This window comes from Streptomyces sp. NPDC013157 (genome assembly GCF_042899865.1).
Taxonomy (GTDB): Bacteria; Actinomycetota; Actinomycetes; order Streptomycetales; family Streptomycetaceae; genus Streptomyces.
This window is the reverse complement of the sequence record NZ_JBIBAK010000004.1, coordinates 455,939-513,609: the sequence shown is the minus strand read 5'-3', so window position 1 is coordinate 513,609 and position 57,671 is coordinate 455,939. Positions and strand designations below refer to the sequence as shown.

45 protein-coding genes and 1 pseudogene (2 of these 46 running past the window's edge) are annotated in these 57,671 nt (G+C 70.5%); 19 read left to right on the top strand and 27 right to left on the bottom strand.

The window, feature by feature from the left end:
• The 3 genes from ACFY6U_RS15590 to ACFY6U_RS15580 form a co-directional block, all read left to right on the top strand.
• On the top strand, window positions 1–446 hold the end of the coding sequence (locus ACFY6U_RS15590) for an ABC transporter ATP-binding protein (RefSeq protein WP_390038360.1). The gene continues 478 nt to the left of window position 1, outside the view; 446 of the gene's 924 nt are visible here — the last part of the coding sequence; the start codon falls outside the window, past its left edge; it ends in the stop codon at window positions 444–446.
• The gene (locus tag ACFY6U_RS15585) at window positions 443–1,225 is read left to right on the top strand and encodes an ABC transporter permease (RefSeq protein ID WP_390038358.1); all 783 of its coding nucleotides are present in this window, start codon (window positions 443–445) and stop codon (window positions 1,223–1,225) included. Before ACFY6U_RS15590 ends, ACFY6U_RS15585 begins: the two co-directional genes overlap by 4 nt.
• Before the next feature lie 146 nt (window positions 1,226–1,371).
• Window positions 1,372–3,438 (top strand): glycogen debranching N-terminal domain-containing protein, encoded by a 2,067-nt coding sequence (locus ACFY6U_RS15580; protein WP_390038356.1) that lies wholly within the window; start codon window positions 1,372–1,374, stop codon window positions 3,436–3,438.
• A gap of 155 nt (window positions 3,439–3,593) precedes the next feature.
• Here the strand turns inward: ACFY6U_RS15580 and ACFY6U_RS15575 are convergent.
• A pseudogene (locus tag ACFY6U_RS15575) lies at window positions 3,594–4,574 on the bottom strand (glycosyltransferase family 4 protein); the annotation flags it as partial.
• A gap of 357 nt (window positions 4,575–4,931) precedes the next feature.
• Here ACFY6U_RS15575 and ACFY6U_RS15570 point away from each other — a divergent pair.
• Together ACFY6U_RS15570 and ACFY6U_RS15565 are read left to right on the top strand one after the other, a co-directional pair.
• Entirely contained in the window at window positions 4,932–7,592 is a 2,661-nt protein-coding gene (locus ACFY6U_RS15570) for a tetratricopeptide repeat protein (protein ID WP_390038354.1), read from the top strand.
• Between the two features lie 25 nt (window positions 7,593–7,617).
• Window positions 7,618–8,637: a heme A synthase gene (locus tag ACFY6U_RS15565; protein ID WP_390038352.1), complete on the top strand. Its 1,020-nt coding sequence runs from the start codon at window positions 7,618–7,620 to the stop codon at window positions 8,635–8,637.
• Here the strand turns inward: ACFY6U_RS15565 and ACFY6U_RS15560 are convergent.
• The 4 genes from ACFY6U_RS15560 to ACFY6U_RS15545 all read right to left on the bottom strand — a co-directional run bounded on the left by ACFY6U_RS15560 (window position 8,592) and on the right by ACFY6U_RS15545 (window position 11,986).
• Entirely contained in the window at window positions 8,592–9,335 is a 744-nt protein-coding gene (locus ACFY6U_RS15560) for a nucleotidyltransferase (protein WP_390038351.1), read from the bottom strand. The two genes, ACFY6U_RS15565 and ACFY6U_RS15560, sit on opposite strands and share 46 nt — an antisense overlap.
• Before the next feature lie 18 nt (window positions 9,336–9,353).
• Window positions 9,354–10,460 carry an amidohydrolase family protein gene (locus ACFY6U_RS15555; protein ID WP_390038349.1) on the bottom strand — a complete coding sequence of 369 codons (1,107 nt, stop codon included), beginning with the start codon at window positions 10,458–10,460 and terminating at the stop codon, window positions 9,354–9,356.
• Between the two features lie 163 nt (window positions 10,461–10,623).
• Window positions 10,624–10,944 (bottom strand): hypothetical protein, encoded by a 321-nt coding sequence (locus ACFY6U_RS15550; RefSeq protein ID WP_390038348.1) that lies wholly within the window; start codon window positions 10,942–10,944, stop codon window positions 10,624–10,626.
• A gap of 55 nt (window positions 10,945–10,999) precedes the next feature.
• Complete coding sequence (locus tag ACFY6U_RS15545; RefSeq protein WP_390038346.1) at window positions 11,000–11,986, bottom strand: heme o synthase; 987 nt, start codon at window positions 11,984–11,986, stop codon at window positions 11,000–11,002.
• A 378-nt stretch (window positions 11,987–12,364) separates the two neighbouring features.
• Here ACFY6U_RS15545 and tkt point away from each other — a divergent pair, with 378 nt between their 5' ends.
• From tkt to pgl, 5 genes are read left to right on the top strand one after another with little or no spacing between them, the layout of a single operon-like run.
• The gene (tkt, locus tag ACFY6U_RS15540; protein WP_390038345.1) at window positions 12,365–14,452 is read left to right on the top strand and encodes a transketolase; all 2,088 of its coding nucleotides are present in this window, start codon (window positions 12,365–12,367) and stop codon (window positions 14,450–14,452) included.
• 33 nt (window positions 14,453–14,485) lie between these two features.
• On the top strand, window positions 14,486–15,604 hold the full coding sequence (tal, locus tag ACFY6U_RS15535; RefSeq protein WP_390038343.1) for a transaldolase: 1,119 nt from the start codon (window positions 14,486–14,488) through the stop codon (window positions 15,602–15,604).
• A gap of 5 nt (window positions 15,605–15,609) precedes the next feature.
• The gene (zwf, locus tag ACFY6U_RS15530) at window positions 15,610–17,133 is read left to right on the top strand and encodes a glucose-6-phosphate dehydrogenase (RefSeq protein ID WP_390038341.1); all 1,524 of its coding nucleotides are present in this window, start codon (window positions 15,610–15,612) and stop codon (window positions 17,131–17,133) included.
• The gene (gene opcA, locus ACFY6U_RS15525; protein WP_390038339.1) at window positions 17,130–18,233 is read left to right on the top strand and encodes a glucose-6-phosphate dehydrogenase assembly protein OpcA; all 1,104 of its coding nucleotides are present in this window, start codon (window positions 17,130–17,132) and stop codon (window positions 18,231–18,233) included. Before zwf ends, opcA begins: the two co-directional genes overlap by 4 nt.
• A complete protein-coding gene (gene pgl / locus ACFY6U_RS15520; RefSeq protein ID WP_390038337.1) occupies window positions 18,230–19,012 on the top strand; it encodes a 6-phosphogluconolactonase in 783 nt (260 codons plus the stop codon). Before opcA ends, pgl begins: the two co-directional genes overlap by 4 nt.
• A 62-nt stretch (window positions 19,013–19,074) precedes the next feature.
• Here the strand turns inward: pgl and pgi are convergent, their stop codons facing one another.
• From pgi to uvrC, 12 genes are all read right to left on the bottom strand, one after another.
• Window positions 19,075–20,727 carry a glucose-6-phosphate isomerase gene (pgi, locus tag ACFY6U_RS15515; protein ID WP_390038335.1) on the bottom strand — a complete coding sequence of 551 codons (1,653 nt, stop codon included), beginning with the start codon at window positions 20,725–20,727 and terminating at the stop codon, window positions 19,075–19,077.
• A 71-nt stretch (window positions 20,728–20,798) separates the two neighbouring features.
• Window positions 20,799–21,992 (bottom strand): MFS transporter, encoded by a 1,194-nt coding sequence (locus tag ACFY6U_RS15510; RefSeq protein ID WP_390038671.1) that lies wholly within the window; start codon window positions 21,990–21,992, stop codon window positions 20,799–20,801.
• A gap of 185 nt (window positions 21,993–22,177) precedes the next feature.
• On the bottom strand, window positions 22,178–22,513 hold the full coding sequence (locus ACFY6U_RS15505) for an RNA polymerase-binding protein RbpA (protein ID WP_003976875.1): 336 nt from the start codon (window positions 22,511–22,513) through the stop codon (window positions 22,178–22,180).
• Window positions 22,514–22,723: 210 nt separating this feature from the next.
• Window positions 22,724–22,954 (bottom strand): preprotein translocase subunit SecG, encoded by a 231-nt coding sequence (secG, locus tag ACFY6U_RS15500; protein WP_177233337.1) that lies wholly within the window; start codon window positions 22,952–22,954, stop codon window positions 22,724–22,726.
• A 117-nt stretch (window positions 22,955–23,071) separates the two neighbouring features.
• Entirely contained in the window at window positions 23,072–23,848 is a 777-nt protein-coding gene (gene tpiA, locus ACFY6U_RS15495) for a triose-phosphate isomerase (protein ID WP_390038333.1), read from the bottom strand.
• 5 nt (window positions 23,849–23,853) lie between these two features.
• Window positions 23,854–25,065 carry a phosphoglycerate kinase gene (locus tag ACFY6U_RS15490; RefSeq protein WP_390038332.1) on the bottom strand — a complete coding sequence of 404 codons (1,212 nt, stop codon included), beginning with the start codon at window positions 25,063–25,065 and terminating at the stop codon, window positions 23,854–23,856.
• A 151-nt stretch (window positions 25,066–25,216) separates the two neighbouring features.
• Entirely contained in the window at window positions 25,217–26,227 is a 1,011-nt protein-coding gene (gene gap, locus ACFY6U_RS15485) for a type I glyceraldehyde-3-phosphate dehydrogenase (RefSeq protein WP_181806329.1), read from the bottom strand.
• A 274-nt stretch (window positions 26,228–26,501) separates the two neighbouring features.
• On the bottom strand, window positions 26,502–29,456 hold the full coding sequence (locus ACFY6U_RS15480) for a M14 family zinc carboxypeptidase (protein WP_390038330.1): 2,955 nt from the start codon (window positions 29,454–29,456) through the stop codon (window positions 26,502–26,504).
• A 168-nt stretch (window positions 29,457–29,624) separates the two neighbouring features.
• The gene (gene whiA, locus ACFY6U_RS15475) at window positions 29,625–30,614 is read right to left on the bottom strand and encodes a DNA-binding protein WhiA (RefSeq protein ID WP_089100932.1); all 990 of its coding nucleotides are present in this window, start codon (window positions 30,612–30,614) and stop codon (window positions 29,625–29,627) included.
• The gene (gene yvcK / locus ACFY6U_RS15470; RefSeq protein WP_093504485.1) at window positions 30,605–31,672 is read right to left on the bottom strand and encodes a uridine diphosphate-N-acetylglucosamine-binding protein YvcK; all 1,068 of its coding nucleotides are present in this window, start codon (window positions 31,670–31,672) and stop codon (window positions 30,605–30,607) included. Before yvcK ends, whiA begins: the two co-directional genes overlap by 10 nt.
• On the bottom strand, window positions 31,669–32,715 hold the full coding sequence (rapZ, locus tag ACFY6U_RS15465; protein ID WP_390038327.1) for an RNase adapter RapZ: 1,047 nt from the start codon (window positions 32,713–32,715) through the stop codon (window positions 31,669–31,671). The genes yvcK and rapZ overlap by 4 nt, the downstream gene beginning before the upstream one ends.
• Entirely contained in the window at window positions 32,712–34,856 is a 2,145-nt protein-coding gene (uvrC, locus tag ACFY6U_RS15460) for an excinuclease ABC subunit UvrC (RefSeq protein ID WP_390038325.1), read from the bottom strand. Before uvrC ends, rapZ begins: the two co-directional genes overlap by 4 nt.
• 814 nt (window positions 34,857–35,670) lie before the next feature.
• On the opposite strand from uvrC, the gene ACFY6U_RS15455 reads away from it, so the two are divergent.
• Entirely contained in the window at window positions 35,671–36,621 is a 951-nt protein-coding gene (locus tag ACFY6U_RS15455) for a hypothetical protein (RefSeq protein WP_390038323.1), read from the top strand.
• A gap of 26 nt (window positions 36,622–36,647) precedes the next feature.
• Here the strand turns inward: ACFY6U_RS15455 and ACFY6U_RS15450 are convergent, their stop codons facing one another.
• On the bottom strand, window positions 36,648–37,076 hold the full coding sequence (locus tag ACFY6U_RS15450; RefSeq protein ID WP_390038321.1) for a Rieske (2Fe-2S) protein: 429 nt from the start codon (window positions 37,074–37,076) through the stop codon (window positions 36,648–36,650).
• 298 nt (window positions 37,077–37,374) lie between these two features.
• On the opposite strand from ACFY6U_RS15450, the gene ACFY6U_RS15445 reads away from it, so the two are divergent.
• On the top strand, window positions 37,375–38,424 hold the full coding sequence (locus ACFY6U_RS15445; RefSeq protein ID WP_390038319.1) for a LacI family DNA-binding transcriptional regulator: 1,050 nt from the start codon (window positions 37,375–37,377) through the stop codon (window positions 38,422–38,424).
• Window positions 38,425–38,464: 40 nt separating this feature from the next.
• A complete protein-coding gene (locus tag ACFY6U_RS15440) occupies window positions 38,465–39,382 on the top strand; it encodes a carbohydrate kinase (RefSeq protein WP_390038317.1) in 918 nt (305 codons plus the stop codon).
• A gap of 158 nt (window positions 39,383–39,540) precedes the next feature.
• Here the strand turns inward: ACFY6U_RS15440 and uvrA are convergent, their stop codons facing one another.
• Window positions 39,541–42,573 (bottom strand): excinuclease ABC subunit UvrA, encoded by a 3,033-nt coding sequence (gene uvrA, locus ACFY6U_RS15435; RefSeq protein ID WP_390038315.1) that lies wholly within the window; start codon window positions 42,571–42,573, stop codon window positions 39,541–39,543.
• Between the two features lie 224 nt (window positions 42,574–42,797).
• On the opposite strand from uvrA, the gene ACFY6U_RS15430 reads away from it, so the two are divergent.
• The 5 genes from ACFY6U_RS15430 to ACFY6U_RS15410 all read left to right on the top strand — a co-directional run bounded on the left by ACFY6U_RS15430 (window position 42,798) and on the right by ACFY6U_RS15410 (window position 47,213).
• Window positions 42,798–43,487, top strand: a complete 690-nt coding sequence (locus tag ACFY6U_RS15430; RefSeq protein WP_390038313.1) for a maleylpyruvate isomerase family mycothiol-dependent enzyme — start codon at window positions 42,798–42,800, stop codon at window positions 43,485–43,487.
• A 55-nt stretch (window positions 43,488–43,542) separates the two neighbouring features.
• Window positions 43,543–44,199, top strand: coding sequence for an MBL fold metallo-hydrolase (locus tag ACFY6U_RS15425; protein WP_390038311.1), 657 nt, complete (start codon window positions 43,543–43,545; stop codon window positions 44,197–44,199).
• Between the two features lie 454 nt (window positions 44,200–44,653).
• Window positions 44,654–45,538 carry an ABC transporter substrate-binding protein gene (locus tag ACFY6U_RS15420; RefSeq protein WP_390038309.1) on the top strand — a complete coding sequence of 295 codons (885 nt, stop codon included), beginning with the start codon at window positions 44,654–44,656 and terminating at the stop codon, window positions 45,536–45,538.
• Entirely contained in the window at window positions 45,535–46,464 is a 930-nt protein-coding gene (locus ACFY6U_RS15415) for an amino acid ABC transporter permease (protein WP_390038307.1), read from the top strand. The genes ACFY6U_RS15420 and ACFY6U_RS15415 overlap by 4 nt, the downstream gene beginning before the upstream one ends.
• Window positions 46,461–47,213 (top strand): amino acid ABC transporter ATP-binding protein, encoded by a 753-nt coding sequence (locus ACFY6U_RS15410; RefSeq protein ID WP_390038305.1) that lies wholly within the window; start codon window positions 46,461–46,463, stop codon window positions 47,211–47,213. Before ACFY6U_RS15415 ends, ACFY6U_RS15410 begins: the two co-directional genes overlap by 4 nt.
• 4 nt (window positions 47,214–47,217) lie before the next feature.
• Here the strand turns inward: ACFY6U_RS15410 and aroQ are convergent, their stop codons facing one another.
• On the bottom strand, window positions 47,218–47,691 hold the full coding sequence (aroQ, locus tag ACFY6U_RS15405; RefSeq protein WP_362581397.1) for a type II 3-dehydroquinate dehydratase: 474 nt from the start codon (window positions 47,689–47,691) through the stop codon (window positions 47,218–47,220).
• Window positions 47,692–47,848: 157 nt separating this feature from the next.
• Here aroQ and ACFY6U_RS15400 point away from each other — a divergent pair, with 157 nt between their 5' ends.
• The gene (locus ACFY6U_RS15400; RefSeq protein ID WP_390038303.1) at window positions 47,849–49,159 is read left to right on the top strand and encodes an MFS transporter; all 1,311 of its coding nucleotides are present in this window, start codon (window positions 47,849–47,851) and stop codon (window positions 49,157–49,159) included.
• 15 nt (window positions 49,160–49,174) lie between these two features.
• Here the strand turns inward: ACFY6U_RS15400 and ACFY6U_RS15395 are convergent, their stop codons facing one another.
• The 7 genes from ACFY6U_RS15395 to ACFY6U_RS15365 form a co-directional block, all read right to left on the bottom strand.
• Window positions 49,175–50,275, bottom strand: a complete 1,101-nt coding sequence (locus tag ACFY6U_RS15395) for a calcium:proton antiporter (RefSeq protein ID WP_390038301.1) — start codon at window positions 50,273–50,275, stop codon at window positions 49,175–49,177.
• Window positions 50,276–50,391: 116 nt separating this feature from the next.
• Window positions 50,392–50,694: a hypothetical protein gene (locus ACFY6U_RS15390; RefSeq protein WP_351485692.1), complete on the bottom strand. Its 303-nt coding sequence runs from the start codon at window positions 50,692–50,694 to the stop codon at window positions 50,392–50,394.
• A 130-nt stretch (window positions 50,695–50,824) separates the two neighbouring features.
• A complete protein-coding gene (locus tag ACFY6U_RS15385; protein WP_390038299.1) occupies window positions 50,825–51,826 on the bottom strand; it encodes a TerC family protein in 1,002 nt (333 codons plus the stop codon).
• Between the two features lie 222 nt (window positions 51,827–52,048).
• A complete protein-coding gene (locus ACFY6U_RS15380) occupies window positions 52,049–53,974 on the bottom strand; it encodes a TerD family protein (protein ID WP_390038297.1) in 1,926 nt (641 codons plus the stop codon).
• A gap of 211 nt (window positions 53,975–54,185) precedes the next feature.
• Window positions 54,186–54,764, bottom strand: coding sequence for a TerD family protein (locus ACFY6U_RS15375; RefSeq protein ID WP_351485686.1), 579 nt, complete (start codon window positions 54,762–54,764; stop codon window positions 54,186–54,188).
• 157 nt (window positions 54,765–54,921) lie between these two features.
• Window positions 54,922–57,069 carry an excinuclease ABC subunit UvrB gene (uvrB, locus tag ACFY6U_RS15370; RefSeq protein WP_390038295.1) on the bottom strand — a complete coding sequence of 716 codons (2,148 nt, stop codon included), beginning with the start codon at window positions 57,067–57,069 and terminating at the stop codon, window positions 54,922–54,924.
• A 40-nt stretch (window positions 57,070–57,109) separates the two neighbouring features.
• Window positions 57,110–57,671, bottom strand: the 3' portion of a protein-coding gene (locus ACFY6U_RS15365) for an MHYT domain-containing protein (protein WP_351485682.1). The gene runs 305 nt beyond the window's last position; the window shows 562 of its 867 coding nt (coding positions 306–867); its start codon lies off the right edge, out of view — the gene reads right to left on this strand; the stop codon is at window positions 57,110–57,112.

Here is a 57,671-nt window from a genome sequence, read left to right as displayed (position 1 = left end):
CGGGCCTCGACCCACAGGCCCGCCACGCCACCTGGGACCTGATCCGGGACCTGCGCGCCGACGGCGTCTCGGTCATCCTCACCACGCACTACATGGAGGAGGCCGAGCAGCTCGCCGACGACGTCGCCGTCGTCGACGCCGGCCGGGTGATCGCCCAGGGTTCCCCCGAACAGCTGTGCAAGGGCGGCGCCGAGAACACCCTCCGGTTCAGCGGCCGCCCCGGCCTCGACGTCGGCTCGCTCCTCAAGGCGCTGCCGGCCGACTCCACGGCCGCCGAGCTGACCCCGGGCTCCTACCGGGTCGTCGGCAAGGTCAACCCCCAGCTGCTGGCCACGGTGACCTCGTGGTGCGCCCAGCACGGCGTGATGCCCGACCGCATCTCGGTGGAGCGGCACACGCTGGAGGACGTCTTCCTGGAGCTCACGGGCAAGGAGCTGCGCTCATGACCACCACGACCGATACCGGCACCGGCACCTTCACCCCCCGGCCGGGAGCCGCCCCGCTCCCCCGCATGATCGCGGCGCAGGCGGCGCTGGAGACGAGAATGCTGCTCCGCAACGGCGAGCAACTCCTGCTGACGGTGGTGATCCCCACACTCCTCCTCGTGCTCTTCAGCTCGGTGGACGTCGTCGACACGGGATCCGGCAAGTCGGTCGACTTCCTGACCCCCGGCATCCTCGCCCTCGCCGTCATGTCCACGGCCTTCACCGGCCAGGCCATCGCGACCGGCTTCGAGCGCCGCTACGGCGTCCTGAAGCGCCTCGCCTCCTCCCCGCTGCCCCGCTGGGCCCTGATGACGGCGAAGACGGCGTCGGTCCTGGTCACCGAGGTCCTCCAGGTGATCCTCCTGACGGTGATCGCCTTCGCCCTCGGCTGGTCCCCGCACGGCAACCCCCTCGCCGTCCTGCTCCTCCTGGTCCTCGGCACGGCCGCCTTCTCCGGCCTCGGCCTGCTGATGGCGGGCACTCTGAAGGCGGAGGCGACCCTGGCGGCCGCCAACCTGGTGTTCCTGCTGCTGCTCGTGGGCGGCGGGGTCATCGTCCCGCTGGACAAGTTCGGCGGGGCCCAGTCCGTCCTCGGCCTCCTGCCGATCTCCGCACTGTCGGACGGCCTGCGGGACGTGCTGCAGCACGGGGCGGGGATGCCTTGGAGGGACCTGGGGATCCTGGCGGTGTGGGCTGTGGTGGGGCTGGGGGCTGCGGGTAGGTTCTTCCGCTGGGAGTGACGGGGAATGACGCGGTCCGGTCTTGCGGGGTGCGACGGGTGACGCCCTCGTGTCTCCCGCGCGAATGAGAGGCACACGCAGCGGGAAGACCCCCACCCGTGTTCGAATCTGCGGACTCACCAGCACCAAGATCACTGCAGCCGCTGTTGCACGACGTCGTCATCTGTGTCGACGCCCCGGCCTTCGCCGCCTCACCGCGCGACGGACAACTGCGCGGCGCACACGTCCAGGGCTTCTACGACCATGACCGCCGTCTGTTGCACACGCTGTGCCTGCTCCTCAACGACCGGGAGCCCGAGCCCATCGGTGTCCAGTCCCTCAGCCCGCATCAGGTGCGGTTCACCGCGGTCCTTCGCGACCCGAGAGACCGTACGGACGATCCGACGATGATCGTCGAGCGGGTGCGCACCGCGGGCATGGGCGAGACCATCTCGCTGCGCAACGTCGGCACCCGCGAGCGCCGGCTGCGGGTGGAACTGGCCGCGGCCACCGACCTGGCCGACATCGCCGACGTGAAGCGGGGCCTCCGCCGGGCGCCCGTGCCGTGTACCGGGTCGCGCGGCGGGGTGGGACTGGAATGGCGCTCCGCCTCCGGGCACGCGGAACTCCGTACCACCGCGTCCGTGACCGGCCCCGCGGTCGCCGACGGCCCCGAGGGCGGCACCCTCACCTGGTCGCCGGTGGTCCTGAGACCGGGCGAGTCGTGGCAGGTCACGGTCACTGTCGTGGGCCGTGCGGTTCCCGAGCCGCCGGGACATCCGATACGCCCGGGTGACCCCACCCCGTGGAGCGAGCCGTTTGTCGAGACCGACGACCGGCGGCTACGGGATCTGGTGTCCTGGGGCCTGCGAGACCTCGACGCGCTGCGGCTCGCGGACCCGCTGGGCGGTACCGACGGCGGTGCCGAGGACCAGTTCATCGCGGCGGGCTGCCCCTGGTACCTCACCCTGTTCGGCCGGGACTCGCTCTGGTCGGCACGGATGCTGCTGCCGCTCGGCACCGACCTGGCCCGTGGCACCCTGTGGGCACTGGCCCGCCGTCAGGGCAAGGAGCACGACGTCTTCCGGGAGGAGGCACCCGGACGCATCCTCCACGAACTGCGCCCCGCCACGGCCCTGCACGGCAACGGCATGCTGCTCCCCTCCCACTACTACGGCTCGGTCGACGCCACCCCGCTGTTCGTGACACTGCTGGTGGAGGCCTGGCACTGGGGGCTGCCGGACGCCGAGGTCGACGCGCTGCTGCCGTATGCGGAACGTGCCATGCGCTGGGTCCTGGAACGCACCGGCGAGGACACCGACGGCCTGCTCCGATACAACCCACCCCGGCCCGATGGGCTGCGTCATCAGTCGTGGAAGGACAGCGAGGACGCGGTACGGGACGCCGAGGGCCGCCACATAGAGCCGCCGTTGGCGCTGTGCGAGGTGCAGGGGTACGCGTACGAAGCGGCGAACGGCCTGGCCGAACTGCTCCAGCACCGGAACCGGCCCGACGAGGCCCAACAGCTCCTGAACTGGGCCACCGCCCTAAAGAAGCGTTTCGCCGACCTGTTCTGGCTGCCGTCCGCCGACGGGCCGGCCGCCCGCTATGTCGCCATCGCGGTGGGCCACGGCCCCACCCCCGTCAGCGGTCCCGCTTCGAACATGGGACAGCTGCTGTCGACGGGCATCCTGGACGAGGACGGCTGCCGTGACGTCGCCGCCTGGCTGGCCCACCCTCAGTTCAACTCCGGGTGGGGCTTGCGCAGCCGGTCGGCCGCCGTGCCCGGCTTCAATCCTCTCAGTTATCACGGCGGTTCGGTGTGGACGCACGACACGGCGATCGCGGTGGGTGGGCTGTGCGCGACGGGACACCACCGGGAGGCACAGGCCCTGCTGCACGGACTGCTCGACGCCGCGACCCACTTCGGGTACCGGATGCCGGAGCTGTACGCGGGCGACGCCCGCAGCAACGGCTCCCCCGCCCCCCTGGCCTATCCCGCCGCCTGCCGGCCGCAGGGCTGGTCGGCGGCGTCCGGGGTGGCTGTGCTGGCCGCGCTGCTGGGGCTGCGGCCCGACACCGCCCGCAGGACTCTCGCAGCGAGACCCGCGATGCGGGTGCCGATCAAGGTACGCGGACTGGTGCTGGACGGCCGGCCGCTCGCGGTCGAGGTCACCGAGGACGGCGGCTGCGCGGTTCCCGAACTGCCCGAGGGGTGGCGATACGTGGGCTGAGCAGGCGCACCGAGGAGACGGGCGTACTCGGCAACCATGGGCTCGACGTAGACGCGCACCAGGTCGAAGCGGTCCCTGACGTGTTCACGGGCGAAGTGGCCGGCCTTCCTGGCCGCGTCCGGCTCTGCGAGCAGCCCCCACACCAGGTCGGCGAACTGGGCGGCCAGCGCGTCCTCGTCCTCACACGGCGGGACCAGAGTGCTTCCGCCCTCGCCCAGGCCGCCGACGCCGGTGGCGACCACGGGCCGGGCCGCGCACATCGCCTCCAGCGGGGCGAGCCCCATGGGCTCGTCGAACCGGGACGGGTAGACGACGACCGCCGCCTCCTCGTAGAGCTTGCGCATGTCGTCGACGCCCGCCTGCCGGAACTCGACGTCCTGTCCCTCCCCCTCGCGGAGCCCGTGGTCCCGGACGAGCCGCTCCAGAGTGGCGCGGAAGCCGCTCTTCTCATGATGGAAGTCGACCGTGGAGGCCGGATCGGTCAGAACCAGACGAGGCCTGAACGGTGGGGTGCCGGCCGTACGCTCCGCACCGCGGTCGATGATCTTCCGCAGCATCGTGATCGCCACTGCGGCGCCCTTGTTCGGAATGAGCCGGGCCGGCAGGAGGACGACGGGACGCGGTCCGATCTCTCCGAGTTCGGGGACGTCGAGATAAGGCTGGGTGTCCACGCCCAGGTAAGTACGGTCCACGGGCTTCTTCAGCACCTCGGCACACTCACTGACCAGGAAGTCGGACACCGCGTGGTGGACATCCCAGACAGCACACTCCCGGGCCAGTTCCTCGCCCTGCGGATCGCGCCAGATGCTGTGGTAGGTGTGCGGCAGGACCAGTCCGAGCTCTTTCTGGAGGCTCTTCAGAGCCCGGGCCGGGACGCTGGAGAAATGGTGCAGGTTGTGCCCGTGGACAAGGCGGATGGGATCGCGGTCCCGGGTGAGGTGCGCACGGAACCAGTCGGCCAGCTCCCGCACCTCTTGCTCGTCGTCATGGCGCGACACGGACAGGTCGAGCAACCGGTGCGCATGCATCTCGACACCTTCGCGGGGGCGTTCGGGACTCGGGGTCCCCGTGAACACCGTGACCCGGTGCCCACGGGCCACCAAAGCCCGTGAGTACTCCCAGAGATGGGTCTCCACCCCACCCACGCACGGCGGAAAGGACCAGTGGACCAGACCGATGTGCAGAGGGTGATCCGGAGGAGACCCCTCCTCGGTGTCGAGCCCTACCTGCTGCCACTGCACCGTGCCTCCGTCTGGTTGTCGCGAATGCCCGAAACGAACGCCGGGCTAACGACCTAGTACCGGGACAGGACACTCCGCATAGACGCCGACTGGTTCCGCGCAGTTGCTCTGGCGCCGGTCGAACCGGCGAGGAGAATGGGACGCTACAGCATGGGCATAGCCGGGGGGAGCGTCATGCGGATAGTGCCCGATAAGCGACTGTCCAAGACCGTCCTCAGCTCCGTCACAGGGGCCGTGGCGATCTTTTTGTCCGTGATTGCGCAGGACACGGACGGTACTCGGCTTGTGGAGCTGGCTTCGAGCGCCGGGATACTCGGAGGCGTCTCCGCGATCTCGGGGTACTTCATCGTCCACCCCCGCTCCCCGCATTCCACCGACGAAGCCGAGGCCCAGGGCTCGTTATACGTACCTCCGCCCAACCTTCCCGATCCCTCGAGGTACTTCACCGGACGCAAACAGGAACTCCGCGACATCGCAAAGGCGTTACGGCCCGGCCGCCGCAACGGTGGCATCAGGATCGCCGTCGTCCACGGGCTGGCCGGTGTCGGCAAGTCCCAGTTGGCCGCCGCCTACGCCGAGGAGCGGCTCAGGCACCACCGTTCCCTGGTGTGGTGGCTGTCGGCATCCAGTTACGAGCGGCTCAGAAGCGACCTGCTGGAGCTGGCGGCCTGCCTCGGCATTCCGGAGCACGACTCCAAGAACGTCATGCTCAACCGGCTCTGGGGAAAGCTGCGTGATTCACCCGGCTGGTTGCTCGTGTACGACGACGTGCGACGGGGCAGCATCGGACCGCTGAACGAGGAGAGCGAGGACTCACGTCAGTCTCTGCTGCCGCGGGCCGGGCACGGCGAGGTCCTGATCACCACTCAACAGCGGGAGGGCTGGGACGGGCACCGCGCCGTCTCCACCCTGATCGAGCTGTCCGATCTCGGAGCCGCGGACGGTCTCGCCTTCCTCAGGGTCCGCGTCGACGACGAGAGCAGCGACGGACAGCTCGAAAAGCTGGGTGCGCAACTGGACTGGTGGCCTCTCGCACTGGAACAGGCAGGTGCGTACATCGCCGGGACGGAGATCTCCGTCCCGGAATATCTGCACCGGCTGCCCGACCTGCCCAAAGGCCGCAATGTCGTCGCCGTCACCTTCCGGCTCGCCTTCGAACGGGTGACGGCCGCCGACCCGGTTGCCGAGGACCTCATGCGCCTCTGTTCCTTCCTGGCCTCCGAGGACGTGCGCAAGGACATGCTGCTGGGCAACCGAGCGGTGGTCCCCTCTCCGCTGCGGGACGTCATGGAGGACCCCGCCGCGTTCAACCACGTGGTACGTCGGCTGTCCGACTACTCGCTGCTGCGCCGCACCGGGGACAGCAGGCTCAACACCGTCACCTACGCCATGCACCCCCAGGTTCAGTTCCACGTCCGCCAGGACATGGACGAGGAGTCGCGACTGCTGTGGTCACAGGCCGCCGTCCAGCTCCTCGAAGCGGCGTTCCCGAAACGACCGTGGCAGCTGGACCAGCGCATCATGTGCGAGGGGCTGATGCCCCACGTCGTGGCGGTGACCGCCGAGCTGGCCTGGGCCGCCGACGCCGGGGACCACGAGCTCGGCGCTGCCCGCGACCCCCAGGCACTGGCCCGTCTCCTGCACCGGGTCGGCCAGTACCAGGAACACCGCTGCGACTGGAACCGCGCCCTGGACTATTTCAAACAGGAGGCGGTCCTCCGCGGTCTGCACACCGACGACTATCTGGGGCGTACGACGGCTCGGCTGTCCGTGGCCAACCAGCGCTATCGGCGCGCACAGCTCGCCAAGGCGGAGCAGGAGTGCCGTGCGGCGTTGGACGAGTGCGAGAGCCACGAGGGCGTCCCAGGGTTTCTGCCGCTCCGGGCCAACTGTCAGCGGCTGCTGGGCGGGATCCTGCGGGAACGCGCCAAGTTCACCGAGGCTCTCGAAGCGATGGAACTCGCCATCTCGATGTACGAGAGCCCGGAAGCCCGCTGGGAGGACCTCGACCGGGCCGTCGCCGAGCAGGAACTCGGCCTGATCCATCGCAACGCGGGGCAGCTGAGGCAGGCGCTGGAACGTTACCAGGGCGCCGAGGACCGGATGCCCAGCCAGGGCAGCGAGGAGCCCCGCGACCATCTGGTCTTCCGGGCGATGCTGCAGCGCGACCGGGCCATCGTCGCCCAGGACCGGGGCGACCTGGGGACCGCCGAGCGCGAGCTGCGTGCCGCCCTCGTGGTCTTCGACGGCAACCGCGGTACCGACGACTTCGAGACCTCGCAGGTCTGCAAGTTCCTGGCGGACGTCCTGCGGCGCCGCGCCGAGGAGGCGCGGGCCCGCGCGCGGGAGACCCACCATCCGATGCGACGCGTCCGGATGATGCGCGAGGCACGCCAGCGGCTCGACGAGGCCGACGCGCTCCTCGGACCGGTGGTGGCCCTGCATTTCAAACGCCGCGAGAGCGAGGAACACAAGTACGCGGCCTGCCTCAACAAGCTGGGGTCTCTACGGCTGGCCCAGGGGCGCCACCAGGAGGCTCTGGCCGCCCTGCTGGAGGCGGAGTCCATCTACCGCGGATCCTACGACGCCGGACATCCCTACCGGGCCAAGACCCTCTCCCGCCTCGGCGCCGTCCTGATCGCCACCGGCGGCACGGTCGTCCTCTCCACGGGCGAGGAAGTGAACGCCGAGCAGACGCTGCTGCTCGCCGAAGAAATCTTCCGTACCCGTCTCGGCGACAGCCATCCCTCGCTCGTCGCGGTGTACGAACGCCTTGCACAGTGCACCACGGACGCGACCGCGAAGGCGGAGCTCCGTGGCCGAGCCCGCCGGATCAAGGAGGCGCTCTTCAGCGAGACGCTGCCCGAGCCCGAGCCGCACCCGTCGATCGCTCCTGACGCGGCACCCTCGTGAACGCATGCACAAGCGGCCCCCTACCATGGTGCCCGTGCCAAAGCTGACCCCCGCCGACCTCGTAGCGGCGCTGCGCAACCCGCTCGCCTTCATCGCCGATCACTGGACGCCGGAGCCCCGGACCGTCCGGCGGGCGGCTCTCGCCGCGCTCGTCATGTCGGTGGTCATCGTGGTCACCGGCGGCGCGGTGCGGCTCACCGGATCCGGGCTCGGCTGCCCGACCTGGCCCGAGTGCACCGCCGGCTCGCTGACCCCGACCGACGCGCTGAGCTACCACAGCGCCATCGAGTTCACGAACCGCATGCTGACCTACGTGCTGTGCGCGGCGGTCGGCTGGGCGATCATCGCGGCCCGGTCCCAGAAGCCGTTCCGGCGCGGCCTGACCCGGCTGGGCTGGGCGCAGTTCTGGCTCGTGATGAGCAACGCGATCCTGGGCGGCATCGTGGTGCTCGTCGGCCTCAACCCGTACACCGTCGCCGCGCACTTCCTGCTGGCGACGGCCCTCATCACGGTCGCCGCCCTGATGTGGCAGCGCACCCGCGAGGGTGACGGCGAGCCCCGTCCACTGGTCGGCAGGGCCGTGCAGCAGCTGGTGTGGGCCCTGGTGGCCGTGTCGCTGCTGCTCATCGCCGCGGGCACGGTGGTGACCGGCGCGGGACCGCACCCGGGCGACTCCGGCGACGTCGAGCGCATCGACGTCAGCTGGTCGGGCGTCGCCGAGCTGCACGCGGTGTTCGCCTGGATCGTGGTGTCGCTGACCTTCGCCCTGTGGTTCTTCCTCAAGGGCGTCGGCGCGCCCCAGGGTCCGCGGGACCGCGTCCGCGACCTGTTCCTGATCCTGCTCGGTCAGGGCGTGATCGGGTACGTCCAGTACTTCACGCACCTGCCCACGGTCCTGGTCGGCCTGCACATGTTCGGCTCCTGCCTGGTGTGGATCGGCGTGCTGCGGGTCCTGTTCTCGCTGCGGGAACGCGCCGAGACCACGGCCGACGTGCCGACTCAGCCGTACGACGCCGTGAGCGCGTCGATCGCCGGGCCCAGGTAGTCCCGGGTCAGCCGGGCCCGGCGCGCCGTCCAGTCCTTGGTGGGCGCGGCGGGACGAGCGTCGTAGCGGCGGCTTCGGATGTCCTCGACGACCTCGGCGGGCGCCCCCAGGCCGGGCAGCAGGTCCAGTGCCTCGCGTTTGGAGATCAGGCGGCCCTCGCGGGCGGTGACCGTGGCCCGGGCGAAGGTGATCAGGCCCAGATCGACCCAGACGGCCTGTGTCCACCGCGAGGCCTTGTCGACGGCGGGTCGCCAGTACTCCCGCTGGTCGCGGACGACGAAGTCGCCGAGTTCCCGCTTCGTCACGGGTGGCAGCAGTGCGGCTGGGGCCCGACCGTGCAGCACCCGTCCGAAAGCGTGCAGCTCACGCCGGGTCACCGGGGTGACCGCCCGTCTGAACAGCCGCTGGTGCGCCCAGGTCCAGTGGCGGCGGGCGGGGTCGGCCGCGGTAGACGGGGTCAGGTAGGTGCAGTGCAGGACGGCGGCGAGCGGCAGCGCGCGCATCCGGGCGTGCGCCACCCGGATCCGCCATACGACGGCCGGGGTCACCGGGCCGGGCAGGACCGCGATCAGGTCCAGGTCGCTGCGGCCCTCCTGGTAGTCGTCGCCAGCGGCGAGCGAGCCGTGTGCCCAGGCGGCCACGGGATCCAGTGCCGACAGCTCGCGGACGAAGCGGGCCAGTAACGTCTCGGTGTCCATGCGCTCAGTCTGGACAGTTCACTCCAGCCCGTACACCCGTTTCGCGTTCCCCGCCGCGATCAGTCCGGCCACGCGCTGGGCGTCGCCCAGGGACCACGCGTCCTCCGCGACCCAGGTGCCCAGGACCCGGGCGAGGGACTCGCGGAACAGGCGGGCGCCGACCACGTGCAGCTCGGGCAGGCCGTGGGCGCCGCTGGAGAAGAGGATCTTGCCGAAGGGGGCCAGTTCCAGGATCTCGGCGAGGATCGTCGCGGCGCGGGCGCCCGTGCGCACCAGGGCCGCGCCCGAGTCGGCGTACACGTGCGGGAAGACGCCGGCGAGGTGGGCGGCGTGGCGGTGGTAGGGGTAGCCGTGCAGGAGGACCAGGTCGGTGCCGAGGCCGGCGGTGGCCCGGACGAAGTCGGTGAGCAGGACCGGATCGGTGCGGTCGATCCGGGCCCCGGGCTCGCCGAGGCCCGCGTGCAGCTGCAGCGGAAGACCGGAGGCCACGGCGATCCAGAGCAGGTGCCGCAGGAGGACCGGGTCGGCCAGCTCGCCGCCGACCCGGCGGCCCGCCAGCCAGCGGCCGGCCGCGCCTCTCACCTCACCGGGACCGGGGGGTTCGGGGGCCAGGGCCAGGCCGTGCCGGACCCCGGCGACGGAGGTGAAGGCGACCGCGTTCGCGGCCGCGCCGTGCACCGACTCGGCGAGGTTGGCGAGGAACGACTCGACGGTGCCGGAGGTGTCGGCGACCTGCTCGGCGAGGAGTTCCAGACGGACGATCTCGCGGGCCGCGGCGGCGCCGGTCGAGGCCATCTCGGCGGGGCCGGTGAGGTCGCCGGGCAGTCCGGTGTCGACGAGGTAGGTGGTGATGCCGCTGCCGCGCAGGAGACGGCGGCCGGCCTCCAGGACGCCGAGTTCGCGGCGCCGGGCCAGGTAGCGGGCCGGTGCGCAGTGGGGTTCCAGGCCGAGGAGCGGGGGGCACCAGCGCCGTACCGCGAAACCGGTCTGGGTGTCGAAGAGGGTGGTGCCGGCGGCCGGGGGGCCTTCGGTGCGGGCGAGCTGGGCCTCGAAGGTGCCGAGGCCCAGCTCGGTGCGGAGCACTCCGTGGCAGTACTGGTCCACCAGGTTCGGCGTCTCGATCATCCGGGCTCCCGTGTGGACGGCTGCATGTCCGTCTTAACGGGTGAACGGGGATGGAGGTCGCGGGGTGCGGTCGTTCTTCGGCCGCGGGCCGGTGGGGGTTGTTCGCGCCCACGCGTCGGAGCCGCACATCAGATACAGCCCCGCGCCCCTTGCGGGCGCCTGTTCAACCGCCGATCTGAATGCCGGCCATCCGCTTCCACTCGTAAGGCCCCGTCTGGACCTTCGCCGCGAACTCGCCGTCGAAGGACTCGTGGACGGTGATGCCGGACTTGGCGACGGCCTGCTCGGCGATCTCGTACGTCGGGGCCACCAGGTCGCCCCAGCCGCCGTCCTCGCCGACGAGGACGATGCGGGCGCCGCGTTCGCCGATGTAGGCCACCTGGCCCTCGGCTCCGCCGTGGGCCCTGGCGAAGGTGCCGATCCGCTTCGCGAGGCGCGCGACCTTGCGCTCGGCCTTCTGGTCAACCTGCTGCGTGTCTGCCATGGACAGGATGCTACCGACGGGTAGATCGATTGGCGACGGAGGGACCAAGTGACCCTTACCTCAGGAAGGGGTCCACCGCGACGGCCACGAAGAGCAGCGAGACATAGGTGATGGACCAGTGGAACAGCCGCATCTCCTTGAGCTTTCCGCCCGTCACCTCGGCCTTCGCGCGGTGCTGGAGGGCGTGCGCCTCCCAGAGCCACCAGCCGCCGGCCGCCAGGGCGACCAGGGTGTAGAACCAGCCGGTGTAGCCGAGGGGGGTGAGGAGCAGCGAGACGGCGACCATCACCCAGCTGTAGATGACGATCTGCTTGGCGACCACCTTGTTGGAGGCGATGACCGGCAGCATCGGCACGCCCACGCGCGCGTAGTCGTCCTTCACCTTCATGGAGAGCGGCCAGTAGTGCGGCGGCGTCCAGAAGAAGATCACCAGGAAGAGGATGACCGGCGCCCAGGAGAGCGAGTCGGTGACGGCCGACCAGCCGATCAGCACCGGCATGCAGCCGGCGATGCCGCCCCACACGATGTTCTGCGAGGTACGGCGCTTCAGGATCATCGTGTAGACGACGACGTAGAAGAGCAGCGCTCCGAGTGACAGCCAGGCGCTCAGCCAGTTGACGGTGAGACCGAACAACACGGTGGAGACGACCGCCAGGGAGATGCCGAAGGCCAGGCACTCGCGCGGGCTGACCATGCCGGTCACCAGCGGACGCTGCGAGGTCCGGTCCATCAGCGCGTCGATGTCCCGGTCGATGTACATGTTCAGCGCGTTGGCGCCGCCCGCCGAGAGGTAGCCGCCGACGCAGGTGAGCAGCACCAGCGTCAGGTCGGGCACACCCTGCTGCGCCAGGAACATCACCGGAACGGTGGTGATGAGCAGCAGTTCGATGATCCGCGGCTTGGTCAGCGCCACGAAAGCTTTGACACGGGCCCCGAACGGCCGGTGGCTCGGGCTCTCGCTCGCACCGAGCACCCCCTCCCCCAGTGCCTTAAGGGCCTGGGAGGTGCCCCCAGGACGGGATTCGACGGCCGTCACGCACACCCCTGACAGAGACTCCCAGCGAGCCCCGCCGTGTGAACTCACGGTAAAGGCTCGCGCGTACCACGCCACTTTAGACGTTGCCCATACCCCGACCTTCGCGGGGGTGGGGTCGTGTTGGCGGGCGTCTCGGGAGAGGGGTGGGGTGGCTCGATTGAGCAGTCAGATGAGCGGTTCCGTATTCATGTGCCGAATGCCTTCTCGGCCAGTCGGGAGGCGGATCCCCGAGAGTCCCGGCAGTCTGGAAACACTCGAAAAAACGCACGTCCTTACGGGGGTAGGCTCGACAACGGCCGGTGGGCACCCAGTGCACCGGCAGCCGGTGCGGGCGTGTGCCCGGGGACCGGTAACCGAACATGTGGAGAGGAGCCCTGACCCAGGGTGAGCACCAAGCCGACCACCACAGACCTCGACTGGACCGAGTTGGACCAGCGGGCCGTAGACACCGCCCGCGTCCTGGCCGCCGATGCCGTACAGAAGGTCGGCAACGGCCATCCGGGTACGGCGATGAGCCTGGCGCCGGCCGCGTACACCCTCTTCCAGAAGGTGATGCGGCACGACCCGTCCGACCCCGACTGGGTGGGCCGCGACCGCTTCGTGCTGTCCGCCGGTCACTCGTCGCTGACCCTCTACACACAGCTCTACCTGGCCGGCTTCGGCCTGGAGCTGGAGGACCTCGAAGCCTTCCGCACCTGGGGCTCGAAGACCCCGGGCCACCCGGAGTACGGCCACACCAAGGGCGTGGAGACCACCACGGGCCCGCTGGGCCAGGGTGTCGCCAACGCCGTCGGCATGGCCATGGCCGCCCGCTACGAGCGCGGTCTGTTCGACCCGGACGCGCCGCAGGGCGAGTCGCCGTTCGACCACTTCGTCTACTGCATCGCCGGTGACGGCTGCCTGCAGGAGGGCATCTCCGCCGAGGCGTCCTCGATGGCCGGCCACCAGAAGCTCGGCAACCTGGTCCTGCTGTGGGACGACAACCACATCTCGATCGAGGGCGACACCGAGACGGCCGTCTCCGAGGACACCGTCAAGCGGTACGAGGCGTACGGCTGGCATGTCCAGCGCATCGCCCCGAAGCCGGACGGCGACCTGGACCCGCACGCCATCTACAACGCGATCGAGGCCGCGAAGAAGGTGACGGACAAGCCGTCCTTCATCGCGATGCGCTCGATCATCGCCTGGCCCGCCCCGAACGCGCAGAACACCGAGGCCGCCCACGGCTCGGCGCTCGGCGCGGACGAGGTCGCGGCCACCAAGCGCGTCCTCGGCTTCGACCCGGAGAAGAGCTTCGACGTCGCCGAGGAGGTCATCGCCCACACCCGGCAGGCCGGGGAGCGCGGTGCCGCCGCCAAGGCCGAGTGGGAGAAGTCGTTCCAGCTGTGGCGGGACAACAACGCCGAGCGGGCCGCCGACTTCGACCGCATCTCCGCGGGCGAGCTGCCCAAGGGCTGGGAGGAGAAGATCCCGGTCTTCGAGCCCGGCAAGGGCGTCGCGACCCGCGCGGCCTCCGGCAAGGTGCTCCAGGCGCTCGGTGCGGTGATCCCGGAGCTGTGGGGCGGTTCCGCCGACCTCGCCGGGTCGAACAACACGACCATCGACAAGGACAGCTCGTTCCTGCCGGCGGACAACCCGCTGCCGGGCGCGGACCCCTACGGCCGCACCATCCACTTCGGTATCCGTGAGCACTCCATGGCCGCGGAGATGAACGGCATCACCCTGCACGGCAACACCCGTGTCTACGGCGGTACGTTCCTCGTCTTCTCCGACTACATGCGCAACTCGGTGCGGCTGTCGGCGCTGATGCACCTGCCGGTGACGTACGTGTGGACCCACGACTCCATCGGTCTCGGCGAAGACGGCCCGACCCACCAGCCGGTCGAGCACCTCGCCTCGCTGCGCGCCATCCCGGGCCTGAACGTGGTCCGCCCGGCCGACGCCAACGAGACCGCGATCGCCTGGCGCGAGATCCTCAGGCGCTACACGAAGGTCTTCGGCAAGGGCGCCCCGCACGGCCTGGCTCTGACCCGTCAGGGCGTGCCGGTGTACGAGTCCAACGAGGACACGGTCAAGGGCGGTTACGTCCTGTTCGAGGCGTCCGACGGGACCCCCGAGGTCATCCTCATCGCCACCGGTTCCGAGGTGCACGTCGCCGTCGAGGCGCGCGAGCAGCTGGAGGCCGACGGCGTGCCCACGCGCGTCGTGTCCATGCCGTGCGTGGAGTGGTTCGAGGAGCAGGACCAGGGGTACCGGGACAGCGTCCTGCCGCCGTCCGTCAAGGCGCGGGTGTCGGTCGAGGCGGGTATCGGTCTCACCTGGCACAAGTACGTCGGGGACGCCGGCCGCATCGTTTCCCTGGAGCACTTCGGTGCTTCCGCCGACGGCAAGGTGCTCTTCCGCGAGTTCGGCTTCACTGCCGAGAACGTGGCCGCCAAGGCCCGGGAATCCATCGCCGCCGCCCAGCGCTGACGCTCATATACGACACGTAGGAGATGTAATTCCATGACAGACGCACTCAAGCGCCTCTCCGAGGAGGGCGTCGCGATCTGGCTGGACGACCTGTCGCGCAAGCGGATCACGTCCGGCAACCTTGCCGAGCTGATCGACCAGCAGCACGTCGTGGGCGTCACCACCAACCCGACGATCTTCCAGAAGGCGATCTCTTCGGGCGACGGCTACCAGCAGCAGGTCTCGGACCTCGCCGCCCGCAAGGTGACCGTCGAAGAGGCCATCCGCATGATCACCACGGCGGACGTCCGCGACGCCGCCGACATCCTGCGCCCGGTCTTCGACGCGACCGACGGCCAGGACGGCCGGGTGTCGATCGAGGTCGACCCGCGCCTCGCGCACAACACCAAGGCGACCGTCGCCGAGGCCAAGCAGCTGGCCTGGCTGGTGGACCGCCCCAACACGCTCATCAAGATCCCGGCCACCGAGGCGGGTCTGCCGGCGATCGCCGAGGTCATCGGCCTCGGCATCAGCGTCAACGTCACGCTGATCTTCTCGCTCGAGCGCTACCGCAAGGTCATGGACGCCTACCTGACCGGCCTGGAGAAGGCCAGGGAGCGCGGCCTCGACCTGTCGCTCATCCGTTCGGTGGCGTCGTTCTTCGTGTCCCGGGTGGACACCGAGATCGACAAGCGCCTGAACGCCCTGGGCACCGACGAGGCCAAGGCGCTGCGCGGCAAGGCCGCCGTCGCCAACGCCCGGCTCGCCTACCAGGCCTACGAGGAGGTCTTCTCCTCCGACCGCTGGCAGGCGCTGGAGAACGCGGGCGCCCGCAAGCAGCGTCCGCTGTGGGCCTCCACCGGCGTGAAGGACCCGGCGTACAAGGACACCCTGTACGTCGTCGACCTGGTGGCGCCGAACACGGTGAACACCATGCCGGAGGCCACCCTCCTCGCGGTCGAGGACCACGGCGAGATCACCGGCGACACGATCACCGGCACGTACGAGGAGGCCCGCGCCGACCTCGACGCCGTCGAGGCGCTCGGGATCTCGTACGACGACGTGGTCCAGGTTCTGGAGGACGAGGGCGTCGAGAAGTTCGAGGCGTCCTGGAACGACCTGCTCAAGTCGACCCAGGCGGAGCTGGAGCGCCTGGCCCCCTCGGAGGGCTGAGAACCTTGTCAAGCAGCAATCCGCTGCGTGACCCCGCAGACCGACGGCTCCCGCGTATCGCGGGGCCGTCGGGTCTGGTCATCTTCGGCGTCACGGGCGACCTCTCCCGTAAGAAGCTCATGCCCGCCGTCTACGACCTCGCCAACCGGGGTCTGCTGCCGCCGGGCTTCTCCCTGGTCGGCTTCGCCCGCCGTGAGTGGGCCAACGAGGACTTCGCCGCCGAGGTCCACGACGCCGTGAAGGAACACGCCCGCACCCCGTTCCGCGAGGAGGTCTGGCAGCAGCTCATCCAGGGGATGCGCTTCGTCCAGGGCACCTTCGACGACGACGACGCGTTCGAGCGCCTGCGCTCCACCATCGAGGAGCTGGACAAGGCGCAGGGCACGGGCGGCAACTTCGCCTTCTACCTCTCGGTGCCGCCGCGCTCCTTCCCGGTGGTCATCCAGCAGCTGAAGAAGCACGGCCTGGCCGACCAGTCCGGCGGCTCCTGGCGGCGCGCGGTCATCGAGAAGCCCTTCGGCCACGACCTGAAGTCGGCCGAGGAGCTCAACAAGGTCGTGCACGAGGTGTTCGAGCCGGAGCAGGTCTTCCGGATCGACCACTACCTCGGCAAGGAGACCGTCCAGAACGTCTTGGCGCTGCGCTTCGCCAACACCATGTTCGAGCCGGTCTGGAACCGGTCCTTCGTGGACCACGTGCAGATCACCATGGCCGAGGACATCGGTATCGGCGGCCGCGCCGGCTACTACGACGGCATCGGCTCGGCCCGTGACGTCATCCAGAACCACCTCCTTCAGCTCATGGCCCTGACCGCCATGGAGGAGCCGGCCTCCTTCGACGCGGACGCACTGGCCGCCGAGAAGGAGAAGGTGCTCGGCGCGGTACGACTGCCGAAGGACCTCGGCAGGTCGACCGTGCGCGGCCAGTACGCGGCCGGCTGGCAGGGCGGCGAGAAGGTCATCGGCTACCTCGAAGAGGACGGCATCGACACCAAGTCGAAGACCGACACGTACGCGGCCGTGAAGCTGGGCATCGACAACCGCCGCTGGGCGGGCGTCCCCTTCTACCTGCGCACCGGCAAGCGCCTCGGCCGCCGCGTCACCGAGATCGCGGTGGTCTTCCAGCGGGCCCCGCACTCCCCCTTCGACCAGACGGCCACCGAGGAACTCGGGCAGAACGCGATCGTCATCCGCGTCCAGCCCGACGAGGGCGTCACCGTCCGCTTCGGCTCCAAGGTGCCGGGCACCTCGATGGAGATCCGGGACGTGTCGATGGACTTCGCCTACGGCGAGTCCTTCACCGAGTCCTCGCCGGAGGCGTACGAGCGCCTGATCCTGGACGTGCTGCTCGGCGACTCCAACCTCTTCCCGCGCACGGAGGAGGTCGAGCTGTCCTGGAAGATCCTCGACCCGATCGAGGAGTACTGGGACACGCACGGCAGGCCCGCCCAGTACAAGTCCGGCACCTGGGGCCCCGCCGAGGCCGACGAGATGCTGGCACGAGACGGACGGAGCTGGCGCCGCCCATGAAGATAGACCTCACGGACACCACGGCCGGCAAGGTCAACAAGGCGCTGGTGCAGGGCCGCCGGGCCATCGGCACGCCCGCCGTGGGCATGGTGCTCACCCTCGTCATCGTCACCGACGAGGAGAACGCGTACGACGCCCTGAAGGCCGCCGGCGACGCCTCGCACGAGCACCCCTCGCGCACGCTGGTCGTCATCAAGCGCGTCTCCCGCTCCCCCCGCGACCGTACGGCGTCCCGCCTGGACGCCGAGGTCCGGGTGGGCGCGGACGCGGGCTCCGGCGAGACGGTGGTGCTGCGGCTGTACGGCGAGGTCGCCGACCACGCCGACTCGGTCGTGCTGCCGCTGCTGCTGCCGGACGCCCCGGTCGTCGTCTGGTGGCCGGTGAACGCCCCGCTCGACCCGGCGAAGGACCCCCTCGGTGCCCTCGCCCAGCGCCGGGTCACCGACACCTACTCCTCCGAGCAGCCGGTACGGGAGCTGTCCGCCCGCGCGGACGCCTACACCCCCGGCGACACGGACCTTTCCTGGACCCGGATCACGCCCTGGCGCTCGATGCTGGCGGCGGCCCTGGACCAGGTGGTCTGCGACGTCAAGGCGGTCGAGGTGGAGGGCGAGGAGTTCAACCCGAGCTGCGAGCTGCTGGCGATGTGGCTCGCGGACCGGCTGGACGTCCCCGTCAAGCGCTCCCTGTCGGCCGGCCCCGGCCTGACCGCGGTCCGGCTCGCCACCAGCGAGGGCGCGATCGCGCTGGACCGCGCGGACGGCTCCCTCGCGACCCTGTCCATCGACGGTCAGCCGGACCGTGCGGTGGCGCTGAAGCGGCGCGACACGGCCGAGCTGATCGCGGAGGAGCTGCGCCGGCTCGACCCGGACGACACCTACGCGTCCGCGCTGCGGTTCGGCGTGGAGCGCCTGAACGCGTCGGCCTCCCCGGCCACCGAACCGGTGCCGGTTCCGGAAGCTCCGGCTCCGGAGGTCTCCCCCAAAGGAGAACCGGTCACCCGTGCGGCAGCAGCCCCCGAAGCCGCTGCCGAGGCTCCCACGACAGAAGCGGCACCGCAGGAAAGGCCGCCGCTGAAGAAGAGGGCGAAGGCGACATGAGCACTCCCCAGCTGGTCGTGCACCGCGACAAGGAGCTGATGGCGCAGGCCGCCGCGGCCCGCCTGATCACGAAGATCGTGGACGCCCAGGCCTCCCGGGGCGAGGCGTCCGTGGTCCTCACGGGCGGCCGCAACGGCAACGGCCTGCTGGCGGCCCTGGCGGCGGCCCCGGCCCGGGACGCCATCGACTGGGGCCGGCTCGACCTCTGGTGGGGCGACGAGCGCTTCCTGCCCGAGGGCGACCCGGAGCGCAACGTCACCCAGGCCCGCGACGCCTTGCTCGACCAGGTCCCGGTGGACCCGAAGCGCGTGCACGCCATGCCCGCGTCGGACGGCCCCTGGGGCACGGACGTGGACGCGGCGGCCGAGGCCTACGCGGCGGAGCTGGCCCGCGCGGCCGGCCCCGAGAACCACGGCTCGGTGCCCACCTTCGACGTCCTGATGCTGGGAGTCGGCCCGGACACCCACGTGGCCTCGCTCTTCCCGGAGCTGCCCGCGGTCCGCGAGACGGAACGCACGGTGGTCGGCGTCCACGGCGCCCCCAAGCCGCCGCCGACCCGGGTCTCCCTCACCCTCCCCGCCATCCGCTCGGCCCGCGAGGTCTGGCTCCTGGCGGCGGGCGAGGACAAGGCCGAGGCCGTCGCCATCGCCCTCTCCGGCGCGGGCGAGATCCAGGCCCCGGCAGCAGGCGCCCAGGGCCGCCAACGCACGCTCTGGCTGCTGGACTCGACGGCGGCCTCCCAGCTGCCGCGGTCGCTGTATCCGCCGGCTTCGGCGTGACGAAGCACTGACCGAGAACCCGTACGGCCACGGCGGCCGTACGGGTTCTTTCATGGCCGGGCCTAACGCCCGTGCAGCTCCCGGTACTTGGCCACCAGCGCCGTCGTCGACGCGTCCAGGCCGGATACCTCGGTGCCCTCGGTGAGGGCGGGCTCGATGCGCTTGGCGAGCACCTTGCCCAGCTCCACGCCCCACTGGTCGAAGGAGTCGATGTTCCAGACGGCGCCCTGGGTGAACACCTTGTGTTCGTACAACGCCACCAGCTGGCCGAGCACGGACGGGGTGAGTTCCCGCGCGAGGATGGTCGTCGTCGGGTGGTTGCCCTTGAAGGTGCGGTGCGCCACCTGCTCCTCGGCCACGCCCTCCGCGCGGACCTCCTCCGCCGTCTTGCCGAAGGCCAGCGCCTGGGTCTGGGCGAAGAAGTTCGCCATCAGCAGGTCGTGCTGCGCCTTGAGCTCACCGCTCAGCTCGGCGACCGGCTCGGCGAAGCCGATGAAGTCCGCCGGGATCAGCTTGGTGCCCTGGTGGATCAACTGGTAGTACGCGTGCTGGCCGTTGGTGCCGGGCGTGCCCCAGACGACCGGGCCGGTCTGCCAGTCGACCTCCTTGCCGTCGCGCGCCACGTACTTGCCGTTGGACTCCATGTCCAGCTGCTGGAGGTAGGCGGTGAACTTGGAGAGGTAGTGGCTGTAGGGCAGCACCGCGTGCGACTGGGCGTCGTGGAAGTTGCCGTACCAGATGCCCAGCAGGCCCAGGAGCAGGGGCACGTTGGCCTCGGCGGGAGCGGTGCGGAAGTGCTCGTCGACCAGGTGGAAGCCGTCCAGCATCTCGCGGAAGCGGTCCGGGCCGATGGCGATCATCAGCGAGAGGCCGATCGCCGAGTCGTAGGAGTAGCGGCCGCCGACCCAGTCCCAGAACTCGAACATGTTGTCCGGGTCGATACCGAACTCCGTCACCTTGCCGGCGTTCGTCGACAGGGCCACGAAGTGCTTGGCGACCGCTTCCTGACCGGCCTTCAGCTCGGTGAGGAGCCAGTTGCGGGCGGAGGTCGCGTTGGTGATCGTCTCGATGGTGGTGAACGTCTTGGAGGCGATGACGAAGAGGGTCTCGGCCGCGTCCAGGTCGCGGGTGGCCTCGTGCAGGTCGGCGCCGTCGACGTTGGAGACGAAGCGGACCGTGAGGTCGCGGTCGGTGAAGCTGCGCAGCACCTCGTAGGCCATCGCGGGGCCGAGGTCGGAACCGCCGATGCCGACGTTGATCACGTTCTTGATGCGTTTGCCGGTGTGGCCGGTCCAGGCGCCGGAGCGGACACGGCCGGCGAAGTCGGCCATCTTGTCCAGGACGGCGTGCACCTGCGGCACCACGTTCTCGCCGTCGACCTCGATCACCGCGTCGCGCGGGGCACGCAGGGCGGTGTGCAGCACGGCGCGGTCCTCGGTGACGTTGATCTTCTCGCCGCGGAACATGGCGTCCCGCAGGCCGAAGACGTCGGTGGCGGCGGCCAGCTCCCGCAGCAGCCGCAGCGTCTCGTCGTTGACCAGGTGCTTCGAGTAGTCGATGTGGAGGTCGCCGACCTGGAGTGTGTAGCCCGTGCCGCGTCCCGGGTCGGCGTCGAACAGGTCCCGCAGATGGGTCTCGGCGAGCTCCTCCCGGTGCTTGGCGAGCGCGGTCCACTCGGGCGTCTGGTTGAGCCTGGTACGGCCGTCTGCGTTCATTCCGACTTCAGCCTTCTTCCTTGCACCTGTCCTGTTGCGCGCCTGTGCCGCTGCCGTTCCAACCTAGTTGATCAGCTCGGGGCACGGCCTGCCGTCGCGCCGTCCCGCGGCGCAACAACAGGTACGTCCGGCTTGCGCACCGGTATCAACGAGGTGACGGCCAGGCCGAAGAGGACGGCGCCCAGCAGCGCGGGCCCGTTCAGGCCGTAGGCTCCCGCGACGGCTCCGCCGAGGAGGGCGCCGAGCGGCGCGCCGGACGTGGAGGAGGTGCGGAAGGCGGCGGCGATCCGGCCGGTCATCGACTCGGGCGCGCGTTGCTGCATCAGCGTGACCTGGTTGACGTTCCACACCATGTTCATCGCGCCGAGCAGCAGCATGCCGGCGACGAGGGCAGCGAGGTGCCGGACGGTGCCGATGAGCAGTAGGGACGACGTCTGCACCGTGCCGGCGACCAGCAGGGCCCGGACCCGGCCGGTGCGGCGGGCGATGCGCTGGGCGAGGAAGCCGCCGGTGATGCTGCCGGCCGAGTACGCGGTCATGGCGGCGGCGTATCCGGCGGTGCCGGCGTGCAGCCAGCGCGTGACGTGCAGCACGAGGGTGGCGATCAGGGCGCCCATGCCGATGTTGCAGAGCAGGGTGGCCACGCAGACGGCCCGCAGGGGGCGGTCCTGCCACAGGGCGCGCAGGCCCTCGCCGATCTCCGTGCGCAGGGTGCTGCCGGCCGGGCGTGGGGCCCGCTCCGGCGGCCGGGTCCGCAGCGAGGCGACCAGGGCGGCGGCCGCGAGGAAGGTGCTCGCGTCGGCCGCGAAAGGCACGGCCGCGCCGGCCGCCAGGAGCAGCGGCACGAGCGGGGCGCCGAGCAGGCCGCCGGCGATCTGCTGGCCAGTCATCAGCCGGGCGTTGGCACCGCCGAGGGCGTGCCGGTCCACCAGGGAGGGCAGCAGGGCCGTGCAGGCGTTGTCGAAGAGTGTCTGCAGGGTGGTGAGCGCGAAGGCGAGCAGGAGCAGCAGGGGGATCGAGGCGTGACCGACCGCCACGGCGAGTGCGAAGGCGGCGACGAGCAGCCCTCGTACCGTGTCCACGGCCCACATCGCGCGCCGCTGGTCCACCCGGTCCGCGACGGCACCGCCGAGCAGTCCGAACAGCAGCCACGGCGCATAGCCGCAGGCTGTCACCGAGGCGATGGCGAGCGGGTCGTCGGTCAGGCGCGCGGCCAGCAGGGGCAGCGCGGACGACCGTAACGCGTCCCCGAACCGGGAGACCACGGCGGCCGTCCACAGCCGCCCGAATCCCCCGCGCCACACCGGTGCCCCCTCGCCCACCGTCACCGCCGCCCCCTCACGATCCGTCGATACACGAACCGTAGAGGGCACCACTGACAACGGGCCGGGCCCCGGCCGCGGAGACAGCTCCGGCCAGGCGCCTCGTGGGCACCCGGCCGGTTCAACTCCTAGATCTCGCCCCGCAGTTTGGCGAGCGCCTCGGCGAGGATCGCCTCGCCGTCCGCGTCGCTGCGTCGCTCCCGTACGTACGCGAGGTGCGTCTTGTACGGCTCGGTGCGCGGCGGGTCCGGCGGGTTGTCCCGGTCCTGACCGGCCGGGAAGCCACAGCGCGGGCAGTCCCAGGTCTCGGGCACCTGCGCGTCGCTGGCGAAGCTCGGCTGCGTCTCATGCCCGTTGGAGCACCAGAAGGAGATGCGCAGACGCGGCGCGGACTCGCCGCGCTCGGCCTCGCCCATCGGCCCCGCCCCGACCCGGCTACCTCGGATCGCGTTGCCACTTGCCACGGTCGTAACTCCCTGCGTGATGGTGCCGCGAAGCGAGTCGGCGTGTCGCTTCGTTGCGAGCGCCTCAGTCTACGTAAGGCCCAACGCGCGTCCAGTGGTGGGAGTTACCGCCCCAGCACCTAGACGCAAGCCCCATGATAGGCCGCGCTCAGGTGCGCGTACCGAACATGGGGCCTTACGTACAGATTGTGCGTGTGTGCGAGTCGCGGATCAGCTGTTCGTCTTCATCAGGATGCCGAGGACGATGATGCACGCGAGCCACAGCAGACCGATCACCAGGGTGATCCGGTCCAGGTTCCGCTCGGCGACCGAGGAGCCGCCGACGGAGGACTGCATACCGCCACCGAACATGTCGGAGAGGCCGCCGCCCTTGCCCTTGTGCATCAGCACCAGCAGCATCAGCAGCAGGCTGAAGACGATCAGGGCGATCGAGAACCCCAAAACCACGGCTGGACCAACTCTCTCGGATTCGGATGAACGACGGGGACAAGGCAGCTGACCGCCTTGTCCCCGCAAGGGTACGACGGATCGCCCCCGTGGCCTACTCGCTCCGCCCGATCACTGATCGCGGAAGCGCACGATCTTGACGAATTCGTCCGCGTCCAGCGAGGCGCCGCCCACCAGGGCGCCGTCGATGTCGGCCTGCGCCATGATCTCGGCCACGTTGCCGGCCTTGACGGAGCCGCCGTACTGGATGCGGACCTGGTCGGCCAGCTCCTGGCTGTACAGCTCGGCGAGCTTGGCGCGGATCGCGGCGCAGACCTCCTGGGCGTCCGCGGCGCCGCAGACCTTGCCGGTGCCGATGGCCCACACGGGCTCGTAGGCGATCACGACGGTCTCGGCCTGCTCGGCCGGGAGGTCCTTGAGACCGCCCTCGACCTGGGCGAGGGTGTGGGAGACGTGGTTGCCCGCCTCGCGGACGTCCAGCTCCTCCCCGACGCACAGGATCGGGGTGAGGCCGTGCTTGTAGGCGGCCTTGACCTTGGCGTTCACGATCTCGTCGGTCTCGGCGTGGTACTGGCGGCGCTCGGAGTGGCCGATGACCACGTACGTGCACTTCAGCTTGGCCAGCATGGGGCCGGAGATCTCGCCGGTGTAGGCGCCGGAGTCGTGTGCCGAGAGGTCCTGGGCGCCGTACTTGATCTTGAGCTTGTCGCCGTCGACCAGGGTCTGCACGGAGCGCAGGTCGGTGAAGGGCGGCAGGACGGCGACCTCGACGGCCTCGTAGTCCTTGTCGGCCAGGGCGAAGGCGAGCTTCTGGACGTGCGCGATGGCCTCGAGGTGGTTGAGGTTCATCTTCCAGTTGCCCGCCATGATCGGCGTGCGCGTGCTCATGTGGGTCAGTCCTCCAGTGCGGCGAGGCCGGGGAGCGTCTTGCCCTCGAGGTATTCGAGGGAGGCGCCGCCACCGGTCGAGATGTGTCCGAACGCGTTCTCGTCGAAGCCGAGGATGCGCACGGCGGCTGCGGAGTCCCCGCCGCCGACGACGGTGAAGCCCTTGGACTCGACGAGGGCCTGGGCGACCGCCCGGGTGCCCGCGGCGTAGTCGGGGTGCTCGAAGACGCCCATGGGGCCGTTCCAGAAGACGGTGGCGGCGTCGGCGAGCTTCGAGGCGTACAGCTTGCTGGTCTCCGGGCCGATGTCCAGGCCCATCTGGCCGGCCGGCATGGCGTCCGCGGGGACCGTGGCGGGGTTGGTGGAGGCCTTGGCCGACAGGTCCGGGAACTCAGGGGCGACCAGGGTGTCGACGGGCAGCACGATCTCGACGCCGGTCTTCTCGGCGCGCTCGAGGTACTCGGTGACGGTCGCGAGCTGGTCCTCCTGGAGGAGGGAGCTGCCGACCTCGTACCCCTTGGCCTTGAGGAAGGTGTAGACCATGCCGCCGCCGACGAGGATGCGGTCGGCCTTGCCGAGCAGCTGGTCGATCACGGCGAGCTTGTCGGAGACCTTGGCGCCGCCGAGCACGACGGCGTAGGGCCGCTGGACGTCCTCGGTGAGCTTCTTCAGGACGCCGACCTCGGTGGCGATCAGGTAGCCGGCGTAGTGCGGCAGCCGGGCCGGGAGGTCGTAGACGGAGGCGTGCCCCCGGTGCACGGCGCCGAAGCCGTCGCCGACGTAGACGTCCGCGAGGGCGGCGAGCTGGTCGGCGAACTCGCCGCGCTCGATGTCGTCCTTCGAGGTTTCGCCGGCGTTGAAGCGCAGGTTCTCGATGACGGCGACCTGGCCGGGCTGGAGGCCGTTCACCGCGTCGTGGGCGGCGGGGCCGACGGTGTCCTGGGCGAACGCGACCGGGGCGCCGAGCAGTTCGGCGAGCCGCTCGGCGGCCTGGAGCAGGGAGAACTTCGGGTCCGGGGCGCCCTTGGGGCGGCCCAGGTGGGAGGCGACGACCACCTTGGCGCCCGCGTCGGCGAGGGCCTTCACGGTGGGCAGGACGGCGCGGATGCGGCCGTCGTCGGTGATGAGACCGTCGGCCATCGGCACGTTGAGGTCGGCACGGACGAAGACCCGCTTGCCGTCGACCCCTTCGGCGAGGAGTTCGTCGATCGTCTTCATGGTTGGGGACTCCTACAGGAGGGCTCTTGATCGTACGAGGACTGATCGAACCGTATGTCGTCGGGTCGATCCTTACGTGCGTCAGGGCCCGGGCGGCGCGACCGTGCGCTGCCCGAGCCCTGCTACCGCATCGTGGTGCCTGTTCGGCCGATCAGAGCTGTTCGCCGACGAAGACCGTGAGGTCGACGAGGCGGTTGGAGTAGCCCCACTCGTTGTCGTACCAGCCGAGGACCTTCACCGTGTTGCCCTCCTGGACCATGGTCAGGGAGGAGTCGAAGGTGCAGGAGGCCGGGTCGCTGACGATGTCCGAGGAGACGATCTCGTCCTCGGTGTACGCCAGGTAGCCCTTCAGGTCGCCGTCCTCGGAGGCCTTCTTGAACGCGGCGTTGACCTCGTCCTTGGTGACCTCGCGCTGCAGCGTCACGACCAGGTCGGTGGCGGAGCCGGTCGGGACCGGGACGCGCATGGCGATGCCGTCCAGCTTGCCCTTGAGCTGCGGGAGGACCAGCGCGGTGGCCTTGGCGGCACCCGTGGTGGTCGGGATGATGTTCTCGGCGGCGGCACGCGCGCGGCGCAGGTCCTTGTGCGGGAAGTCCAGGATGCGCTGGTCGTTGGTGTACGCGTGCACCGTCGTCATCAGGCCCTTGACGATGCCGAAGTTCTCGTCGAGCACCTTCGCCATCGGCGCCACACAGTTGGTGGTGCAGGAGGCGTTGGAGATGACGTGGTGGTTCGCCGGGTCGTACTTGTCCTGGTTGACGCCCATCACGATGGTGATGTCCTCGTCCTTGGCCGGAGCCGAGATGAGGACCTTCTTGGCGCCGCCGGCGATGTGCTTCTCGGCGTCGGCCTTCTTCGTGAAGATGCCGGTCGACTCGATGACGATGTCGACGCCCAGCTCGCCCCACGGGATGTCGGCGGGGTTGCGCTCGGACAGCACCTTGATGGTGTGGCCGTCGACGGTGATCGTGTCGGCGGTGTGCGACACCTCGGCCTTGAGGCGGCCGAGGATCGTGTCGTACTTCAGCAGGTGCGCGGTGGTCGCGGTGTCACCCAGGTCGTTGACAGCCACGATCTCGATGTCAGCGCCCTGCTCCAGCAGCGCGCGGAAGTAGTTGCGACCGATACGACCGAAGCCGTTGATGCCTACGCGGATCGTCACGAACCGATCTCCTCGTTGGTACGCCGGCCATGCGGTGCCGGCGAGCTGTATTTGGGATGTCCCCGACCACCCATGACCCTACCTCCCTGAGGCTTCCGTGGTGACATCCAGATGCCCCATACACGGCGAGGCGGTCCGTACCCGCCAGTAGGGGTACGGACCACCTCGGATCGGGGGTCGTATTGCCCTGGTTTGCCAGGGAATGCCGTCCCGTTTTTACCGCCCTTTCACTCGTTCGTGAGCGGGTCGGCTCACTTGTCGCGTGCCCTCGGGGTCAGTTGTCGAGTGCTGTCAACGCCTTCTTCACCAGAGCGGCACGATCGGCCGCGGAAGCGACCTGCTCCAGGCCGAAGCCGAGCAGCACGGTGCGGTCGGTGGTGACGGCTCCGTACGTCTTGAACAGGGCCCCGGTGCGCTCCCAGTCCTTGAGGACGGCCGGGCTGCCCGCGGGCGGTCCGGTGACGCTCCAGGCGCCGAGGGAGGACTCGAAGCCCTCGGTCTCGGTGGCCGTGCCGCCGAGACCGAGCGAGGCGTCGTCGACGAGGACGCCGTGGCCGCCGGTGCTCGGGTCGGTGATGTAGCCGATGGAGATCTCGACGGTCTTCCCGGCGTAGGCGCTCAGGTCGAAGCTCACCGGCTGCCAGCCCGCCGAGCTGCCGGTGAAGCTGTTCCAGGCGCCGCTGGTGCCGCTCGCGGTGCACTGGTTGTCCGCGATGGTCAGGTAGTGCTTGAGCCACGGGTGCTCGGCGATCAGGAAGCCCGCCCCGCACTCGCTCGGTACGGTGCTGCTGGTGGCGCCGTTCTTGTCCGGCAGGGTCGTCCAGTCGTCGCTGCCGACGACGTGCGCCTCGACGACCGCGTGGTCGTAGCCGGGTTCGGTGTCCCACAGCAGCCTGGCGCTGAGGGTCGGCTGCTGGGACGCGGTGGCACCGGTGAGGTCGACGGTGCGGGTGAGGCGCTTGTAGGCGTCGTCGGTGTGGACGGCCGCGGCCATGTACGACCCGGAGTACGGCCCGTACGGGTTGACGGTCCCGGCGAACTGGCCCGCGCCCGCGCTGGCGAACTGCGGGTACGTGGCAGGCGAGAGCTCGTCGGAGGTGACGGCGTAGGTCCCGGCCTTGTCGAGCGGGTTGGCGGAGGTCCCGCTCAGGGCCCCGCTGAAGCCGTCCAGGGTGCCGGAGCCGGTGAAGCCGGTGGCTCCGGGCGTCGACGTACGGGAGTAGGCGCCCAGGTAGTACTGGCTGAAGTCGTTCGACGGGGTGCCGTCGGCGAGGTTCACGCTGCCGCCGGCCAGCTCGCCGGCCTCGATCAGCTTGCCGCCCTCGTTGAGGTAGGCGCGCAGCTGGAGCTGGGTGTCGTTGCCGGGGCCGCTGGTGCCCGAGTAGTGGACGACGTTCCTGAAGTGCTTCAGCACCCCGAGCGCGTCGGGCGCGCCCTGGGTGGCGACGTCCCAGACGACCGCCTTGTGCCCGGCGGCCTTCAGCGCGTCGACGTAGGTCTGCGCCTGGGCGGCCTTGACGCCCTCCTCGGCGACCACCAGGGTGTCCGCCTTGGCCCGCTCGGCGACGATGTAGGTGAAGTGCGCGCTGGAGACCTTCTTGCCGCTCTTCGTCTCCCCGGTGAACCACACCTCGACCTTGTCGCCCGGGTCGCCGTCCTTCACCTTGGCCCGGTACTCGTCGAAGTAGAGGTTGTCCCTGCCGCCGTAGGTCTCGCCGCCCTTCCATGCCTTGAGCGCCCTGTCCTGCGTGCGGCCGCCGTTGACGCGGTACTTGAGCTCCTTGTCGCGGACCGCCTTGCGGACGACGACGGAGACCTCCTGGTCGGCGCCGCGCGAGTAGGACGTGGAGAACGTCGCCGGGGTGAAGTCGGCGGCGCTCAGCCCGACCGAGGAGGCCGGCTGGTCGGGGTGGGCGGCGGTCTCGGCGACGGAGAGCGCGAAGGGGATGTTCTTCTCGAACTCGTCCTGGATCAGCTTCTCGTCGTCCGGGAAGTTGAAGACCGACTGGCAGTCGGCGGCGTTCCAGGCGTCGTTCGGGTCGATGTTCGACGCCGTCTGACAGGTCGACATCTCGGGCGTGAACATCGCCATGCCGTTGACGTTGGACGCGTGGCCGTCCGCCTCGCCGTTGGTGGTGTACAGCTCCGAGGAGACCTGCGAGTGGTAGCCGGGGATCGCGGGGTTGTCCGGGGTGCCGGCGAGCGCCTTGTAGACGACGTCGTCGGGGGTCGGGGTGGCCACCTGCCAGCCGACGCCGTAGAGGAGGAGTTCGGCGGCGGAGTGGTAGTTGATGCCGTACGTGAACCCGATCCGCTTCTCGAAGTCGTCCAGCGCCCTGGTCTCGGGCTCGGACTCGGGGCTCGCGCCGCGGTAGGTCTCGCTGGTGGGGTTGGGGGACGATCCCTCGTCGTCGTAGCCCCACTTGTAGCCGAAGTTGCGGTTGAGGTCGACGCCGTCACCCGTGCCGATGACCCCGTCGCCGTTGACGTCCCGCAGGTTCTTGCGCCACAGGCGGGTGTCGGAGTTCTGGAACGTGTAGTCGTAGCCGTCCGGGTTGGCGGACAGCACGAACCACAGTTCGGTCGAGTCGACGATCTTCTTGATGCGCTTGTCGGTGCTGTAGTTGTCCAGGTAGTAGTGCATCAGCCGGCGGGTCATCTCCGGCGTGATCCACTCGCGTGCGTGCTGGTTGGACACGTACAGCACGGAGGGCCTGGAGCCGTCCTTCGACTTCTTCGCGCCCTTGGTCAGTTTGAGCGCGAGGATGTCCTGCCCGTCGACCGTCCTGCCGATGGACTCGACCTTGGTCAGACCGGGGTTGGCCTGCGCGGTCGCGAGGATCTCCTGTTCGAGCCCGCCGGTGCCGCCGTACGGGCGGAACACGCCCTGGGACGCGTCCTCGACCCGAGCCTCGGCCTTGGCCGACACCGTGTGCTCGGTGAGGTCGACGCCCTGCTTCGCCAGCTTCTTCGCCTGCTGGTCGGTGAGGTACAGCTCGACTTCCGTCTTGCCGGATCCGGTGACCTGGTCGCCGAGTTCGTTGCCGTCCTGCCCGGCCTGGAGCAGGAGGGGAATCTGTTTCTTGGTGACGTCGGCGTGGAAGACCTTGACCTGGTCGGGGTCGGGTTTCGGGGAACTCCGGGTCTGCGCCTGCGCCATGGGTGCGAGTGCGGCCGAGCCGATCAGGAGCGCGCCGACAGCGAGGATCGATCTCGCTCTGTGTCTCATGAACCCCCCTAGCAGTGGTTCGCCACGGCGGCGAACTCCTGCCAGGCTCATGACACTTCATGATCCAGTCAAGGGCGCCTCATGGCCAGTTCACGGTGGCTTAAAAGGGACGCAAACACCGGTGCCGACGACCGTCGCGGCCGTCGGCACCGGCGGGGTGACGGTGCCTCAGCCTGCGAGGTTGTCGGCCAGCTCCTCGGAGAGGTTGGCCTCGGTGCCCGGGATGCCCAGATCGGACGCACGCTTGTCGGCCATCGCGAGCAGACGGCGGATCCGGCCGGCGACGGCGTCCTTGGTGAGCGGCGGATCGGCGAGCGCGCCCAGCTCCTCCAGGGAGGCCTGCTTGTGCTCCATGCGCAGCCGGCCGGCCGCCGCGAGGTGCTCGGGAACCTCGTCGGCGAGGATCTCCAGGGCACGCTGGACCCTGGCTCCGGCGGCGACCGCCGCGCGGGCGGAGCGGCGCAGGTTGGCGTCGTCGAAGTTGGCGAGGCGGTTCGCGGTGGCGCGGACCTCGCGGCGCATCCGGCGCTCCTCCCAGGCCAGCACCGACTCGTGCGCGCCGAGCCGGGTCAGCAGCGCGCCGATCGCGTCACCGTCGCGGACGACCACCCGGTCCACGCCGCGCACCTCACGGGCCTTCGCCGCGATGGACAGCCGGCGGGCCGCACCGACCAGCGCGAGCGCGGCCTCCGGGCCCGGGCAGGTCACCTCCAGGGAGGAGGAGCGGCCGGGCTCGGTCAGCGAGCCGTGCGCCAGGAAGGCGCCGCGCCAGGCCGCCTCGGCGTCACAGGTGGCCCCGGAGACGACCTGCGGGGGCAGGCCCCGGATCGGCCGGCCCCGGCCGTCCACCAGCCCGGTCTGGCGGGCCAGCTGGTCGCCGCCCGCCACCACCCGCACGACGTACCGCGAGCCGCGCCGCAGTCCGCCGGGTGCCATCACGATCAGCTCGGAGCTGTGGCCGAAGATCTCCAGGATGTCCCGCTTGAGACGCCGGGCCGCCATCGCGGTGTCCAGCTCCGCCTCGATCACGATGCGTCCGCTCACCAGGTGAAGGCCGCCCGCGAACCGCAGAATGGCGGAGACCTCCGCCTTCCGGCAGCAGGTCCGGGTGACGGGTAGCCGGGAGATCTCGTCCTTCACCGCTGCCGTCATCGCCATGGGCCGATCCTTCCATGCATCCGAAAAATACGGTCGTACGCGGCGGCCAACAGCTCCGGGTCGTGCCGGGGTGAACCGTCGGTCCGGGCCACGGGGCTCAGCTCGACCGCGGCTCCCAGCCGTTTGGCGGCCTCGGTGAGCGAGTCGCGGTCGGGCACGGCGGCCTCGTCGGCCAGCACCACGTCCAGGGCGAGTTTAGGGGCGTGTCGCCCCAAAACCTCCAAATGACGCTGCGGTGAGAAGCCTTCGGTTTCTCCCGGCTGCGGTGCCAGGTTCAAGGAGAGGACCTTGCGGGCCTTGGTCTCGGTGAGCGCGTCCAGCAGATCGGGGACGAGCAGGTGCGGGATCACCGACGAGAACCAGGAGCCGGGGCCGAGCACCACCCAGTCCGCGTCCAGGACGGCCGCCACCGCCTCCGGCACGGCCGGCGGGTCGTGCGGCACCAGGTGCACGGACTGCACCTCGCCGGGCGTGAGCGCCACGGTGGCCTGCCCGCGGACGAGGTCCACCTCCTCGGGCCGCTCCGGGTCGTGCCCCTTGACCAGGGCCTGGAGCTCCAGCGGCACCGCGGACATCGGCAGCACACGTCCGTGCGCGCCGAGCAGCCTGCCGACCAGGTCCAGGGCTTGGACGTGGTCGCCGAGCTGCTCCCACAGGGCGACGATCAGCAGATTGCCGACCGCGTGCTCGTGCAGGTCGCCCTTGGACTGGAAGCGGTGCTGGATGACCCGGGCCCAGGTCTGCCCCCAGTCGTCGTCACCGCACAGGGCGGCGAGGGCCTTGCGGAGATCACCCGGCGGGAGCACACCCAGCTCGTCGCGCAGGCGACCGCTGGAGCCGCCGTCGTCGGCCACGGTGACGACGGCGGTGAGGTCGCCGGTGATCCGCCGCAGGGCGGCGAGGGAGGCGGACAGGCCCATGCCGCCGCCCAGGGCGACCACCTTGGGCTGGGCACCGCGGCGGCGCGGCCGGGCGCCGCGGGCCTCGACGGGACGGCCCGCGCGGGACTCGGGCACCATCCGGCGCAGCCTGCTCAGCCTTGGACTGCGCTCGGTCACTCGCGCCCCATGTCCCGGTGCACGACTACGGTCTCCACTCCCTCGGCGGCCAGGCGGGCGGCGAGCTTCTCGGACACGGCGACCGAGCGGTGCTTGCCGCCCGTGCAGCCGATCGCGATCGTCACGTAGCGCTTGCCCTCACGCCGGTACCCGGTCGCGATCAGCCGCAGCAGCTCGGCGTACCGGTCGAGGAACTCCTTGGCGCCCGGCTGGTTGAAGACGTACGCCGACACCTCCTCGTTGAGGCCGGTGTACGGGCGCAGCTCCGGCACCCAGTGCGGGTTGGGCAGGAACCGCATGTCGGCGACCAGATCGGCGTCGACCGGCAGGCCGTACTTGAAGCCGAACGACATCACGGTGGCCCGCAGCTCGGGCTCCTCCTCGCCGGCGAACTGGGCGTCCATCTTGGCGCGCAGCTCGTGCACGTTGAGGCTGGAGGTGTCGATCACCAGGTCGGCGTCGCCACGCAGCTCGCGCAGCAGCTCCCGCTCGGCGGCGATGCCGTCCACGATCCGGCCGTCGCCCTGGAGGGGATGCGGGCGGCGCACCGACTCGAAGCGGCGGACCAGGGCGTCGTCGGAGGACTCCAGGAAGACGATCCGGCGGGTGACGCCCCGGCTGTCGAGATCGGCGAGGGACTCGCGCAGGTTGTCGAAGAAGCGCCGGCCGCGCACGTCGACGACGACCGCGATCCGCGCCACGTTGCCCTGGGAGCGAGCGCCCAGTTCCACCATGGTGGGGATGAGGGCCGGCGGGAGGTTGTCCACGACGAACCAGCCGAGGTCCTCCAGGCACTTCGCCGCCGTGGAACGGCCGGCTCCCGACATGCCGGAGATGATCACCAGCTCGGGGATGGCCGCCTCGGGCACCCCGGCAGCGGTGGCGTCCGTACTCACTTCTGCTCCGTTTTCCTGGACCGCTTCGGCTTGCGCCTCCTGCGGCTGATCCTGGCGTGCCTCGTTGTGCGTTTCCTCGGGCTCGCCCTGCGTTTCGCTGAACGCCGGATCTCGCTGTGCTGTGGGCTGTGCGTCGCGCTCGGTCATCTCTCCTGGCCCCGTCGATCGTCCGGGGCGCCCGCGGGTACGGGCTCCCCCGAGGCGTCCGCCGTCGTCTCGGGCGCCTCGTCTTCCCTGTCATCCATGATCTCTCCGGTCGCCGTGTTCACGGCGGGTGCGGCCGGGGCCGCCTGGGCGAGGGCCACGGCGATGGTCTCGGCCGTCTTGCGGCCTATCCCGGGCACTTCCTGGATCTGTTCGATTGTGGCGGACCGCAGCTTCTTCACCGAGCCGAAATGCTTGATCAACGCCTGTTTGCGGGTCTCGCCGAGCCCCGCTACGTCGTCCAGGGGGCTGGAACGGAAGCGCTTGGCCCGTTTGGTGCGCTGGTAGGTGATGGCGAAGCGGTGTGCCTCGTCACGGATGCGCTGGAGCAGGTAGAGGCCCTCGCTGGTGCGGGGCAGGACCACCGGGTCGTCGTCCCCGGGCAGCCAGACCTCTTCGAGGCGCTTGGCGAGGCCGCAGACGGCGATGTCGTCGATACCGAGCTCGTCGAGCGCCCGCTGGGCGGCGGCGACCTGCGGCTGACCGCCGTCGACGACCACGAGCTGGGGCGGGTAGGCGAACTTCTTGGGACGGCCGTCCTCGTCCTTGAAACCGTTCACGGAGGCGGCTCCGAGATCGGTCGCGGGGCTGCCGGATTCCGCGGTGGCGCCGGATTCCGTGCCGGTGTCCTCGGCTTCCGTGCGGGCGTCCTCGGCGCCGTCCTCCGCCCACTCGCCGGTCCGCTCCTTCTCGGCGAGGTAGCGGCGGAAGCGGCGGGTGATCACCTCGTGCATGGAACGCACGTCGTCCTGGCCGGCGAAGCCCTTGATCTGGAAGCGGCGGTACTCGCTCTTGCGCTGCAGGCCGTCCTCGAAGACGACCATGGAGGCCACCACGTCGTCGCCCTGGAGGTGCGAGATGTCGTAGCACTCGATGCGCAGCGGGGCGCTGTCCAGGTCCAGGGCGTCGGCGATCTCCTCCAGCGCGCGCGAACGGGTGGTGAGGTCGGAGGCGCGCTTGGTCTTGTGCAGGGCGAGCGCCTGCTGGGCGTTGCGCTGCACGGTCTCCATCAGGGCCTTCTTGTCGCCGCGCTGCGGGATGCGCAGCGAGACGTTCGAGCCGCGGCGGCCGGTGAGCCACTCCTGGACCGGCTCGACCGGCTCGGGCAGGGCCGGGACCAGCACCTCCTTGGGGACGGCGTCGCCGGTCTCCTCGCCGTAGAGCTGCTGGAGGGCGTGCTCGACGAGAGCCCCGGTGGTGACGTCCTCCACCTTGTCCGTCACCCAGCCGCGCTGGCCGCGCACGCGGCCGCCGCGCACGTGGAAGATCTGGACGGCCGCCTCCAGCTCGTCCTCCGCGACGGCGATGAGGTCGGCGTCGGTCGCGTCGGCGAGCACGACCGCGTTCTTCTCCATGGCCTTCTTCAGGGCCTCGATGTCGTCGCGCAGCCGGGCGGCCCGCTCGTACTCCATCTCCTCGGCGGCCTCCATCATCCTGTTCTCCAGGCGGCGGAGGTAGGTGCCGGTGCGGCCGGCCATGAAGTCGCAGAACTCCTCGGCCAGTTCGCGATGCTCCTCCGGCTCGATCCGGCCGACGCAGGGGGCCGAGCACTTGCCGATGTAGCCGAGCAGGCAGGGGCGGCCGGTGCGGGCGGCGTTCCTGAACACCCCGGCCGAGCAGGTGCGCACCGGGAACACGCGCAGCAGCAGGTCGACGGTGTCCCGGATCGCCCACGCGTGGCCGTACGGCCCGAAGTAGCGCACGCCCTTCTTCCTGTGACCGCGCATCACCTGGACCCGCGGGAACTCCTCGTTCATCGTCACCGCGAGGTACGGGTAGCTCTTGTCGTCGCGGTACTTCACGTTGAAGCGGGGGTCGTACTCCTTGATCCAGGAGTACTCCAGCTGGAGCGCCTCGACCTCCGTGGACACCACGGTCCACTCCACGGACGCCGCGGTGGTGACCATCGTCCGGGTGCGGGGGTGCAGGCCCGCCAGGTCCTGGAAGTAGTTCGCCAGGCGCTGGCGCAGGCTCTTCGCCTTTCCGACGTAGATCACCCGGCGGTGCTCGTCACGGAACCTGTACACCCCGGGAGTGTCCGGGATCTGTCCCGGCTGGGGGCGGTAGCTGGAGGGGTCGGCCATGTCTCACACCCTACTGGCGAGCACCGACACCGCGACGAGCCTGTGGACAACCGTCGGCGGGGCGGGCGGGGTGGGCGGCGCGGCGGGGGCTTCGGGGACTCCGGGAGCAGAGCCGACGGGACGGAGAGGCCGAGCCGACGGGACAGAGACGGGCAGCAGGGCTGCCAGGGCTTTCGGGACGCCCCGTCGAGTGGGCGCCGGGGACGCGTGGCCGGTGGCAGCTGTGCACCGGCGGCGGGCCGGGGATCGCGGAGGTACGGCGCCGCACTGTGGGGAGAGAGACCGTTGCACTGTCGGAACTCGGTGCGAGGACTCCGCGCCTCCGGGCGAGCACGGCGGGCAGCCGGCCCCGTGGCCTCCCGCCCGCTGCCCCTGCCCGCCTGGAGAGCGGGTCGCGAAATCGGACACCTCGGCGACATCGCGAGCCGTTCCCGCATGCCGCAGGCGCGGGCCCGGTGCGCGGCCGGTCCGGCGCGGCTTCGCCGGTCGTCACGGATCTTGCTCTGCTTCCTCCCCAAATCACCCCCTCGCCCGCCGACGATCTCCGGCCTCCTGGCCGAGAGCGGCACGGCCGCGACCGCACGGTTCCGTCGGTGGACGGGGTCGTGCCCCGGCCACGTGGGCGCTCTCGACCGGCCGAAGGTGTTGTCGGGGCTTGGTCAACACGCTTCAATGCCTGGGAACTCGGGGCCGTGAGCGACGGCCTGCGGACGCGGCCTGCCCAGGTGCGGCCGCCCCGGCGCCGACGGGGTGGCCCCGAACCGCGCCAACGGCCTGACCAGCCGTTGAACCCCCCGACAGAAAGGCCCCCTGCATGCGGCACGGCACACAGCACGCGGACGTCGCGACCGCGGAACTGGACTCGGCCCTGCGCGGCGGCCCCTTCCATGTGGCCCTGCGCGCCGCGATCGCCGCCCGCGGGCTGCCGCTCCAGCGCGTGCAGCACCACCTGTCCCGCTACGGCGTCAAAGTGGGCGTCACCAGCCTCAGTTACTGGCAGCAGGGTGCCCGCCGGCCCCAGCGCCCGGAGTCGCTGCGGGCCGTCCGCGCGCTGGAGGAGATCCTCCAGCTCCCGGACGAGTCCCTGATCCGGTTGCTCGCCGAGACCCCCGACCAGGAGTCTGCCGAGCGCCGCCCCGCCGCCCGCTCCTACCGCTCCCTGGTCGAGGCCTGCGACGTCATCGACCGGATGCAGGCCGAGCTCGGCTGGTCCCTCGACGGCGGCCTGCACACCCTGGGACACCACGAGCGGGTGCGGATCGGTGCCCACCGTGAACTGGCCGCCCGCGAGTCGCAGCACATCGTGCGCGCCCACCGGGACGGCGTCGACCGCTTCGTGGCCGTCCACCACGGCGACCCCGGCTGTGCCCCGCAGCACATGACCGTGCGCGCGCTGGAGAACTGCCGCGCGGGACGTGTCCGCGCGGACCCCGAGACCGGCCTCCTCGTCGCCGAACTCCTCTTCGGCACGCGTCTGCGCTCCGGCGACACCTTCCTCTTCCGCTACGCCGTCGAGGACGGCACGGCCGGTGTCTCACGCGAGTACGTCCGCGGTTTCGGCTTTCCGGGCGGCCAGTACACCCTTCAGGTGCGTTTCGCCGCCGACGCACTGCCGACCCGCTGCCACCGGTTCGCCCAGCACTCGGCGGCGGCCCCCCGCGGCGGCCGACAGACCCTGCCGCTGAGCGGGCTGCACCGCTCCGTCCACCTGGTCGAGCCCCGGGTACGGCCGGGGCTGCTGGGGATCGGCTGGGACTGGGAATGAGCCGGAGCTGAGACCCGGCCCCCGGGTCAGGCGCCGGGGCCCGCCACGATCCGGCCGTTCGACGCCCTGACCGGCAGTTCGTTCAACGGCTCGGTGGCCGGCGACCGCACCACCTTCCCGGTCACGGCGTCGAACTCGCTGCCGTGGCAGGGGCAGACCAGGGTCGTGCCCTGGAGTTTGTTGATGGGGCAACCCGCGTGCGTGCAGACCGTGCTGTACGCCTTCAGCACGCCCGTGGCGGACCGGCTGACGACCACGTTGTGCTCCCGGTAGAACCGGGCGCCGCCCGCGGCGACCTCGCTCTCGGCTCCGAGGTCGACCGGCGCGGTCGGCGTGGCCTCCGCCGTGGCCGCACCGCCGGGTGCCTTGCAGGCGGCCGCCCCCAGTCCGGCGACCGATGTGACGGCGGCTCCGCGAAGGACGCTACGACGGCTCGTGATGGGGCGGGCGGGCACGAGGGGCTCCTGGTGGATCGGGGCGGTACGGGACTCCGGGAGACAGCCGCCCGGAACCGCGCGGGACGACACTACCTGGGCGGATCGTCCCGCTTCGGGGTGGGGGCGTTGAGGGCGAGGCTCACTCGATGGCGCGTAAACGCTTACGCAAGCGTTTACGCGGCCCTGCCGGATGGGGTAGCTTCCGGCCGAAGGCCCCGCGGGCGGCTCGATCGGGACCGACGTATCGATCGGACCCGGAGCCCGAGCCGGAACCACAGAGCCCTTGCCCTGGGCGGGAAGCGACGAGGGGAGCCCCATGCCCACCATGGCCGACGTCGCCCGGAGCGCCGGTGTCTCCGTGGCGACCGTCTCCCATGTGCTGAACGACACCCGCCCGGTGCTGCCCCACACCCGCCAGGCCGTGCTCGACGCCATCGAGGAACTGGGCTACACGCCCAACACCCTCGCCCGCTCCCTGGTCACGTCCCGCACCCGTTCCATCGGGCTCGCGGTGTCGGCGATCAGCAACCCCTACTTCACGGAGATCCTCCAGGGCGTCGAGGCCGCTGCCCTGGAACACGGCTACAGCCTGCTCATCGCCGACCCGCACGACGACCCCGAGCACGAGCGCAAGGTGGTCCAACTCCTCCACGAACGCCGCGTCGACGGCCTGATCGTCGCCCCCTCCGCCGACCCGCGCGCACTCCTCGCCTACCTCGGCCGTCATGCCGTGCCGACCGTCCTCCTCGACCGGGTCGTCGACGGCCGCGCGGCCACCACCTCGCCCTTCGACCAGGTCTGCGCCGAGAACACGGAGCCGACGGCCCGGCTCGTCACCCACCTCGCCGGTCTCGGGCACCGGCGGATCGGCCTGGTCGCGGGCCTGCCCAGGCTGAGCACCACCGGCGAGCGGGTCGTCGGCTACCGGCAGGGACTGGTCACGGCCGGGCTGCCGCCCGCCGAGGACCTGATCGTCCCGGGGAACTCGGCGTCGGCGGGCGCCGCGCAGGCCACCGCCGCCCTGCTGTCGCTGGCTGCCCCGCCCACGGCGCTCGTCACCGCCAACAACGCGATGACCATCGGCGCCCTGCGCGCCCTGCGCGCGCAGGGCCTCTCGGTACCGGACGACATCGCCCTGTGCTGCTTCGACGACTTCGCCTGGGCCGACCTCTTCTCGCCCCGGCTCACCGCCATCGCCCAGCCCAGCCGGGAACTCGGCGCCGAGGCGGTCCGGGTGCTCCTGGAACGGCTGGCCTCACCGGGCCGGCCCGCCCGGACCGTACGGCTCCCCTGCGCCTTCGTGCACCGGACGTCGTGCGGGTGCCGGGAGGAGGACGCCGCGGGACCCCCTGGCACTCACTCCTAGCAACCCAAGCGTCTTCACCACCCGGGAAAGGACCCCTCTCGTGATCGTCGTCGCCGGTGAAGCACTGATCGACCTGGTACCGCAGGGCACGGGCGCCCTCGCGGCCCTGCAGCCGGCGCTCGGCGGCGGGCCGTACAACACGGCCGTGGCCCTCGGCCGCCTGGGCTCCCCCACCGCGTTCTGCTCCCGGGCTTCCCGTGACGCCTTCGGCGAGGCCCTGCTGGACGGGCTACGGCGGGCGGGTGTGGACGTCTCCCTCGTGGAGCGCGGCCCGGAACCGACCACCCTCGCGGCCGCCACGATCGACCCGCGGGGCTCCGCCTCGTACTCCTTCTACGTCGAGGGCACGGCCGACCGCCTGTTCACCGCCCCCGCCGTCCTCCCCGCCGCAACCCGGGCCGTCTCCTTCGGCACGCTCTCGCTCGTCCTGGAACCGGGGGCGAGCGCCTATGAGGAGCTGATGCGCGACGCGGCCGGGCAGGGCCTGTTCACCGCACTCGACCCGAACATCAGGGCGGGTCTGATCGCGGATCCGGACGCCTACCGGGCCCGTTTCAAGAGCTGGTTGCCCTCGGTGACGCTCCTCAAGCTCTCGGAGGAGGACGCCTTGTGGCTGGGCGGCACCCCGCACGAATGGCTGGCGGCGGGGCCCTCGGCCGTGGTGATCACCCACGGCGGTGACGGTCTCAGTGCCTTCACCCGGGACGGCACCGTGTACGCCGTCCCCGGTGAGGAGGTCGCCGTCGTGGACACGATCGGCGCCGGTGACACGGTGAACGCGGCTCTGCTGCACGGGTTGGCCGCTCAGGACGCCCTCTCCGCCGAGGCGCTCCTGGGACTGGGCGCCGACGGCTGGACGAGGCTGCTGCGATTCGCGGCGCGCGCGTCAGCGATCACGTGCTCCCGGGCGGGTGCGGAGCCGCCGTACGCCTCCGAGCTCGAAGGCGTCTCTCTCTGACTCGCTGTTGAGGGGTCAAGGTCCGTCGTGGCCGCGGAAATCGGGCGGCTGATCATGGAACGAGCGGCGCCCCACGGGAAGTTCCCGTGGGGCGCCGCGTTTCATCCGATCTACCCGGATCCGCCTGGATCTGCCGGAGCAGGTGCGCGGGCGGATCCTCAGGCCTTGCGGGCCCGCGTCGTCGTCTTCTTCGCGGGCGTCGCCTTCTTCGTGGCACCGGCCGCCTTCTTCGTGGCCGTGTTGTCGGCGGTCGTCGCGGTCGCCGTCTTCCTCGCCGTCGACTTCGCCGCGACCGTCTTCTTCGCCGCCGTCCTGCGCGGTGCCTTCACCGAACTGGCGTCGCTGATGCGGTCGGCGCCGAGAATCTCGCGCAGGAACTTGCCGGTGTGGCTGGCCGGGACGCCGGCGACCTCCTCGGGTGTGCCCTCCGCGACGACGAGTCCGCCGCCGGCGCCGCCTTCCGGCCCCATGTCGACGACCCAGTCGGCGGTCTTGATCACGTCGAGGTTGTGCTCGATGACGATGACCGTGTTGCCCTTGTCGACGAGACCGCCGAGGACCTTCAGCAGCTTGCTGATGTCCTCGAAGTGCAGACCGGTGGTCGGCTCGTCCAGGACGTAGACCGTGCGCCCGGTGGAGCGCTTCTGCAGTTCGCTGGCGAGCTTCACACGCTGTGCCTCACCGCCGGACAGCGTGGTCGCGGACTGGCCGAGACGGACGTAGCCGAGACCGACGTCCTTCAGCGTGTTCAGGTGGCGGGCGATCGACGGGACGGCCTCGAAGAACCCCGTGGCCTCCTCGATCGGCATGTTCAGGACCTCGGAGATGGACTTGCCCTTGTAGTGGACCTCCAGGGTCTCCCGGTTGTACCGGGCGCCGTGGCAGACCTCGCACGGGACGTAGACGTCCGGGAGGAAGTTCATCTCGATCTTGATGGTGCCGTCGCCCGCGCAGTTCTCGCAGCGGCCGCCCTTGACGTTGAAGGAGAAGCGGCCCGGCAGGTAGCCGCGGACCTTCGCCTCGGTGGTCTCGGCGAACAGCTTGCGGATGTGGTCGAAGACGCCGGTGTACGTCGCCGGGTTCGATCGCGGGGTGCGGCCGATGGGCGACTGGTCGACGTGCACGACCTTGTCGACGAGGTCGTCGCCGTCCACGCGCGTGTGCCGGCCGGGGACGTTCCGCGCGCCGTTCAGCTCGCGGGCCAGGTGCGTGTACAGGATGTCGTTGACCAGTGTCGACTTGCCGGAGCCGGACACGCCCGTGACGGCCGTGAACACGCCCAGCGGGAAGGACACGTCGATGTCCTGGAGGTTGTTCTCGCGGGCGCCGTGCACGGTGAGCCGGCGGGACGGGTCCTGCGGGCGGCGGATGTCGGGCAGCGGGATCGACTTCCTGCCGGACAGGTACTGGCCGGTCTGCGACTCCGCGTTGACGAGCAGCTCCTTCAGGGAGCCGCTGTGCACGACCTTGCCGCCGTGCTCGCCGGCGCCGGGGCCGATGTCGACGACCCAGTCGGCGACCTTGATGGTGTCCTCGTCGTGCTCGACGACGATGAGCGTGTTGCCCATGTCACGGAGCCGGACCAGCGTCTCGATCAGCCGGTGGTTGTCGCGCTGGTGCAGGCCGATCGACGGCTCGTCGAGGACGTAGAGGACGCCGACGAGGCCGGAGCCGATCTGGGTGGCCAGGCGGATGCGCTGGGCCTCGCCGCCGGACAGGGTGCCGGCCGCGCGGTTCAGCGAGAGGTAGTCCAGGCCTACGTCGACCAGGAACCGGAGCCGCTCGTTGACCTCCTTCAGCACGCGCTCGGCGATCTTCTTGTCGCGTGCGTTGAGCTTGAGCTCGCCCAGGAAGTCCGCGCAGTCGCTGATGGACATGCCCGAGACCTCGGCGATCGACTTCTCCATGATCGTGACCGCGAGGACGAGCGGCTTCAGGCGCGTGCCCTGACACGTCGGGCAGGGCACCTCGCGCATGTAGCCCTCGAAGCGCTCACGGCTGGCGTCGCTCTCGGCCTCGCTGTGCCGGCGCTTGACGAACGGCACCGCGCCCTCGAAGGGCGTGGTGTACACGCGCTCGCGGCCGTACCTGTTGCGGTAGCGGACCTCGATCTGCGTCTTGTGGCCGTAGAGCAGGGCCTTCTTGGCGCGCTGCGGCAGGCCGGCGAAGGGGATGTCCGTACGGAATCCCAGCGCGTCCGCGAGGGCGCCGATCAGGCGGCCGAAGTAGTCCTTGGTGTGGCCGTGCGACCAGGGGTGAATGGCACCCTCGTCGAGCGACTTGTCCTCGTCCGGGACGATCAGCTCCGGGTCGACCTCCATGCGCGTGCCGATGCCGGTGCACTCGGGGCAGGCGCCGAAGGGCGAGTTGAAGGAGAAGGAGCGGGGCTCCAGCTCCTCGAAGGACAGGTCGTCGTACGGGCAGTACAGGTGCTCCGAGTACATGCGCTCGCGCTCCGGGTCGTCCTCGGGGAGGTCGACGAAGTCGAGCACGACCATGCCGCCGGACAGGCCGAGCGCGGTCTCCACGGAGTCGGTGAGGCGGCGCTTGGCGGTGTCCTTCACCGTGAGGCGGTCGACGACCACCTCGATGGTGTGCTTCTCCTGCTTCTTCAGCGTCGGAGGCTCGGAGAGCTGAACGGTCTCGCCGTCCACGCGCGCGCGGGAGTAGCCCTTGGTCTGGAGGTCGGCGAAGAGGTCGACGAACTCGCCCTTGCGCTCGCGCACCAGCGGCGAGAGCACCTGAAAGCGGCTCCCCTCCGGCAGCTCCAGGACCTTGTCCACGATGGCCTGCGGCGACTGGCGGGAGATCGGGCGGCCGCACTCGGGGCAGTGCGGCTTGCCGATGCGCGCGAAGAGCAGCCGCAGGTAGTCGTAGACCTCGGTGATGGTGCCGACCGTCGAGCGCGGGTTGCGCGAGGTCGACTTCTGGTCGATGGACACCGCCGGGGACAGACCCTCGATGAAGTCCACGTCCGGCTTGTCCATCTGGCCGAGGAACTGGCGGGCGTACGAGGAGAGCGACTCCACGTAGCGACGCTGGCCCTCGGCGAAGATCGTGTCGAAGGCCAGGGAGGACTTGCCCGACCCGGACAGACCCGTGAAGACGATGAGCGAGTCACGAGGCAGGTCGAGCGAGACGTTCTTCAGGTTGTGCTCGCGCGCGCCACGGACGATGAGACGGTCGGCCACAGCCGGTCCGCACCTTTCTTGAGAGAAGTGACAGGGGCAGGGCCCCGTGCTTCTTCAGACTAGGGGGAGCCACTGACAACGCCGGTCGGATTCCTGGATGCGTAAACAATCCCGGACCATCCAGCATGCCCGACGCCGCCACCGACGATATAGCACGCGCATTCGATTTACGGAGCCAGTGCGAAACCTTCACCCGAACGTGCGGCGGGGCTACTGTCAGCCCCATGATTGATCACGCTCATGACCTGGCGTCTGTACAGGAAGCGACCGAACGGCTACTCACCGCAGTCGCCGCACTGGACAACGCGGCCGGCGCGCGACCGTCACGGCTGCCCGGCTGGACGGTCGGCCACGTCCTGGCACACCTCGCCCGGAACGCGGACGCGCTCGCCAACGTGCTGGGCGGACGTCCCATGTACGTCTCCGCGGAGGCGCGGGACGCCGACATCGAGCGGGACGCGCCGCGCGCGCTCCACGTCCAGCTCGACGACCTGCGCGCGAGCCACGCCGGATTCCGGGCCCGGGCGGCCGAGCCCGCGGACTGGTCGCGCACGGTGGAGCTGCGCAACGGGGTCACCGACACCGCGGCGCGGGTGCCGTTCCGCCGCTGGGCCGAGGTCGAGCTGCACCATGTCGATCTCGGGATCGGGTACGAGCTGGAGGACCTCCCGGAGGAGTTCACCGAGCGGGAGATCGACTTCCTGGCGGACCGCTTCGACGGGCACCGGGAGGTCCCCTCGACCGGTCTGCGCAGCCACAGCGGCCAGGTCTGGACGACGGGCGGCGGCGCGCCGGGAGGTCCCATCGCCGTCGAGGGATCCGCCGCCGACCTGCTGGGCTGGCTCGCCGGCCGCCGCGACGGCTCGGCCCTGGTCGTGAAGGGCGGCGCGCTGCCCGCACTTCCGCCGCTGTAACGCGCGTGCAGCGCGCGGCGCATCGGGGCCCGCTCCCCGCTATAGGCTGATCGCCATGACGTACAGCGGAGAGGTCACGGTCGGCGGACCGGCGGACGTGCACGAGCTCAAGGACCTGATGATCACCAAGATCGCGGTCGGGCCGATGGACAACAACGCCTATCTGCTGCGCTGCCGCGCCACCGACGAGCAACTGCTGATCGACGCGGCCAACGACGCGGAGACGCTTCTCGGCATGATCGGTGACGACGGCATCGCGTCCGTCGTCACCACGCACCAGCACGGCGACCACTGGCAGGCGCTGGCCGAGGTCGTCGCCGCCACCGGCGCGCGGACGTACGCGGGCCGCGAGGACGCCGCCGGCATCCCGGTCACCACCGACGTCCCCGTCGGCGACGGCGACGTGATCCGGGTCGGCCGCGTCGAGCTGACCGCCCGCCATCTGGTCGGTCACACCCCGGGCTCCATCGCGCTGGTCTACGACGACCCGCACGGCCATCCGCACGTCTTCACCGGGGACTGCCTCTTTCCCGGCGGTGTCGGCAACACGCGCAAGGACCCGAAGGCGTTCGCCAGCCTGATCCACGACGTCGAGACGAAGATCTTCGACGTCCTGCCGGACGAGACGTGGGTGTACCCGGGGCACGGCAACGACACCACGCTGGGCGCGGAGCGGCCGCACCTGCCGGAGTGGCACGCGCGCGGGTGGTGAGCGCGGGGCCCGGGTGGTGAGCACCGGGCCCAGGTGGTGAGCACCGGGCCCAGGTGGTGAGCGCAAGGCTCGGGTAGTGAGCGCAAGGCTCGGGTAGTGAGCGCAAGGCCCGGGTAGTGAGCGCAAGGCCCGGGTAGTGAGCGCAAGGCCCGGGTAGTGAGCGCGGGCGCGTGCACCTTCGCGCGCGCCCCGTGTGAACGGTTCGCACGCGTCGGCCTCCGGCGCACGCTCCCCGCGCGCGCCCTCGCGCGGTCAACTAGGGTCAGCCCCGCACAGGATGACGGCTCCTGCGCGGTACGGGCCGCCGGTCATCATTCCCCGCCCTCGGCCGGCGGCCCCGGCGTGTCCGCTCTCCCCCGCGCGGCGTTCACAGGACCGCAACACCCGTTCCCAGTATGCGGACAAACACCCGCTTGACGTGGACAAACGCGGCGTTCGCTGTCACTCTCCCGCCATGCACCCTGCCCCGAGCGCGCTGCGCCGCGCTGCCGCCGCTGCCACCATAGCCCTGCTCGCCACCGCCGTAGGCTGCGCTCCGCAGCCGGACGACAAGGCGTCCGACGGGTCCTCCTCGTCCGCCGGAACCACCTGCGCCAAGGGCAAGTTGGCCACCCAGACCTCCGGCAAGCTGACGATCGCGACGGACGAACCGGCGTACGAGCCGTGGTTCAAGGACGACAAGCCGGCCAACGGCGAGGGCTTCGAGTCGGCGGTCGCGTACGCCGTGGCCAAGCAGCTCGGGTACGACAAGAGCGCGGTCGTCTGGCAGAGCGTGCCGTTCAACAAGGCGTTCGCGCCCGGTGTGAAGACCTTCGACTTCGACATCAACCAGGTGTCCATCAGCACCGAGCGCAAGAAGGCCGTGGACTTCTCGTCCGGCTACTACGACGTGCGCCAGGCGGTCATCGCGCTCAAGGGCAGCAAGGCCGCGAAGGCGACCAGCATCGCGGACCTGAAGGGGCTCAAGCTGGGCGCCCAGGTGGGCACGACGAGCCTCAACTACATCAGCGACGTGGTGAAACCGTCCCAGGAGGCGGCCGCGTACTCCAAGAACGACCAGGCCATCTCGGCGCTCAAGAACGGCCAGGTGGACGCGATCGTCACCGACCTGCCGACCGCCTTCTACGTCACCGCCGCCCAGGTGACGAACGCCAAGATCGTCGGCCAGTTCGAGAACCAGGGCGGCACGCCCGAGCAGTTCGGGCTCGTGCTGGACAAGGGCAGTGCCCTGACGTCCTGCGTGACGTCGGCCGTGGACGCCCTGCGCAAGGACGGCACCCTGGCGAAGCTGGACAAGCAGTGGCTGTCCGACGCCGTCGACGCTCCGGTGCTCAAGTGACGGTCACCAAGGACGAGTCCGGCCAGGAGGGTGCGGACGACAAGAGCGACATGCCCGCCGGTGCCGCCGAGGGCGCCGACGGATACACCCCCTCCGGAAGGCGGCTGGAGCGGGAACGCTACAAGCGTGCCCGCGCCCGGCGCGCGACCGCGATCGCCGCGCTGTCGACCCTGGTCACGGCCGTCGTCCTGTACGTGGTCGTGGTCAGCGCGCCGGGCTGGGAGCGCACCAAGGAGACCTTCTTCGACGGGCAGTACGCGCGCGAGGCGTTGCCCAAGGTCCTCGAAGGCCTGTGGCTCAACGTCCGGCTGCTGCTGATCTGCGGCGTGCTGGTGCTCGCCCTGGGCATGCTGATCGCCATCGCCCGTACGCTGCCGGGGCCCGTGTTCTTCCCCCTGCGGGCGCTGGCGGCGGCGTACACGGACTTCTTCCGCGGTCTGCCGCTGATCATCAACCTGATGATCGTGGTCTTCGGGGTACCAGCGCTGCGCCTCCAGGGGGTGACCGTCGACCCGGTATGGCTGGGCGGTGCGGCGCTGACGCTGACGTACTCCGCCTACGTCGCCGAGGTGTTCCGCGCGGGCATCGAGTCCGTGCACCCCTCGCAGCGCGCCGCGGCCCGCTCGCTGGGGCTGACCAACCGGCAGGCGCTGCGGTACGTGGTGCTCCCCCAGGCCGTGCGCCGTCAGGTGCCGCCGCTGCTGAACGACCTGGTGTCACTGCAGAAGGACACCGGGCTCGTGTCGATCGGCGGGGCGATCGACGCCGTACGGGCGTCCGACATCATCGCCCAGCGCAGCCTCAACTACACGCCGTACATCGTCGCCGGGCTGGTCTTCGTGGCGCTGACCATTCCGATGACCCGCTTCACGGACTGGGTGACGGCCCGGATGGACCGGCAGCGGGCCCAGGGAGGATCCATATGAGCGACGCGCCTGTGCTGCGCATGGAGTCCGTCCGCAAGACGTTCGGGGATTCGGTCGTGCTGCGGGACGTGGACCTGGAGGTCGCCCCGCACACAGTGACGGCGCTGATCGGCGCCTCCGGGTCCGGCAAGTCGACGTTGCTGCGCTGCGCCAACCTCCTGGAGGAGATCGACGACGGCGCGATCTGGCTGGACGGCGAGGAGATCACCGACCCGCGCGCCGACCAGGACGCGGTGCGCCGCCGTATCGGCGTGGTCTTCCAGGCGTACAACCTCTTCCCGCACATGACCGTGCTGGAGAACATCACCCTGGCACCGCGGCGGGTGCACGGCGCCTCCCGCGCGGAGGCCGAGGAGCGGGCCGGGGAGTTGCTGGAGCGCCTCGGGCTGGGCGACAAGGCCGACGCCTATCCGGACCGGCTGAGCGGCGGTCAGCAGCAGCGGGTGGCGATCGTGCGCGCCCTTGCGGTGCGGCCCCGGCTGCTGCTTCTCGACGAGATCACCGCCGCCCTCGATCCGGAGCTGGTGGGCGAGGTGCTCACCGTGGTCCGTGACCTCAAGGGCGAGGGGATGACCATGGTGCTGGCGACGCACGAGATGGGCTTCGCCCGGGACGTCGCCGACCAGGTCTGCTTCCTGGACGGCGGTGTCGTACTCGAACGCGGCACCGCCGAGCAGGTGTTCGGTGACCCGCAGCAGGAGCGCACCCGGCGTTTCCTGCGGCGGATCGTGGAGGCCGGTCGGCTCTGAGGCGCTACGCGTCCGCGGTCGCGGCGCCGACCAGTGCCGCGACCCGCTCCACGCCGAACACATAGCCCTGCACGCCGCATCCGGCGATCACTCCGTCGGCGCGCAGGGAGACGTAGGAGTGGTGCCGGAACGACTCGCGCTTGTGGATGTTGGAGATGTGGACCTCCAACACCGGCATGCCGTCACAGGTGTTGAGGGCATCCAGGATCGCGACCGAGGTGTGCGAGTAGGCGCCCGGGTTGATGACGATGCCGCAGTGGCCGAGGCGGGCCTCGTGGATCCAGTCGACCAGTTCACCCTCGTGGTTGGACTGCCGGAAGTCCACGGTGCCGCCGTGCGCGGCCGCGGCCTTGGCGCACAGGGCCTCGATGTCGGCCAATGTGTCGGAGCCGTAGATCTCGGGCTGACGCTGTCCCAGCAGGTTGAGGTTGGGCCCGTTGAGGATCATGATCGGGGCGTTGGCCAGGGTGCGGGGCACGATTCCTCCGGTCCGTGGGAAATCCATGGAAAGACGAACGGCCCGGGAGGGACCGCTGCTCGGTCCGGTCTATCACGGTGCGCGGCGGCTCCTGTGAGGGGCGTCTCACCACCGCGCGCCCCCGTAACCAGTGATCACCCTGGGTAGTTGACGGAGCATGCATGATGCACGCACTGTAAGGAACCCCTCGATGCTGCGGCTGGCGGCCGCCTCGCTCACCGGGACCGCGATCGAGTTCTACGACTTCTTCGTCTACGGGACGGCCGCGGCGCTCGTCCTGGGACCACTGTTCTTCCCGACGTTCACGCCGCTCGCGGGGACGCTGGCGGCGTTCGGGACGTTCGGTGCGGGGTTCGTGGCCCGGCCGCTGGGCTCGGTGCTGTTCGGGCACCTCGGGGACCGGCGCGGCCGGCGTCCGGTGCTGGTCGCGTCCCTGCTGTTGACGGGCGCGTCGACGGTCTCGGTCGGGTTCGTGCCGGCGTACGACAAAATCGGGGTGGCCGCTCCCGTACTGCTGCTGGCGCTGCGCTTTCTGCAGGGGCTGGGGCTCGGCGGGGAGTGGGGCGGCGCGGTGCTGCTGACCGCGGAGCACGCGCCCGCCGGACGGCGCGCCCTGTGGTCGAGCTTTCCGCAGATCGGTCCGGCCGTCGGCTTCCTCCTTGCCAACGGCGTGATGCTGGCCCTGTCGGCGTCCCTGACGGACGCCCAGTTCGCGCAGTGGGGGTGGCGGGTGCCGTTCTGGGCGGCCGGGGCGATGGCTCTGAGCGGGCTGTGGCTGCGTTCGTCGCTCCCCGAGAGTCCGCAGTTCCTGGAGATCGAGGAGCCCGCGCGCAGGCCGTTCGCCGAGGTCGTACGGCACCACTGGCGGCTGGTGCTGCTGACGGCGGGGGCGCTCGCGGTCGGGTACGCGGTGTTCTACGCGGTGACGACCTGGTCGCTGGCGTACGGCACGGAGCGGCTCGGGGTGAGCCGTACGGTCATGCTGACGTGTGTCATGGCCGCCGTCGTGGTGAAGGGGTCACTCACGCCGGTGGCGGCCCTGCTGGGCGACCGCTACGGGCGGCGGTCGCTGTGCCTGGTGGGGTGCACGGCCTCGGCGCTGTGGATGTTCCCGATGGTCGCGCTGCTCGCGACCGGACAGCCGCTGCTGATGTTCCTCGGGTTCACCGGTGCCCTGGTCGCCTTCGTCACCATGTTCGCGGTGGTCGCCGCTTATCTGCCGGAGTTGTACGAACCGCGGGTGCGCTGCACCGGTGCCGCGGTCGGCTACAACCTCGGCGGGGTCCTCGGGGGCGCGCTGACGCCGATCGTGGCGACGGCGCTGGCGGAGCACAGTGGTCGGGTGCCGTGGGCCGTGGGGGCGTATCTGACGGCGATCGCGCTGCTGAGCCTGGGGTGCTTCGCGCTGCTGCCGGAGACGCGTCCGGTGCCGGTGCCGGTGGTGGAGGTCGAGCCGGTCGCCGGGTGAGGACCGCCGGACCTGCTACGGGTTGATCGCCAGCTCCAGGTAGGCGGCGAACAGCACCAGGTGGACGCCGCCCTGCAGCGGTGTGGCCCGGCCCGGCACCACCGTCAGGGAGCTGACCACCACGGTCAGCGCGAGCAGCAGCATGTGCGTGGCGCCGAGGCCGAGCACCAGGGGGCCGGAGAGCCAGACGGAGGCGAGGGCCACGGCGGGGATGGTCAGGCCGATGCTGGCCATGGCCGAGCCGAGCGCCAGGTTGAGGCTGGTCTGCACGCGGTCGCGGCGGGCCGAGCGCAGGGCTGCGATGGTCTCGGGGAGCAGGACCAGCAGGGCGATGACCACGCCGACCACGGCTTGGTGCAGACCGGCCGCCGCCACGCCGGACTCGATCGCCGGCGACACGCCCTTGGCCAGTCCGACGACCCCGACGAGAGCGAGGCCGAGCAGGCCGAGACCGACCCAAGCGGCGCGTACGGACGGGGCCGCGGCATGGTCGTCGGCGGCGATCACCTCGCCCTGCCGGGTGATCGGCAGGAAGTAGTCGCGGTGCCGCACGGTCTGGGTGGCCACGAACAGGCCGTACAGGATCAGTGACGACAGGGCCGCGAAGGTCAGCTGGATGCCGGAGAACTCCGGGCCCGGTCTGCTGGTGGTGAAGGTCGGCAGTACGAGGCTGAGCGTGGCCAGGGTGGCCACGGTCGCCAGGGCGGCGCCGGTGCCCTCGGGGTTGAAGAGCGCGGTGCCGTGGCGGAGTGAGGCGACGAGGAGACAGAGGCCGACGATGCCGTTACAGGTGATCATCACGGCCGCGAAGACGGTGTCCCGGGCCAGGGTGGAGCTCTTGTCGCCGCCGTCGACCATGAGGGTGACGATCAGGGCCACCTCGATGATGGTGACGGCGATGGCGAGGACGAGGGAGCCGAAGGGTTCGCCGACCCGGTGGGCCACGACCTCGGCGTGATGGACCGCGGCGAGGACCGATCCGGCGAGGACCACGGTCACCAGCGCGACGACCGCGCCGGGCAGACTGCGGCCCCAGGTGAACACGAGCAGGACGACCGCGAGCACCGGCACGAGGAACGTCCACCGGGTGGTGAGCGACCTGAGCCGAGTGATCATGCAGCGATGGTGGCAGAGGTGTACGGGCTTCGCATTCCGGTCCTTTCCGGCTCCCGGGGGGCCTGCCGCCGGCGCGGCGCGGCCCCCGGGGCGTACGGGTCTGGTCGGTCGGGCGATTACGTGAAGTCGGTCAGGTCCACGACGTCACAGTCGGTGAAGGACGGCGGCCGGGTGCACAGGGCGGCCATCTGCTCGGCGAACTTGCTCGTCTCGGGGTCGTCGCTGTTCTGCATGGCCTCCTCGTAGGAGTCGAACTCGATCACGCCGAGGTAGCGTCCCGGCCGGTTCCGATCCCTGAGGATCAGGCGGCGCGTGGGGCCGTTCTCGCGGCCGGCGAGCCGGCTGCCCATCTCGTCGGCGAGGGCCTTCAGCTCGTCGATGCGGTCGGTCTCGAAGTCGATGATCTGGACGAATGTCACGGTTGCCTCCACCGGGCGGCGGCGCCCCCGGACCGGGGACGTACCGCCACCCAACGAAGCATCCGGAGCGGTGGGTCGGCAATGCGCTTCGCACCGCTGCGCGGGGTGGTTGTTCCTACGTCCGACGTGGTCAGACGTCGATGCTGTCCTTCGGAGCGCCTTCGCTCCGAGCCCGCGCCGCCTCGGCCGCCGCCTGCTTCCTGGAGGCCCGCAGGCTGGTGATCGTGGTGACGATCAGGACCGCGCAGATCACGCCGAGCGAGACCGGGATGCTGATTTCCGGGACGTGGACGCCGGACTCGTGCAGCGCGTGCAGCACCAGCTTGACGCCGATGAAGCCGAGGATGATCGACAGGCCGTAGGACAGGTGGACCAGCTTCTTCAGCAGTCCGCCGATGAGGAAGTACAGCTGCCGCAGACCCATCAGCGCGAAGGCGTTGGCCGTGAAGACGATGTACGGGTCCTGCGTCAGGCCGAAGATCGCGGGGATCGAGTCCAGCGCGAACAGGACGTCGGTCGTACCGATCGCGAGCATCACGACCAGCATCGGGGTCATGACCCGCTTGCCGTTCTGCTGGATCCACAGCTTGGTGCCGTGATAGCGGTCGGCCACGCCGAACCTGCGCTCGGCGGCCTTGAGCAGCTTGTTCTCCTCGAACTCCTCTTCCTCCTGGTCGGCCCGGGCCTCCTGGATCAGCTTCCAGGCGGTCCAGATCAGGAAGGCGCCGAACAGGTAGAAGACCCACGAGAAGCTGGCGAGGATCGCGGCGCCCGCTGCGATGAAGACGGCCCGCAGCACCAGGGCTATGAGGACACCGACGAGCAGCACCCGCTGCTGGTACTGCGAGGGCACGGCGAACTTCGCCATGATCAGGACGAAGACGAAGAGGTTGTCGACGCTCAGCGACTTCTCGGTGATGAAGCCCGCGAAGAACTCGCCGGCGGGCTGGCCACCGCCGAAGACGAGCAGGCCGAGGCCGAAGAGACCAGCCAGGGCGATCCAGACGACGGTCCAGATTCCGGCTTCCTTGACGGACACGTCATGCGGCTTGCGGCCGATGAAGAAGTCGACCGCGATCAGGGCGGCCAGCCCCAGGATGGTGAGGACCCACAGGGTCACGGATACATCCACTGTTGCCTCCGGTTAGTGAACGGCAAAGATTCGGCGTTGCGCTACCGGAGGTCTCTTCCACCCGGGACGGGCCGACGCCCCGGGATCCGACCGGATCCGTATTGACGGGTACGCCGCAGCAGACAGGGAGTACTCCCCTCCGTACGGAAAACACTACCCCAACCACCAAGGAAAGGTAAAGTGATCGGCAAAGAAAAGATCAAATTACCTGGTCAGAGGATTTTACATGCGCTTGGTACGGGCTGCCGCGACCCGGGCCAGTACCTGCTGGAGCACCTGACTGCCAGGGGGCACGAGGCCGGGCTCGTACGTCCAGGCGTGCCCCACCCACGGGTCGGCCAGGTGATCGTCCGGTACCGGCGTGAGTCGCATCAGTGAACGCCAGAGCGGATCGAGCAACGGGCCGTAGGCGGCCGCGTCCTCGCGATCGGCGACCAGCACGAGATGGACGCCGACGTCCGGGCCCTCGTCCGCGAGATAGCGCAGCTGGGTGACGGCCCGGTCGTCGAAGCCGTGCGGGAAGTCGTTCACGACCAGCAGCTGCCGCGAGGTGTCCAGACCGGGCGGCAGCGCGTCGGACGCACCGCCCCGCACCGCCATCTGCACCAGGTCGACGCGCTCCGTGAGCCGTCCCAGCACACCCGCCACACCGGCAGCGCCCGTCGCGGGTGGCGCGTCCAGCGCACCGGCCCCCGTCAGCGGTGCGAACGCGGACGCCCCGGCACCCGCCGGATCGATGACCTGCACGCCGAACTCCCCCGCCGGATGGACGGCGAGCAGCCGGGCCGCGAGCGCCACCGCCGTCTGCAGGGCGAGGTGCCGCAGCTCACCCGGCTCCTCGAACGGGGATGCGTCGGGCACGCCGCTGTCGATCCACAGGCCCCGCTCCAGGGGCAGCCGGACCAGCATCGGGATGCGCAGCGGGGCGCTCTCCGGGAGGTGGAGGTCGCCCAGCCTGACGGCCATCGGCGGCTCCGTCGGCACCCGGTAGCCGTGCCAGACCGGGTTGTCCCAGCGGGCGTACGCAGGCGGCAGCGCGGGCTCGACGACCTCGGACTCGGCGGTGAGCTGCGCGAGGTCCCGGTCGAGTGCCGCTCTCGCCTGGTCGACCAGCTGGGCCTGCCGGGCCTGGGCCGCCTCGCGGGCGGCGTCGCCCGCCGAGCCCAGGCGGCTGCGCGGGTCGGAGAGGACCTGGTCGAGCTCCTTCTCCATACGCGACTCGGCGAAGTCGACAGCGCTACGACAGGCGGCGGTGGAGCGGGCCAGGTCCTCGAACATGCCCCAGACCTGGTTGTAGAGCCGCTCGTCCATGGACCAGCCGGCGGCGTCGCCCGCGACGGGCGACGCGGGCCCGTCCGCCGGGGCCGGAGCCTCGGGGGCCGGGGGCGGGGGCGTCCGGCGGCGCTTCGGATGTGTGTAGTCGACGGGACCGCCGGTGGGAGTGGCGGCCGTCGGGACGCCCGGCCCGCCGGAAGCCGCGGAGCTGCCGCCGTCGTCGGGCGTCGGGACGGTGCCCGGCAGGTCGGGGCCGGTGACGGAGGCGGCCGTACGCCGGGAGCGGTCGGTGTCCGTGGTGCGGGCCGGGACCGAGCGGGCCAGGCCGCGCGCCACCGCGTCCTCGATCCCCCGGGCGAGTTCGGCGGCCTGGGGCAGGCCCTGGTCGGTGAGGAGCCCTGTCAGTCCCTGCGCGTAGCCCTGGCCGACCGCGCGGATCTTCCAGGCGGCCTGGCGGCGGTAGAGCTCCAGGACGACCACCGCCGACTCGGCGTCCAGGCCGGTGAGGGTGTAGCCGGCGACCTCGGTGCCGTCGAGGCCGGTGACCGCGGCGCGCGGTGCGGCGAGGGCGCCGAAGCGGAGCGGACCGCCGGGGGCGGCGGGCAGGGCGATCAGGACGCTGACCCGGTGCACGGTCTCGGGCATGGCGTCGAGGTCGACCGCGAGCCGGTGTTCGGCGGCCGCCTGCCGGGAGACCTCGATCCCGGGCAGCGTGGGCGCGCCCGGATGGGCCACCCCGTCGGCACCCCGTACACGGCCGCCCTCGTCGGCGAGGGTGGCCCCAGCCACGACCGGCACGTCGGCCGAGATCCGGATCTCGATCCGGTTCCGCGAGAGCGGATGGTTCTGCCCGCGCACCAACTCGGCCGCCATTGCCCACGTCCCCCTGTGTGTCGTGTCCTCGTGTCCTCGTGTGCCGTCGGGCCACCGCTCAGCGCTCCGCTGGAAGTGCCGCGATATGCCGTCGGTCGACTGCGGCGCCCTCGTGGCTGGTCGCGCGGTTCCTCCCCCAGCCTTCGGCCGGGGTACCCCCAGCGCCCCTTCGGTGGCGCTGCCGAACCGCAGTGGACTTCACCCGGACTGCTCAGAGGATCGGCAGGATCGCCGGCACCAGGTCCTGGAAGGTGCGGCCCTTGGCCGGGACGCCCAGGGCCGTCATCGTCCAGCCGGATCCCGACCGGTGCACCTTCGCCATGATCTGGGCGGTGTACTCACCGCCGCCGTCGAGCGTGTAGCGGGCGAGTTCCTGGCCGGTGGTCTCGTCGACCAGTCGGCAGAAGGCGTTCTGCACTTCCTGGAAGGTCTGGCCGGTGAAGGAGTTGACGGTGAAGATGATCTGGTCGACGTGGACCGGCACGCGCGCGAGGTCGACGAGGATGGCCTCGTCGTCGCCGCCCTGACCCGCGCCGCCGACGAGGTTGTCGCCCGTGTGACGGACCGAGCCGTCGTCACTCACCAGGTGCCGGAAGAACACGACGTCGACGGGCTGCTTGTCGGCGAACAGCACCGCCGAGGCGTCCAGGTCGATCTCACGGGTGCGCGAACCGAACAGCCCGCGTCGGGGCGCCGCCTTCCAGCCAAGACCCATGCGGACCGCGCTCAGGGAGCCGCCGTCCTTCTTCTCCAGGCTGATGGCCTGACCCTTGGTCATGTTGACGGTCACGGCTGCTTCCCCTCGTCGAATGTCCCCGGTGGCCGCGAAGTGCGCGGTTGCCCGAAACCCTATGCAGCGCCACTGACAGCGCCGAACCCCGGCCCACGCTTTGTGTCGGTCTTGCAACACTTCGCGCCCATACCGGGGTCCGGTGGCGGCCCAGGGGTCAGGCCAGGCCCGCCTCCCTCATCTGGCGCAGTTCCTTCTTCATCTCGGAGACCTCGTCGCGCAGCCGGGCCGCGATCTCGAACTGCAGATCAGCGGCGGCGGCACGCATACGCTCCGTCATCTCCTCGATCTGCTCGGCGAGTTCGGCGGCCGGGCGGTCGGTGGGCACCGTTTCCTTGGCCTTGCCCTTGGCGGCCTTGCCGGCCTTCGCACCCTTGGCCGCCTTGTCGCCCAGGGACGGAACGGGAGCCTTGGGCCCCTTGCCGTCCTTCAGCTTGCGATAGCCCGAGCCGAGCAGCTGTTCTGTGTCGACCTCTTCGCGGGCGATCTGCGCGACGATGTCGTTGATCTTCTTCCGGAGCGGCTGCGGGTCGATGCCGTTCGCCTTGTTGTAGGCGACCTGCTTCTCCCGGCGCCGGTTGGTCTCGTCGATGGCCTTCTCCATCGCCGGGGTGATCTTGTCGGCGTACATGTGGACCTCGCCGGAGACGTTGCGCGCCGCACGGCCGATGGTCTGGATCAGTGAGGTACCCGAGCGCAGGAAGCCCTCCTTGTCGGCGTCGAGGATCGCCACCAGGGACACCTCGGGCAGGTCGAGGCCCTCGCGGAGGAGGTTGATGCCGACCAGGACGTCGTACTCGCCGGAGCGCAGCTCGCGCAGCAGCTCGACGCGGCGCAGGGTGTCGACGTCGCTGTGCAGGTAGCGCACCTGGATGCCGAGCTCCAGGAAGTAGTCGGTGAGGTCCTCGGCCATCTTCTTGGTGAGCGTGGTGACCAGGACACGCTCGTCCTTCTCGGTGCGCTTGCGGATCTCGTGCACCAGGTCGTCGATCTGGCCCTCGGTGGGCTTGACGACGACCTCGGGGTCGACAAGCCCGGTGGGACGGATGATCTGCTCGACGACGCCGTCCGCGCGGGAGATCTCGTACGTGCCGGGGGTCGCCGACAGATACACGGCCTGCCCGATCCGCTCCTGGAACTCCTCCCACTTCAGCGGGCGGTTGTCCAGGGCGGAGGGCAGCCGGAAGCCGTGGTCGACGAGGGTGCGCTTGCGGGAGGCGTCGCCCTCGTACATGGCGCCGATCTGCGGCACGGTGACATGCGACTCGTCGATGACGAGGAGGAAGTCATCCGGGAAGTAGTCGAGCAGGGTGTTCGGCGGGGAGCCGGGCAGGCGGCCGTCGAAGTGCATCGAGTAGTTCTCCACGCCGGAGCACGAGCCGATCTGGCGGAGCATCTCGATGTCGTACGTCGTGCGCATGCGCAGCCGCTGGGCCTCCAGGAGCTTGCCCTGCTTCTCCAGCTCGGCCAGGCGCTCCCCCAGCTCCTTCTCGATGTCGTTGACGGCCCGCTCCATGCGCTCGGGGCCGGCGACGTAGTGGGAGGCCGGGAAGACGTACAGCTGCCGATCGTCGCTGATGATCTCGCCGGTGAGCGGGTGCAGGGTGGACAGCGCCTCGATCTCGTCGCCGAACATCTCGATGCGGACGGCGAGCTCCTCGTAGACCGGGAAGATCTCGATGGTGTCGCCGCGGACGCGGAAGGTGCCGCGGGTGAACGCCAGGTCGTTGCGCGTGTACTGGATGTCCACGAAGCGGCGCAGCAGGTCGTCGCGGTCGATCTCGTCGCCCACCCGCAGTGGGACCATGCGGTCGACGTACTCCTGCGGGGTACCGAGGCCGTAGATGCAGGAGACCGAGGCGACCACGATCACGTCGCGGCGCGTGAGCAGTGAGTTGGTGGCGGAGTGGCGCAGCCGCTCGACCTCCTCGTTGATCGAGGAGTCCTTCTCGATGTAGGTGTCCGACTGCGGGACGTAGGCCTCGGGCTGGTAGTAGTCGTAGTACGAGACGAAGTATTCGACCGCGTTGTTCGGAAGAAGCTCGCGGAACTCGTTGGCCAGCTGGGCGGCCAGCGTCTTGTTCGGCGCCATCACCAGGGTGGGGCGCTGGAGCTTCTCGATCATCCACGCGGTGGTGGCGGACTTGCCGGTGCCGGTCGCGCCGAGGAGGACGACGTCCTTCTCACCGGCCTCGATGCGCCTGGCCAGGTCGGCGATGGCCGCCGGCTGGTCGCCGCTGGGCTGGTACGGGCTGACGACCTCGAAGGGCGCCACCGTGCGTTCGATGTGGGAAACGGGCCGCATGGGTTCCACCGTACGACCCCGCACTGACAACCGGTTCTGATCAGCGATTCTGCGGTGTGCGCGCGCTGTGGTGGCTCTGCTGACGGCCGACGCGGAGCTGCGGGCGGCGGCTCGGGTGGTGGGTGACCTCGTCGGCCGGGACGCCCGGCTTGTGCTCCACACGGAGCCGGTCGGGCTTGCCCGTGACCATCAGCGGGTCGAAGATCACGACGACGGCGGCCAGGCAGAGGAAGGCCAGCGGGCCGATCAGCATGGGGGCCAGCAGGGAGGCGGGAGAATCGCCCGGGGACGTCACGCCGGCGCTGTGGAGGTGCACGGTGAGGGCGGCCATGCCGGTGTAGTGCATGCCGCTGACGGCGAGTCCCATGACGAGGCTCGCGCCGACGCTCCACAGGAAGCCGCGGACCTGCCCGGCCGCCCACAGGGCGGAGGTGGCCGCGACGACCCCTATCACGACCGACGCGGCCACCGTGAGCGTGTTGTACTCCAGGGTTCCGTTGAGGCGCAGCCCGGCCATGCCGAGGTAGTGCATCGAGGCGATGCCCAGGCCGGTGATCGTGCCGCCCGTGAAGAGCGCGGTTCCGGTGGCGCCCCGGTAGCCG

Coding starts and splice junctions, on each gene's coding strand:
- ACFY6U_RS15565 (WP_390038352.1), top strand. CDS start 7,618: ATGGTGCCCGTGCCAAAGCTGACCCCCGCCGACCTCGTAGCGGCGCTG.
- whiA (WP_089100932.1), bottom strand. CDS start 30,614: ATGGCGATGACGGCAGCGGTGAAGGACGAGATCTCCCGGCTACCCGTC.
- uvrB (WP_390038295.1), bottom strand. CDS start 57,069: ATGCGGCCCGTTTCCCACATCGAACGCACGGTGGCGCCCTTCGAGGTC.
- tpiA (WP_390038333.1), bottom strand. CDS start 23,848: ATGAGCACGCGCACGCCGATCATGGCGGGCAACTGGAAGATGAACCTC.
- pgi (WP_390038335.1), bottom strand. CDS start 20,727: ATGAACGCAGACGGCCGTACCAGGCTCAACCAGACGCCCGAGTGGACC.
- ACFY6U_RS15430 (WP_390038313.1), top strand. CDS start 42,798: ATGATTGATCACGCTCATGACCTGGCGTCTGTACAGGAAGCGACCGAA.
- ACFY6U_RS15585 (WP_390038358.1), top strand. CDS start 443: ATGACCACCACGACCGATACCGGCACCGGCACCTTCACCCCCCGGCCG.
- rapZ (WP_390038327.1), bottom strand. CDS start 32,715: ATGACCGAGCGCGACGCACAGCCCACAGCACAGCGAGATCCGGCGTTC.
- ACFY6U_RS15395 (WP_390038301.1), bottom strand. CDS start 50,275: ATGATCACTCGGCTCAGGTCGCTCACCACCCGGTGGACGTTCCTCGTG.
- ACFY6U_RS15550 (WP_390038348.1), bottom strand. CDS start 10,944: ATGGCAGACACGCAGCAGGTTGACCAGAAGGCCGAGCGCAAGGTCGCG.
- ACFY6U_RS15560 (WP_390038351.1), bottom strand. CDS start 9,335: ATGGACACCGAGACGTTACTGGCCCGCTTCGTCCGCGAGCTGTCGGCA.
- ACFY6U_RS15380 (WP_390038297.1), bottom strand. CDS start 53,974: ATGGCGGCCGAGTTGGTGCGCGGGCAGAACCATCCGCTCTCGCGGAAC.
- ACFY6U_RS15445 (WP_390038319.1), top strand. CDS start 37,375: ATGCCCACCATGGCCGACGTCGCCCGGAGCGCCGGTGTCTCCGTGGCG.
- pgl (WP_390038337.1), top strand. CDS start 18,230: ATGAGCACTCCCCAGCTGGTCGTGCACCGCGACAAGGAGCTGATGGCG.
- uvrC (WP_390038325.1), bottom strand. CDS start 34,856: ATGGCCGACCCCTCCAGCTACCGCCCCCAGCCGGGACAGATCCCGGAC.
- ACFY6U_RS15555 (WP_390038349.1), bottom strand. CDS start 10,460: ATGATCGAGACGCCGAACCTGGTGGACCAGTACTGCCACGGAGTGCTC.
- ACFY6U_RS15480 (WP_390038330.1), bottom strand. CDS start 29,456: ATGAGACACAGAGCGAGATCGATCCTCGCTGTCGGCGCGCTCCTGATC.
- tal (WP_390038343.1), top strand. CDS start 14,486: ATGACAGACGCACTCAAGCGCCTCTCCGAGGAGGGCGTCGCGATCTGG.
- ACFY6U_RS15425 (WP_390038311.1), top strand. CDS start 43,543: ATGACGTACAGCGGAGAGGTCACGGTCGGCGGACCGGCGGACGTGCAC.
- ACFY6U_RS15455 (WP_390038323.1), top strand. CDS start 35,671: ATGCGGCACGGCACACAGCACGCGGACGTCGCGACCGCGGAACTGGAC.
- ACFY6U_RS15410 (WP_390038305.1), top strand. CDS start 46,461: ATGAGCGACGCGCCTGTGCTGCGCATGGAGTCCGTCCGCAAGACGTTC.
- ACFY6U_RS15400 (WP_390038303.1), top strand. CDS start 47,849: ATGCATGATGCACGCACTGTAAGGAACCCCTCGATGCTGCGGCTGGCG.
- ACFY6U_RS15490 (WP_390038332.1), bottom strand. CDS start 25,065: ATGAAGACGATCGACGAACTCCTCGCCGAAGGGGTCGACGGCAAGCGG.
- opcA (WP_390038339.1), top strand. CDS start 17,130: ATGAAGATAGACCTCACGGACACCACGGCCGGCAAGGTCAACAAGGCG.
- ACFY6U_RS15420 (WP_390038309.1), top strand. CDS start 44,654: ATGCACCCTGCCCCGAGCGCGCTGCGCCGCGCTGCCGCCGCTGCCACC.